The 50,223-nt window shown below is 59.8% G+C and carries 43 protein-coding genes, 1 tRNA gene and 3 pseudogenes (1 of these 47 cut by a window edge); 21 read left to right on the top strand and 26 right to left on the bottom strand.

The genetic code is table 11. The features are described from left to right. Positions 1-629: 629 nt before the first annotated feature. The 4 genes from M2397_RS24560 to M2397_RS24545 form a co-directional block, all read right to left on the bottom strand. Positions 630-2,192: an anti-phage dCTP deaminase gene (locus tag M2397_RS24560; protein WP_259244641.1), complete on the bottom strand. Its 1,563-nt coding sequence runs from the start codon at positions 2,190-2,192 to the stop codon at positions 630-632. Between the two features lie 11 nt (positions 2,193-2,203). Then, a complete protein-coding gene (locus M2397_RS24555; protein ID WP_166742137.1) occupies positions 2,204-2,374 on the bottom strand; it encodes a hypothetical protein in 171 nt (56 codons plus the stop codon). Between the two features lie 945 nt (positions 2,375-3,319). Next, a complete protein-coding gene (locus M2397_RS24550) occupies positions 3,320-3,544 on the bottom strand; it encodes a hypothetical protein (RefSeq protein WP_259244640.1) in 225 nt (74 codons plus the stop codon). A 394-nt stretch (positions 3,545-3,938) separates the two neighbouring features. Beyond that, the gene (locus M2397_RS24545) at positions 3,939-4,706 is read right to left on the bottom strand and encodes a hypothetical protein (RefSeq protein WP_259244639.1); all 768 of its coding nucleotides are present in this window, start codon (positions 4,704-4,706) and stop codon (positions 3,939-3,941) included. Between the two features lie 748 nt (positions 4,707-5,454). Between M2397_RS24545 and M2397_RS24540 the strand changes: the two genes are divergently transcribed. Further along, positions 5,455-8,394, top strand: a complete 2,940-nt coding sequence (locus M2397_RS24540; protein ID WP_259244638.1) for a metallophosphoesterase — start codon at positions 5,455-5,457, stop codon at positions 8,392-8,394. A gap of 522 nt (positions 8,395-8,916) precedes the next feature. Here M2397_RS24540 and M2397_RS24535 read toward each other — a convergent pair. Both M2397_RS24535 and M2397_RS24530 read right to left on the bottom strand, forming a co-directional pair. After that, on the bottom strand, positions 8,917-10,152 hold the full coding sequence (locus M2397_RS24535) for a phage integrase central domain-containing protein (protein ID WP_226456670.1): 1,236 nt from the start codon (positions 10,150-10,152) through the stop codon (positions 8,917-8,919). Between the two features lie 168 nt (positions 10,153-10,320). After that, positions 10,321-10,397, bottom strand: a tRNA-Arg gene (locus tag M2397_RS24530). A gap of 370 nt (positions 10,398-10,767) precedes the next feature. Between M2397_RS24530 and gabD the strand changes: the two genes are divergently transcribed. Beyond that, entirely contained in the window at positions 10,768-12,210 is a 1,443-nt protein-coding gene (gabD, locus tag M2397_RS24525) for an NADP-dependent succinate-semialdehyde dehydrogenase (RefSeq protein WP_027607874.1), read from the top strand. 181 nt (positions 12,211-12,391) lie between these two features. Beyond that, on the top strand, positions 12,392-13,669 hold the full coding sequence (gene gabT, locus M2397_RS24520; RefSeq protein WP_259244637.1) for a 4-aminobutyrate--2-oxoglutarate transaminase: 1,278 nt from the start codon (positions 12,392-12,394) through the stop codon (positions 13,667-13,669). A 106-nt stretch (positions 13,670-13,775) separates the two neighbouring features. On the opposite strand, the gene M2397_RS24515 is transcribed toward gabT, so the two are convergent. Then, positions 13,776-14,777 carry a sensor domain-containing diguanylate cyclase gene (locus M2397_RS24515; RefSeq protein ID WP_259244636.1) on the bottom strand — a complete coding sequence of 334 codons (1,002 nt, stop codon included), beginning with the start codon at positions 14,775-14,777 and terminating at the stop codon, positions 13,776-13,778. Positions 14,778-14,965: 188 nt separating this feature from the next. Next, on the bottom strand, positions 14,966-16,150 hold the full coding sequence (gene desA, locus M2397_RS24510) for a delta-9 fatty acid desaturase DesA (RefSeq protein WP_131697011.1): 1,185 nt from the start codon (positions 16,148-16,150) through the stop codon (positions 14,966-14,968). Positions 16,151-16,316: 166 nt separating this feature from the next. Here desA and dibA point away from each other — a divergent pair, with 166 nt between their 5' ends. The 3 genes from dibA to M2397_RS24495 all read left to right on the top strand — a co-directional run bounded on the left by dibA (position 16,317) and on the right by M2397_RS24495 (position 19,729). Further along, entirely contained in the window at positions 16,317-18,230 is a 1,914-nt protein-coding gene (gene dibA / locus M2397_RS24505; protein ID WP_259244635.1) for a phosphodiesterase DibA, read from the top strand. A 240-nt stretch (positions 18,231-18,470) separates the two neighbouring features. Further along, positions 18,471-18,653 carry a sulfur starvation response protein OscA gene (gene oscA, locus M2397_RS24500; protein ID WP_003170956.1) on the top strand — a complete coding sequence of 61 codons (183 nt, stop codon included), beginning with the start codon at positions 18,471-18,473 and terminating at the stop codon, positions 18,651-18,653. Between the two features lie 65 nt (positions 18,654-18,718). Continuing rightward, on the top strand, positions 18,719-19,729 hold the full coding sequence (locus M2397_RS24495) for a sulfate ABC transporter substrate-binding protein (protein ID WP_131697009.1): 1,011 nt from the start codon (positions 18,719-18,721) through the stop codon (positions 19,727-19,729). An 11-nt stretch (positions 19,730-19,740) separates the two neighbouring features. Here the strand turns inward: M2397_RS24495 and M2397_RS30315 are convergent. Further along, positions 19,741-19,827, bottom strand: a pseudogene (locus M2397_RS30315) (outer membrane lipoprotein carrier protein LolA); the annotation flags it as partial. Positions 19,828-19,869: 42 nt separating this feature from the next. Here M2397_RS30315 and cysT point away from each other — a divergent pair. From cysT to M2397_RS24480, 3 genes are read left to right on the top strand one after another with little or no spacing between them, the layout of a single operon-like run. Continuing rightward, a complete protein-coding gene (gene cysT, locus M2397_RS24490; protein ID WP_027607868.1) occupies positions 19,870-20,688 on the top strand; it encodes a sulfate ABC transporter permease subunit CysT in 819 nt (272 codons plus the stop codon). 13 nt (positions 20,689-20,701) lie between these two features. After that, on the top strand, positions 20,702-21,574 hold the full coding sequence (gene cysW / locus M2397_RS24485; protein ID WP_090401148.1) for a sulfate ABC transporter permease subunit CysW: 873 nt from the start codon (positions 20,702-20,704) through the stop codon (positions 21,572-21,574). Between the two features lie 3 nt (positions 21,575-21,577). After that, complete coding sequence (locus tag M2397_RS24480) at positions 21,578-22,558, top strand: sulfate/molybdate ABC transporter ATP-binding protein (RefSeq protein ID WP_131697007.1); 981 nt, start codon at positions 21,578-21,580, stop codon at positions 22,556-22,558. Positions 22,559-22,684: 126 nt separating this feature from the next. On the opposite strand, the gene M2397_RS24475 is transcribed toward M2397_RS24480, so the two are convergent. Further along, the gene (locus M2397_RS24475) at positions 22,685-23,212 is read right to left on the bottom strand and encodes a DUF962 domain-containing protein (protein WP_259244634.1); all 528 of its coding nucleotides are present in this window, start codon (positions 23,210-23,212) and stop codon (positions 22,685-22,687) included. A gap of 83 nt (positions 23,213-23,295) precedes the next feature. Between M2397_RS24475 and M2397_RS24470 the strand changes: the two genes are divergently transcribed. Together M2397_RS24470 and M2397_RS24465 are read left to right on the top strand one after the other, a co-directional pair. Further along, entirely contained in the window at positions 23,296-23,982 is a 687-nt protein-coding gene (locus M2397_RS24470; RefSeq protein WP_167655998.1) for a Crp/Fnr family transcriptional regulator, read from the top strand. A gap of 38 nt (positions 23,983-24,020) precedes the next feature. Beyond that, complete coding sequence (locus M2397_RS24465) at positions 24,021-24,386, top strand: response regulator (protein WP_131697004.1); 366 nt, start codon at positions 24,021-24,023, stop codon at positions 24,384-24,386. Between the two features lie 127 nt (positions 24,387-24,513). Here the strand turns inward: M2397_RS24465 and M2397_RS24460 are convergent, their stop codons facing one another. Further along, positions 24,514-25,518 (bottom strand): AraC family transcriptional regulator, encoded by a 1,005-nt coding sequence (locus M2397_RS24460; RefSeq protein WP_259244633.1) that lies wholly within the window; start codon positions 25,516-25,518, stop codon positions 24,514-24,516. 101 nt (positions 25,519-25,619) lie between these two features. Here M2397_RS24460 and M2397_RS24455 point away from each other — a divergent pair, with 101 nt between their 5' ends. Continuing rightward, a complete protein-coding gene (locus tag M2397_RS24455) occupies positions 25,620-26,714 on the top strand; it encodes a fatty acid desaturase (protein ID WP_259244632.1) in 1,095 nt (364 codons plus the stop codon). Here M2397_RS24455 and M2397_RS24450 read toward each other — a convergent pair. Then, positions 26,605-26,850: pseudogene (locus M2397_RS24450) on the bottom strand (LysR family transcriptional regulator); the annotation flags it as partial. The gene M2397_RS24455 and the pseudogene M2397_RS24450 overlap by 110 nt on opposite strands. On the opposite strand from M2397_RS24450, the gene M2397_RS24445 reads away from it, so the two are divergent. Further along, positions 26,767-27,039, top strand: coding sequence for a hypothetical protein (locus tag M2397_RS24445; protein ID WP_259244646.1), 273 nt, complete (start codon positions 26,767-26,769; stop codon positions 27,037-27,039). The pseudogene M2397_RS24450 and the gene M2397_RS24445 overlap by 84 nt on opposite strands. Here M2397_RS24445 and M2397_RS24440 read toward each other — a convergent pair. Continuing rightward, complete coding sequence (locus M2397_RS24440; RefSeq protein WP_131697001.1) at positions 27,002-28,171, bottom strand: CynX/NimT family MFS transporter; 1,170 nt, start codon at positions 28,169-28,171, stop codon at positions 27,002-27,004. The two genes, M2397_RS24445 and M2397_RS24440, sit on opposite strands and share 38 nt — an antisense overlap. 108 nt (positions 28,172-28,279) lie before the next feature. Between M2397_RS24440 and M2397_RS24435 the strand changes: the two genes are divergently transcribed. From M2397_RS24435 to M2397_RS24415, 5 genes and pseudogenes are all read left to right on the top strand, one after another. Further along, on the top strand, positions 28,280-29,146 hold the full coding sequence (locus M2397_RS24435; protein ID WP_259244631.1) for a LysR family transcriptional regulator: 867 nt from the start codon (positions 28,280-28,282) through the stop codon (positions 29,144-29,146). A gap of 131 nt (positions 29,147-29,277) precedes the next feature. Beyond that, positions 29,278-29,380 (top strand): annotated as a pseudogene (locus M2397_RS24430) (biopolymer transporter ExbD); the annotation flags it as partial. A 321-nt stretch (positions 29,381-29,701) separates the two neighbouring features. Then, complete coding sequence (locus tag M2397_RS24425) at positions 29,702-30,283, top strand: alpha/beta hydrolase (RefSeq protein WP_131696999.1); 582 nt, start codon at positions 29,702-29,704, stop codon at positions 30,281-30,283. Between the two features lie 49 nt (positions 30,284-30,332). Continuing rightward, positions 30,333-31,253, top strand: a complete 921-nt coding sequence (locus tag M2397_RS24420; protein WP_259244630.1) for a sigma 54-interacting transcriptional regulator — start codon at positions 30,333-30,335, stop codon at positions 31,251-31,253. Positions 31,254-31,402: 149 nt separating this feature from the next. Beyond that, positions 31,403-32,185 (top strand): MetQ/NlpA family ABC transporter substrate-binding protein, encoded by a 783-nt coding sequence (locus tag M2397_RS24415; RefSeq protein ID WP_145335766.1) that lies wholly within the window; start codon positions 31,403-31,405, stop codon positions 32,183-32,185. Positions 32,186-32,632: 447 nt separating this feature from the next. Here M2397_RS24415 and M2397_RS24410 read toward each other — a convergent pair whose 3' ends face one another. Then, the gene (locus tag M2397_RS24410) at positions 32,633-32,989 is read right to left on the bottom strand and encodes a hypothetical protein (protein WP_131696996.1); all 357 of its coding nucleotides are present in this window, start codon (positions 32,987-32,989) and stop codon (positions 32,633-32,635) included. Between the two features lie 205 nt (positions 32,990-33,194). Between M2397_RS24410 and M2397_RS24405 the strand changes: the two genes are divergently transcribed. The 3 genes from M2397_RS24405 to M2397_RS24395 are packed head-to-tail and all read left to right on the top strand — an operon-like array spanning position 33,195 to position 38,397. Then, entirely contained in the window at positions 33,195-34,277 is a 1,083-nt protein-coding gene (locus tag M2397_RS24405) for an efflux RND transporter periplasmic adaptor subunit (RefSeq protein WP_259244629.1), read from the top strand. Next, entirely contained in the window at positions 34,274-35,344 is a 1,071-nt protein-coding gene (locus tag M2397_RS24400) for an efflux RND transporter periplasmic adaptor subunit (RefSeq protein ID WP_131696994.1), read from the top strand. Before M2397_RS24405 ends, M2397_RS24400 begins: the two co-directional genes overlap by 4 nt. Further along, positions 35,341-38,397, top strand: coding sequence for an efflux RND transporter permease subunit (locus tag M2397_RS24395; RefSeq protein ID WP_131696993.1), 3,057 nt, complete (start codon positions 35,341-35,343; stop codon positions 38,395-38,397). The genes M2397_RS24400 and M2397_RS24395 overlap by 4 nt, the downstream gene beginning before the upstream one ends. A gap of 109 nt (positions 38,398-38,506) precedes the next feature. Here the strand turns inward: M2397_RS24395 and M2397_RS24390 are convergent, their stop codons facing one another. The 12 genes from M2397_RS24390 to M2397_RS24335 form a co-directional block, all read right to left on the bottom strand. Then, the gene (locus M2397_RS24390; RefSeq protein WP_259244628.1) at positions 38,507-39,133 is read right to left on the bottom strand and encodes a bifunctional 2-polyprenyl-6-hydroxyphenol methylase/3-demethylubiquinol 3-O-methyltransferase UbiG; all 627 of its coding nucleotides are present in this window, start codon (positions 39,131-39,133) and stop codon (positions 38,507-38,509) included. A gap of 89 nt (positions 39,134-39,222) precedes the next feature. Continuing rightward, positions 39,223-39,867: a methionine ABC transporter permease gene (locus M2397_RS24385; RefSeq protein WP_145335773.1), complete on the bottom strand. Its 645-nt coding sequence runs from the start codon at positions 39,865-39,867 to the stop codon at positions 39,223-39,225. Further along, a complete protein-coding gene (locus tag M2397_RS24380) occupies positions 39,857-40,972 on the bottom strand; it encodes a methionine ABC transporter ATP-binding protein (protein ID WP_259244627.1) in 1,116 nt (371 codons plus the stop codon). Before M2397_RS24380 ends, M2397_RS24385 begins: the two co-directional genes overlap by 11 nt. After that, positions 40,969-41,784, bottom strand: a complete 816-nt coding sequence (locus tag M2397_RS24375; protein ID WP_259244626.1) for a MetQ/NlpA family ABC transporter substrate-binding protein — start codon at positions 41,782-41,784, stop codon at positions 40,969-40,971. Before M2397_RS24375 ends, M2397_RS24380 begins: the two co-directional genes overlap by 4 nt. A 145-nt stretch (positions 41,785-41,929) precedes the next feature. Then, positions 41,930-43,297: an LLM class flavin-dependent oxidoreductase gene (locus tag M2397_RS24370; protein ID WP_259244625.1), complete on the bottom strand. Its 1,368-nt coding sequence runs from the start codon at positions 43,295-43,297 to the stop codon at positions 41,930-41,932. Next, positions 43,297-44,490 (bottom strand): SfnB family sulfur acquisition oxidoreductase, encoded by a 1,194-nt coding sequence (locus M2397_RS24365; RefSeq protein WP_259244624.1) that lies wholly within the window; start codon positions 44,488-44,490, stop codon positions 43,297-43,299. The genes M2397_RS24370 and M2397_RS24365 overlap by 1 nt, the downstream gene beginning before the upstream one ends. 24 nt (positions 44,491-44,514) lie before the next feature. Next, a complete protein-coding gene (locus M2397_RS24360; protein WP_259244623.1) occupies positions 44,515-45,756 on the bottom strand; it encodes an SfnB family sulfur acquisition oxidoreductase in 1,242 nt (413 codons plus the stop codon). Between the two features lie 205 nt (positions 45,757-45,961). Then, entirely contained in the window at positions 45,962-46,708 is a 747-nt protein-coding gene (locus tag M2397_RS24355; RefSeq protein ID WP_259244622.1) for a hypothetical protein, read from the bottom strand. 368 nt (positions 46,709-47,076) lie between these two features. Continuing rightward, positions 47,077-47,823, bottom strand: a complete 747-nt coding sequence (gene tcyN, locus M2397_RS24350) for an L-cystine ABC transporter ATP-binding protein TcyN (RefSeq protein ID WP_053140245.1) — start codon at positions 47,821-47,823, stop codon at positions 47,077-47,079. A 3-nt stretch (positions 47,824-47,826) separates the two neighbouring features. Continuing rightward, complete coding sequence (tcyL, locus tag M2397_RS24345; RefSeq protein WP_032884921.1) at positions 47,827-48,492, bottom strand: cystine ABC transporter permease; 666 nt, start codon at positions 48,490-48,492, stop codon at positions 47,827-47,829. Then, the gene (gene tcyJ, locus M2397_RS24340) at positions 48,492-49,286 is read right to left on the bottom strand and encodes a cystine ABC transporter substrate-binding protein (RefSeq protein WP_108573701.1); all 795 of its coding nucleotides are present in this window, start codon (positions 49,284-49,286) and stop codon (positions 48,492-48,494) included. The genes tcyL and tcyJ overlap by 1 nt, the downstream gene beginning before the upstream one ends. Positions 49,287-49,564: 278 nt before the next feature. Beyond that, positions 49,565-50,223 carry the 3' portion of a D-cysteine desulfhydrase gene (locus M2397_RS24335; RefSeq protein ID WP_259244619.1) on the bottom strand. 337 nt of this gene lie beyond the right edge of the window, so the window shows 659 of its 996 coding nt (coding positions 338-996); its start codon lies beyond the right edge, outside the window — the gene reads right to left on this strand; it ends in the stop codon at positions 49,565-49,567.

Raw genomic sequence — 50,223 nt, 5'->3', positions numbered from 1 at the left:
GCATGGTCAGATCCTCGCGAAATCGACCCTGCCAGTTAAAAACTGTTACCTATGTGTGTGAACTGATTTGTAACCCATGTGGGTGAGTCATACCCGCTAGGGTGTTTTCGGTCGGTTTTTCGCTGGCTGAAAAAGCCGTCGAGATTCGTTGCTCCACCCCCGACGAACGGTATCGTCATCGTGATAAAGCCGCCACAAGCGCAAAGGTATGGCCATCACCACCAATCCTTTGATGGATCAGTCCAAAAGTGGCCCGATTATTTCGTTCCTCACTTTTGAGAAGCAATCGCCACACTTTTGCGGCGATTGCGCTGGCGCCGTGTGGCGCTTCCCTCACACAAAGGCGTTCCCGCCATTTCCCTGCGTCAGCACCACCCCGGATCAGGGGAGTGGCCATTCATGGGGTTAATTTCGCAAATCGTCGTTCAAGGCAAAAAGTGGTCGCGAGGAAGAGCTGACCTTCCATTTCGGTAGGGCAGGTTTCGCGTGTGGAGGCTGGCGGATCGGCGGAGTTTTCGCCGATCCCTGTCCTGGGGGCAGACTTAGGTGGCGACCTGGTCAGAATGAAAAAATACCACTTCGGTCTGGACTGCCATTCAATCTAGGAGCTTCCCCCTCGGGCTACTTAATTATTTGGGTAGCGGAACGTTGTGCGTTCGAGCAAGATCGAACACCTTAGCCTCTACGTCTAGGTAAGAATCTAATATTTCTTGGGATACGTGACTGGCTTCTTTATTCATTATTGAAATAGCCAGTCCTTTGTCATCTTTGCGTTTAGTATTGAACGCAAAGAACGCTGTATACCGTTTAGGTGAAACACCTTCGAAGGTTTCGAAAATGATTTTGTTTTCTGCTGCGAGGTCGATGGAGATCGCGTCGGAGTGTAGAGCCATTGCTAAACTTTTTTCATATGGCTCGATATATACAACTCGATTGATTCCGGAGGCGATTATATGCCTAGCGCAGTTGTGGCAAGGGTAGGTTGTTGTATACATTACCCCATCCGTGGTGCTGCCTGATGGTTTGCGAGCGATATTTAAAATGGCTTCCATCTCAGCATGAATTGCACGGGAGTATTCAATTAAGGCTCCGGCAGGTGTTTCTTTCAATATTTTTTTTGAAATTTCTTCTGCGAGGTTTGGATCGATTTTTGCGGAGCTTTCCAGAATTCTGACAATACTTTCTACCAATCGACTTTTATGAAAGTCGTTGTAACATTTCCTTCCATGGTTGACACATCGTTGGTCATTCACATTATCGGCTGAATAAAGACCTCCACCGGCTTGTGGAACGTCATTCCAGCCTACCGAAAGAATATTACCGGATGAGTCAGTGATCGCAGCCCCAACCTGCCGGCTGAGGCAGGCAGACTTCAGCGAGGCTGAGTGGGCTGCATACATCCCCGACTCATCTCGAGTAGGAGTAATGCCATTTTGTCCGTGAACAAGTCCTACAAATCTGCCGCAAGGTTTGGATAAGTTTCCGATGCTGGTCAAATGATTTCTTATGAAGAAATCTGATTTTTGAACTGTCTTCTCTAATAACTGGCCATGATCAAGATTCTCGTTTCGATCTCTTTCAATTAGTTCTTGAGCAGCTACGGAGCTCATTCCTTCTTGCTTAAGTTGATCTATTCTTGAGTGCTGAGGGCTCATTACGCCGACGAGATAAAATATATTTTTGTAAACTAATCTGAAGAGTTCTACTTCTGCGGGATTTTTAAGTTGGTCAATGATGTAAACAGTTCTCGGTGGGTCTTCTTCTTCGCTAGCGTTAATCTGAAGCTGCCGAGATATTGAAAGATTGTGAATGGCAAGGGTAGCTAAAGCATCATCCCCTAGTCGCTTGCGAATGCTATTGCCGAGATCTTGAAGTACACGGTAGCGCTCATCAACGCCGAGGCGATTTAAGTCTTTTCCAAAGTGATCTGATGGGAGAGGGTGACTAGCAAAATATTCTTTGATTATTGTGCTGAGCTTGATGGTGATTACGTGGTAATTACACAAACCAAACTGATTTTTTAGCTCTTCAACTACATCGGCTAGATTGCAGCCAACAGCTCCACATACGCCAATTACAATTTCTTTTGTCAGTCGAGATTTTATGCGAGCTTGTATGTTTTTTTCTTTTTCTTCGTTAGCAGCAGTAGCCTCGCCCATGCTGGGCAAAGCTTTTACATTCCCTGTACTCATCTCATTCCTGCTTACCAGTCGGTTTTTTGAGCGCGCCTTGAAATTTGCTCGGCCGCAATCTCGTACTCATTTTTTTTCTTTTTAGCTGCAAAAGCATCGGTATAGATCACAGCGCCTTTCAGGTCATCCTGGGTTTTCAAGTCCGTCCGATCTGACCTTCCCGTTCTTTCCTGAATGTTCATATGCTATCCCTTATGGATCAATTAAAAGCCTTGCAATTTTCTATCTGTTTGTGCTAGGGCTTGCTTGGTGTGGCCCGCGTTGATGATAAACGGTATAGCTCAGAATTTGTTATTCGTTGGTCTGAATTCATAATTGTATTTTTCTACTGGAGAAGGGGTTTTTACTAAGAATACCCAGATCTTGTGGACGCTCTTGTGAGAATTCGGTCATCGGTGGCCTGCAAAGCCATTAATCGGAAATTGTCAGGATCATCATTAGCAATGAGTGCGCCCGGGGATCATCGTTCAATTTACGGGTAGGGGGGGTGACCCTAGGTGTGCCAGATCTGTGCCGTACCCCCAATCTTTCCCCCAGATTAAAGAAGTGCTTTGATGCCTTAGGTAATACTTGACGAGCATCAAGCGCCAGCACCCCACCTTTAACGCTGGAAGCGGCGCGCTCCCTGGGTTGCGGGCAACTTGCCCGCGTTCTGTCGGCGAAAATCCGTCTAGGGCCTGTCTAGTATTGCCTGGCGCGCTAAGTATTTTTCTGGCCCGGTATTTCACCACCCCATCTCACCAGGATATTGATCGAGCATCTACCTTGACGGCCGCCTCCCGAATTTTAGACGGGGCTGGTGCTGGCCAGGCAGCCCGAATGCTCGCAAAGCCCTGACCTGCGTGGCTATCAGCGCTCCAGCCGCTGGTGGCGGCAGATAAATCCGTCAAGACCTGTCAAGAATTTCGTCAAGGCTGGTCAAGGATAACGGTCGCGTTTGCCGGTTTGATCGTGTGCCACTTGTCCCGCAAGTGACTGTCTCGGCAAGCCCCTTTTTCTGGACGAGGTAGCTATCCGGCCTCATGCCCGATCTGCCGCCAGCCTTTGCTGGCTTTGGCCCGCGGGTCGAGTCGGATGAGCTGCGGCGTCTCCAGCCGTCCAGAGCCTGTCCAGAATCTTGGCGAGTGTCATACCTCGCCGAGGCTGCCGGCGACGGTCAGCTCAGCAATGCCCTGGCGAATGAACACCAGGTTCTCGTCGAGCGTCTCCAGTGCGCCGCGCACGTTGTTGGCAATATCCGCCGATCCGCGCCGTTCGACCCTGTTGGAAAGCTCCTCTACCGCGGCGCCCAGAGCGAGCTGGTTTTGATTGAGGCGGTCGAACAGGCTGGCGATCAGTTTGGTATCCGTCATGGTGGCTCTCCGTGTTTCGAGAGAGCGTAGCACCGGCGCCGTGAGCGTCCGGAATCACTGTTACGTGGTTTGAGTCTGCCGGCGGCAAAGTGCCTAGAGATGTGATACGGGATTTCGCCGCATCTAATGCGTGAGCCCCGCCCACATTGGCCGCTGCGCGATCTCAGGGGGCCGCGCTCGCCGAATCCGTCTCATGCCTGTCTCACATTCGCCAGCGGTTCGGTAAAGGCCAGGTAAAAGTAGGCGGGCCGAGAGCGCCTTATTCGTCAGGGGTCTGTCAGGGGTATCATTGGCCACGGTGCGCTTGTTTGACGGGCTGGCTACGCGATCAGTCTCAGACGCCCACCCGGCGTGGTTTTTGTCTGATGGCTGCCTCGCATTCCGTCAAGCGTAGTCAAAGTGGAGAGCCAGGTTTTACACGCATTGCGAAGCGCCGGGGGACCGTATGAATCTCCAAGGCCACACCCCATGCTTCCACCACCTCATCAGCGGAGAGCAGTCCGGTTGAGCTGACGCTTCCAGTCGCCTGGATCGTTATGTCCCCCAGCACGGCCATGTAGGCGGCGATGGTTTGAGGCAGAACTAGAAAACCGAAACCATTGCTGTCGTGAACCATGAGTTCGTCCCGGCCGAGTGAAACACTGTGGAGAAGTGCCCGATAAGTGCGATGGGTGAATTTGGACAGTTCCTGATAGAAGACTCTGCGTTCAGTAGCCGCTTCCACCCCGTCTAATGCTTCGATCAGCTTCCGGATTTCGCCATGAGAAATCGTATCGTTCGCGTACCACTTCTTCAAAGCCAATTCGGCCTTTGGGGATTCCGCGTGCAAATAGCGCATCACGTCGATCGCTTCAACTGCGTCACGGAAGACTCGCGCAACTGGGCGGTGTCGTGTCTCCTTCAGTAAGGCCACGCAGTCTAGGAGTGATGCCAGCAAGTCCATGGTGATTAGCCAAGTCGCCTTCTGCAGCGACTGCTCGTCGCGATGGTATTTCAGTGTGTGCGGCCTGAGGCGTTTGATGATTTCGCGAAGCAGGGCATCGCATTCCCTAAGGAATTGCCGTTGGGCTTCGTGCTCATACGGGTTGTCATAAGCCTCTTGGGGATGTCGGCCCCAAACGATACTTGGCATTTTGTTCTCTCTGAAGGTTCCGATGTTCAATCATGGGAGTTTCCCCAGCGGGGGTAAACGTCTTGCAACAGACAGCCAGACACTATTCCGGCGGACGCTTAGGTTGCCAGTCAAAAGGCCTGCGTTTGGTGGAAACCTCAGTGGAAACCAGCGCCTGGCAACCGTGACTTTTGATAACAGGCCGGCGGCCGGGTTCGCACCAGGTTCGCGTAAGAGGGTGCGAACCAGACGTGCGAACCTCAGAGCGAACTTGCTGCCGGTACGCACCCGAATGCGTACCAACCGTGCGTACTGAGCTGCGTATTTGTTGTACGCATCCTTGATGAACCTTCGTTGTTGCTGGACCATCTGGAGCCAGCCAGTCCATCACGCGGCCTCCGGCATGAGTATGCAAGAGGCGGCCCCGTGATGGGCGCGAGCGAGGGGATGCCAACCATTCGCTGTCCGCTCCGGATCAGCTTAACCGGTGTATGCCTGAGGAGACACCGCTTGTTGTCGATCAATAGCGCCTTTGGTCAAATCGGAAGTAAGCGTTTGGATGCTTTTGACTTCCCCTTAACACTGCGCAGCTGCAGGTTTACATTCTTGGGGTGAGTCATCGGTTCAGGGTTGGCTCCATTTTTTAGAAATAATCGACAATATCTGGAGGCAAGAGCGCCCTCCTACCCAGTTAGCATTGGGGTGGGCGATGGTAATTATTTGCGGAAAGCCTACTTAATAAGGAGAATCCGTCCGGCTTGCAAAATTTAATGGAATACATCAAGGAAGAATTTCTACTATGACTCCAACACTGGGCTGGCTTCACATATCCGATCTGCACTTCCTTGACAAGCATGCCTGGCGGGATAACCAGCCTCTACAAAAGCTGATAGAAGACTTGGCTGCGCTGTTGAAGGATGGCTTGCGAGTCGACCTGGTGCTTTGTACTGGAGACATTGGCTTCGGAGAAACGAAAACTGAACCTTTAGCCAGCCAATATGCAGACGCAAAGGCATTCTTCGACAAAGTACTAGAAACCTGCAAGCTGCCGAGTGAGCGCTTATTCTTGGTGCCTGGTAATCATGATATTGACCGAAGCAAGGTCCGCAAGTCACAAACAGAGTGGTTGCGTTCTAACCAGCGAAACCCAGATCAAATCAATCAGGATTTTCGAGATAGTGATGCTGAGGTTAAGCAGGCGATGGAGCGACTTGCGGCCTATCGGAAGTTTATTGCAGACCACTATCCTCATATCTCGCTCGATGACAAGGCCACCTTTGCTGCCAAAGTCAAGATTAATGGAATTTCCATCACTCTTTCGGGACTGAACTCAGCATGGACCTGCGTCGACAACGACGATAGAAACCAGATTTGGCTAGCCGGCGAAGCTCAACTGCATGCCTGTAGCAAGGTCATCGAAGCCCAAGCTGACGGTAACCAATCGAACGTGCGACTTTGCCTGATGCACCACCCCCGGGATTGGTTCCAGCCCTCAGAAGCCCAGGCGCTCCGCGGGCGGCTGGAACAAGATTTTGATTTCGTACTTCACGGCCATGCACATGACCAATGGGTCGATGAGAAAGCTACGCCCAAGCACGTCGTCATAGCTGCTGGAGCGACTACTGGCGAAAGCCCGCTGGAATTTGGCTACAACTTAGTTCAGATCGCCCCAGGTAGGGCTGAGGTGCACTTGCGCCGCTACGATAAGAAGGGCTGTGGGTGGATTGAAGAGAATATCCATGGACGAACGAAACAAGGGATCTGGCATCTAGCGCCCCTGGCCAACCTGCCCGCCTTAGCTATCGCAGCTGCGCCAATCTCTGCGCTCGCACCTTCTGGAGCTTCCCCGCTCAGCCGCGGTCATCTTGGCCTAGAAGCTGCCTTGCTGGAATGCTCAAACCTACTGCGCAAAAACAGTTTGCTGGCTGTATTTGGCATGGCCGGTGTGGGTAAGAGCGTCTTGGTGGAGGAATTGCACATGCTTCCGGAATGGCAGAAACACCGCGGGGTTCAAATCACTGCGCGGGAGGACAGTGGCATCACTGATCTATTTGGGCAGCTAGCTCCCCTGCTGGGGATTCACGATGAACGTCCGAGCCCGCCAGCAGGCGATACAGCTGCGAAGGTGGCCGAAAACTTGCGCCATATGGCGCCTGACGCACCAGGTTTTTTTCTCCATATCCAACGCGCTCACCATTGGTTACAGAACGGGCACTGGAAGGATATGAACCTATCATATCTACTGGAAGGCTTGTCCCTCGCTTATCCAGAGAGCGCTATCGTCTTGGAAACCCGGGAACAGCCCGTGGTAAGTCTAACCAGCTTCGAAGCCACCGGACTGCCCAAGCAGGTTCTGGCTCACTATTTGGCGACTCCTCCCGGTTTGACTACGGGCTGGGTACTTACGGGCGACCAACGAACCTACCTGTTTTCACGCCTAGGCGGTGGTCACGGACGCGGCGCGCATTCTTTCGGTCTTGCATTGCTGGTGCGGCTCGCCGCAGAAAAATCGATCTCGCCCTACGATGTTTTGAGGCAATACCCGGACCTCTACTCGCAAGCGCTTTACGAAAAACTGTTCCGCGACCTCTACGAAAACGTCCTTTTGGAGGGAGAAAGGGCTTTATTGTTCGCCTGCTCGCTCTACCGCGATGGCTTGCACTACACTCATCTCCCTCGCCTGGAACGAGCCACATCCGCTCAAGATGCTGGCGCCGCATTGATCCGACGCCGGTTGTTGACGGAAAGGGCCGATTGGCTCTATCTGCACGACTTGGCGGCGGAGCAAGCTCTCAAGCTGTCGCCCGACGAGACACGCACTCTTAACTTACACCAAATCATTGCCGGATTTTGGCTGGATGAGTTGCAGGGGCAAAAAACGCTAATGGAAGCCAATATCCGCCGTGCGCTAGAAGCGCTTTATCACCTAGAACAAGGTGGTCAGGGGGAGAGGGTGGCGGAGATAGTCCCCATTCTGTTTGGCCGTCGCCCAGAAGAAACTGTGCAAGCATTGTGGAGGATTGAGGAGAGGTTTATATCCCAGAAACAGGACGCCAAAGTTCTCATGGTCCTAGAGTATCTGCTAAAAGTCAGTCCGAACGACCACCGGGCCATGCGCTTTTTGGGCGAATGCCGAAGGAGGCTTTATGGTCCCAAGGACCAGCATGCGCTAGAGCTGTTTAGACAAGCGACTCAATTAGATTCTGGTTTTCCCATTTACTGGACCAACTACGGCAGTGCTGTTATCGCCAGCGAAGACAAGGAAGGCCTCACAGAGTTTCTAGCTGAAGTTACAGGCGCTTCGGAAAGGGTACGAAACGACAATCATGTTGTTGGCGTTTACGCCGGCGCCCTAGAAGCGATGGGCCGAGGTGATGATGCGGCAAGCCTGCGTCAGGAAAAGATTGATGCAGGCAGCCGCAGTCCTGCTTTATATGCTGACCACGCCAAGTGGCTAATGGACAAGAAGGGTGATGCCGACGCTGCGCTGGCGTTGCTGGAACTAGCCCGAAAGCGGACTTGCGACAATGATATCACTGAAGCTATTTACGCCAGCGCCTTAGAGGCGGTCGGCCGAGGTGATGATGCGGCAAGCCTGCGTCAGGAAAAGATTGATGCAGGCAACCGCAATCCTGCTTTCTACGCTGACCACGCCAAGTGGCTAATGGATAAGAAGGGTGATGCCGACGCTGCGCTGGCGTTGCTGGAACTACTCCGTAAAAGGGGATTGCAGCGATGACATCACTGAAACCATTTACGCATTCGCTTTGGAGGCTGTCAGCCGAAACATTGAAGCAGCAAGTATCTGAGTAGATACCCCTCGATCGAGTCGACGCAGGCGACTTTTCAAAACCTGACATGTGGGCGGCGCGAAAACCTGAAATCGGATCAGGTGCGGGACTTGGCAGGATGTTGACCCTCGGCTGGTCCTGAGGCGATTGCTAAGCTCTTGCCTTATTTAGCAAAAGTTAGTCCCATCAGAAGTTGGCCAACCCGTCACCCTGTTAACAATTGTCAAGGTTGGCGGGCGCCGGGCGACTCTGTGACGGAGATCCCTGTGATAGATGGTGACCAGGCGGGGTGGTTACTTTTGGTGGTTACCTGAGTGGTTACCAGGCACGGCTTCTATTCCGCCATCATCTTGCCGAGCTTGTAATTACAGTATGAGCACAGGCCTTCAAAATGTTGTTCATCCACAGTTTATACAAACAGTAATGGCATTCAGTCTATATCTGTCTGTGTGCGCAATGGAAGATCAGCGTCAGGCCCGCTTGATCGACACGACATTACCCTTGGCCAAGTTGTCCAGATAGTCGGCATACCATTGCATCATGGTGGCGCGCTGGGCCAGGTACTGGGCTTTGTTGTAAACACCCGCTATGCCTTGCTTGATATGCGATAGCTGCGCCTCGATGTGGTTTTCGTCAAACCCGTGCTCGTTCAGAATCGTCGAGGCGATATGACGGAAGCCGTGCCCGGTCTGGCGGCCTTCATAACCGAGACGACGTAGAGCCATCAGAAAGACCGTGTTGCTGCGGGGCTTGGTGGTGTCGCTCCGACCAGGGAACAACATCGGGTAGGCACCAGTGAGCATCTGCAGGTTCCGCAGTAGCTCTACTGCCTGAATTGGCAGCGGCACTAGATGTTCGCGTCGGCGTTTCATGCGCTCGGCCGGGATCGACCACTGAGCTTTATTTAGATCGAACTCCGACCATCGCGCTTCGCGCAGTTCAGACGGTCGACAGGCGAGCATGGAAAGCAAGTGCAGGCCGATCCGCACGTCAGCGGTGCCGTATGCCCTGATTGCGCGCAAGAGAGCCGGAAGCTCATCAAGAGATACATGGGCATAGTTCTCGGCTGGCTTGGTCAGCAGGAATTTATGTAGCCCCTCCAGCGGGTTGTGAGTGGCTCGACCTGTTACTCGGGCCAGGTCGTAAATCTCCCGGCACATGCCTCGTACGCGGCTGGTCTGTTCGATGATGCCCTTCTGTTCCATGGAACGTAGGAACTCCATCCACTCCATGGGCAGGATCTCACGATAGATACGCTTACCGAATACCGGGAAGACGTGGAGTTCGAGCGCGCCAATCATTCGCACTGCGGTACCGGCTGTCCAGCTCAGGCGCTTGGAAGCGTACCATTCCCGCGCCAGCGCTTCGAAGGTCTGGCTAGAGGCTTCAGCCTCTGCGGTCTTTCTGGCTCGTTTGGTAGCAAGGGGGTTTCCGCCCTTGGCGGCGTCCTCTCTCAGCACAGCCGCTTTCTGTCGAGCCTGTGAGCCGGATAACTGGTGGTCGCCCGTGCCATAGCCGCCCAAGCCAAGCCATGACCACTTGCCGTCTGGCTTCTTGTAGCGCAATTGCCAAGACTTGTTACCGTCTGGGCGCACTCGCAGATACAGAGCGTTTCCGTCTAGCTCCCGGTATTCCTTGGCTTCAGGCTCCAGGGTGGCTAGCACGGTGTCGGCTAAAGGGCGGCGTTTTATCTCGCTGCGCTTCATGTCTCTTGTACCCCTCAGTTTCAATTATTTTTTAAGGTACATGAAGGGGTACACGAAGGGAAGATATAGGGAGAGGCAAGGAGATATAGCCAGAAACAAGAAAGCCCGCACAGGGCGGGCTTCTTGGGGTGTTTCGTAGACTGTCTGAGACAGCCCGAGACTGCTATATGGTGCACCCGGCGGGATTCGAACCCACGACCCCTGCCTTCGGAGGGCAGTACTCTATCCAGCTGAGCTACGGATGCTTGTGCGGGCGACATCATACCCATGTCGACCTTGGGCGTCCATGCCGGTCTTTGGCCGTTTCCCAGTAGGAATTTGCCGCTGGAAGGCCCTGCGCCGGGCGCCGTTGGTCAATGCGGCGGAACGCGCTCAAATCACGCTGATCTGAAAGTTCCGGCAAATGCGCCGTTTTCGTTCTTTTTTTCGAACAGACTATTGCCCTGTACCCCCATTGATCCTAGGATTCGTTTGAGATTTCAAACGCTCTGTCTCTCGTGCGCTATTTATTGATCGCGCGCGCGGGGGCTGATTTCCCTGACGGCAGCCCACAAGGCGCCTTTCAACAACTCTAATTCGCTCCGCGTGCGCGCGGTGCTGTTAAGGAAAGCCGACATGCAGCTCAAAGATTCCCAGTTGTTCCGCCAGCAGGCCTTTATCGATGGCGCTTGGGTGGATGCGGACAACGGTCAGACCATCAAGGTCAACAACCCTGCCACGGGCGAGATTATCGGCACCGTGCCAAAGATGGGCGCTGCGGAAACCCGCCGTGCCATCGAAGCTGCCGACAAGGCGCTGCCGGCCTGGCGTGCGCTGACCGCCAAGGAGCGCGCCAACAAGCTGCGCCGTTGGTTCGAGCTGCTGATCGAAAACCAGGACGACCTCGGTCGCCTGATGACCCTGGAACAAGGCAAGCCATTGGCTGAGGCCAAGGGTGAAATCGTCTACGCCGCGTCCTTTATCGAGTGGTTCGCCGAAGAAGCCAAGCGCATCTATGGCGACGTGATTCCCGGCCACCAGCCCGACAAGCGCCTGATCGTGATCAAGCAGCCTATCGGCGTGACCGCTGCGATCACCCCGTGGAACTTCCCGGCCGCGATGATTACCCGTAAAGCCGGCCCGGCCCTGGCCGCCGGTTGCACCATGGTGATCAAGCCTGCCTCGCAAACCCCGTTCTCGGCCCTGGCCCTGGTTGAGCTGGCGCACCGTGCCGGTATCCCGAAAGGCGTGCTGAGCGTGGTCACCGGCAGCGCCGGCGACATCGGCGGCGAGCTGACCAGCAACCCGATCGTGCGTAAATTGTCCTTCACCGGCTCGACCGAAATCGGTCGCCAGTTGATGGCTGAATGCGCCAAGGACATCAAGAAAGTTTCCCTGGAGCTGGGCGGCAACGCGCCATTTATCGTGTTCGACGACGCGGACCTGGATAAGGCCGTCGAAGGCGCGATCATCTCCAAGTACCGCAACAACGGCCAGACCTGCGTCTGCGCCAACCGCCTGTACATCCAGGATTCGGTGTACGACGCGTTTGCGGAAAAACTGAAAGTCGCGGTGGCCAAATTGAAGATCGGCAACGGTCTGGAAGAAGGCACCACCACCGGCCCGCTGATCGACGAAAAAGCCGTGGCCAAGGTCCAGGAACACATCGCCGACGCCCTGAGCAAAGGTGCCAAGCTGTTGGCCGGTGGCAAGGTCATGGAAGGCAACTTCTTTGAACCGACCATCCTGGTCGACGTGCCGAAAAACGCCGCCGTTGCCAAGGAAGAAACCTTCGGCCCGCTGGCGCCGCTGTTCCGCTTCAAAGACGAAGCCGAAGTGATCGCGATGTCCAACGACACCGAGTTCGGCCTGGCTTCCTACTTCTATGCCCGCGACCTGGGCCGTGTGTTCCGTGTGGCCGAAGCCCTGGAATACGGCATGGTCGGGGTCAACACCGGGTTGATCTCCAACGAAGTCGCGCCGTTCGGCGGCATCAAGGCTTCGGGCCTGGGCCGTGAAGGCTCCAAGTACGGGATCGAGGACTACCTGGAAATCAAATACCTCTGCCTGGGCATCTAAGCCGGGAAGGGATTGCAGTAAACGCAAAGGGCACGAGAGCGCTGACCCTTTGCGTGTTTCACATCGTTATTCGTAGTGGCCGGGAAAGCTGTGGCAGTCGATCATCGCATGCTGCCGTAGTTGCCTCCCCGCCACGTATTCCTTGAGCAGCGCCACCCGATGAGTGGCGAATGAGGACTTTATGAGCAAGACCAACGCTTCCCTGATGAAACGCCGCGAAGCCGCTGTACCGCGCGGTGTTGGCCAGATTCACCCGATCTTCGCCGAATCCGCGAAGAACGCCACCGTGACCGACGTTGAAGGTCGCGAGTTCATCGACTTCGCCGGCGGTATCGCCGTGCTGAACACCGGCCACGTGCACCCGAAAATCATCGCCGCCGTGACCGAACAGCTGAACAAGCTGACCCACACCTGCTTCCAGGTACTGGCCTACGAGCCGTACGTCGAAGTGTGCGAAAAAGTGAACGCCAAGGTTCCAGGCGATTTCGCCAAGAAAACCCTGTTGGTCACCACCGGTTCCGAAGCCGTTGAAAACGCCGTGAAAATCGCCCGTGCCGCGACTGGCCGTGCTGGCGTGATCGCGTTCACCGGCGCCTACCACGGCCGCACCATGATGACCCTGGGTCTTACCGGTAAAGTCGTGCCTTACTCGGCCGGCATGGGCCTCATGCCCGGCGGCGTGTTCCGCGCGCTGTACCCGAACGAACTGCACGGTGTCAGTGACGACGACTCCATCGCCAGCATCGAGCGCATCTTCAAGAACGATGCCGAGCCGCGTGATATTGCCGCCATCATCATCGAGCCGGTACAGGGCGAAGGCGGTTTCTACGTCGCGCCGAAGCCGTTCATGAAGCGCCTGCGCGAACTGTGCGACAAGCACGGCATCCTGCTGATCGCCGACGAAGTGCAAACCGGTGCCGGCCGTACCGGTACCTTCTTCGCCATGGAACAGATGGGCGTTGCTGCCGACCTGACCACCTTCGCCAAATCCATCGCAGGCGGTTTCCCGTTGGCCGGTGTGTGTGGCAAGGCCGAATACATGGACGCCATTGCCCCAGGTGGCCTGGGCGGCACCTACGCCGGTAGCCCGATCGCTTGCGCCGCTGCGCTGGCAGTGATGGAAGTGTTCGAAGAAGAGCACCTGCTGGACCGCTGCAAGGCTGTCGGCGAGCGCCTGGTGACTGGCCTCAAGGCGATTCAAGCCAAGTACCCGGTAATCGGTGAAGTGCGTGCCCTGGGCGCGATGATCGCGGTCGAGTTGTTTGAAGACGGCGACAGCCACAAGCCAAACGCTGCGGCCGTTGCCGCTGTAGTGGCCAAGGCGCGTGACAAGGGCTTGATCCTGCTGTCCTGCGGCACCTACGGCAACGTGTTGCGCGTACTGGTCCCGCTGACCTCGCCGGACGAGCAGTTGGACAAAGGCTTGGCGATCATCGAAGAGTGCTTCTCCGAGCTGTAAGCGGAAGTTGGCCTGATCGATAGAAAAACCCGCTTCGGCGGGTTTTTTTGTGCGCTTGCAGCACCTTCAGACCTCGTCGCACCGCCCCTCCCACAATGATCGGCATTCAGCCAGCGATGACGCGATTCTTGCCCAGGCGCTTGGCCTCATACATGGCGGCATCGGCGCGGGCGAACAGGCTGTCCAGGGTGGAGTCCTCCTCGGTCAGGCTGGCCAGGCCCTGGCTGATGGTCACGCTGAACGCCTGGCCTTCATAGCTGAAGCTCAACTCCTGGATCTCTTTGCCCAGGCGTTCAGCCACCTGCAACGCCATCTCCGGCGCGCAACCCGGCAGAACTGCGGCGAACTCTTCGCCGCCAATGCGCCCGAACAGATCGCCACGGCGCAGTACCCCGCGACCGCTCTCGGCGATACGCCGCAGCACCTGGTCGCCCTCCAGATGGCCGTAGGTGTCGTTGACGTCCTTGAAGTCATCGATGTCCAACAGCAGGAAGGCCAGCGGCGCGCCTTGGGCACAGGCGCTGTCGAAGGCCTGGTTTGCGCATTCGAAGAAGTGTCGGCGGTTGCTGCTCTGGGTCAGCACGTCGGTGGTGGCGAGACGGTGCAGCTCCAGTTCCATCTGTTTTTTTTCAGTGATGTCTTCGGCCATGCCGACCACGATCACCGGCTCGCCAGGTTCGACCTGCTGGTTGATGTAGCACTTGTCGCTCAGCCAGCGGATCTGCCCGTCGGCGGTGATGATGCGGTACTCGCGATCCTCCACGGCACCCTGCTCCAGTACGCGCGCCAGGCTGTGTTCGGCGTAATCGAGGTCTTCGGGGTGAATGCTGTTGCGCCATTCGCGGTGGTCGGCCAGCAACAGGCCGGCGGAACGTCCAAAAATCCGTTCGTATGCCGGGCTTACGTAGAGCACGCGGCGAGTTTGCCAATCGATGGCCCAGAGCACGGCATTCACACTGACCAGCAGCGAACTCAGTAATTGTTCGCGTTCGCTCAGTCGTTCGACTTCGCCCTGGGCATGTACCAGTGCCAGCAGGGTTGCTGCCGCAGCCGGACGCGGAGGGTCAGCGGTAGGGCTGTCGGTGGTGAAGGGCTTTTCGAGAACCATCGGCACAACTCTCTCTGGGCGCGCCGCAAGATCAAGCAGCGGTCACTACAAGGGGTCACCATGATGGCGAAGTGTTCATTGAGAGAGGCGAATTGCAGTGAAGTTCCGTCAATAGTATCGATTGACGGTGTCCGAGAAATGGCGCCAAAAAGCTGATGGGCGGGAGGGAGGGCCCTCCCGCCATGTTGTCATACAGATGCAGGTCGCAGCGAATAGGTCTTCAATTGGTGGGCAAAATCCCGCAGGGACTGGATGCCGCTGGCCTCGGCCTCGTGTACCCATTCCTTGATGGCCGCCAGCATATCGTGGCCGTTGGAGCTGGTCTTGAGCCAGATCTGCTGCAGCGCCAGGCGTTTTTCGTAGATCACTTTCAGCGCCTGGCTGTGTTCCAGCATGCTCTGGATACGCAGGTGGTGGCGGTCATCCAGCAGGCTGGTTTCCCGCGACAGCAGGCGTTTGGCGCGGTGGAACTGGTGGCGCACCGAGTGATCGACCTTCTCCAGCTCCTGCTTGACCAGCGGGCCAATCACCAACTTGCGGTACTGGGCCATGATCTGGAAGCGGTTGTTGAGGATCGCCATGGCGGTGTCCATGTCCAGATGGCCCTTGCCTTCCACGCGGTGGGCAATCGGTGCCACACGCTGCACCTTGGCCAGGCGCAGGAAGCTGAACACTTTGATCCACGCCCAGCCCAGGTCGAACTCCCACTTCTTCACCGACAGCTTGGCCGAGTTGGGGTAGGTGTGGTGATTGTTGTGCAGCTCTTCGCCGCCGACGATGATGCCCCACGGCACCAGGTTGGTGGCGGCGTCACGGCATTCGAAGTTGCGATAGCCGACGGCATGGCCCAGGCCATTGATCACACCGGCGGCCCAGAACGGAATCCACATCATCTGGATTGCCCAGATGGTGATGCCGATGGTGCCGAACAGCAGCAGGTCGATTACGCCCATGATCGCCACACCCAGCAGCGGGTAAGGGGTGTAGATCTTGCGCTCGATCCAGTCGTCCGGGCAGTTCTTGCCGTAGATGCGCAGGGTCTCGGGGTTTTCGGCCTCGGCGCGGTACAGCTCGGCGCCTTTGCGCAATACGGTGGACAGGCCCTTGATCACCGGGCTGTGCGGGTCGTCGACGGTCTCGCATTTGGCGTGGTGCTTGCGGTGGATGGCGGTCCACTCGCGGGTGTTCTGCGCCGTGGTCAGCCACAGCCAGAAGCGGAAGAAGTGTTTCAGGCCGGCATTGAGCTCCAGGGAGCGATGGGCTGAATAGCGGTGCAGATAGACCGTGACCCCAACGATGGTCACGTGGGTCATCAACAGAGTGACTGCCACCAGTTGCCAGGCCGACAAGTCAAGAAAACCGTTGTACCACATAGGCTGTATGGCCCTCAGATAAAGAAAAGAACAGCTCACGCATTATCACTAAGCCTACAGAGAAAACCAGCGGCCCTTTCAGATAAGACTTACCAGATGTTACATATCCTATAATCCCCATTCTTTGTAGGATGATTCTTGGCTTTTAGTAAGGATTACTAGGCATATGCTGTTTTCATACCGAGGTGCCCTGAGTGCGGGGCTGGTATACCTGCTGGCTTCAAGCGCCTGGATAGGCGTTACTCAACGGGTATTGATCGAGTTTCTCGATAATCCGACCGAGCTGAGCCATTGGTTGCAGGTGCGCGGCTATGTGTGGGTAGCGCTCAGCGCCCTGCTGATCTACCTGATTTGTGCCCGATCTGCCCAGGCCCACCAGCAGCGGCAACCCTTGAAAGAGAACCGCGAGCGCCTGCGCCAGGCTGCTGCCGTGTTCGACTGCACCCGCGAAGGGGTATTGGTTACCGACGCCAAGGGCCTGATCGTGCATGTAAACCGGGCCTTCATGGAAATCACCGGCTACCAGCGCGAAGACGTCATGGGCCAGCAGCCGAGCCTGTTCAAGTCCGGTCGCCATTCGTCGCATTTCTATCAACAGATGTTCCAGACCCTGGAACACACCGGTGAATGGAGCGGTGAAATCTGGAATCGGCGCAAAAGCGGTGAGATTTATCCACAGTGGCAAACCATTCGCGTGATTCACGATGACCGGGGTCATCTCAGCCATTACGTTGCGGTGTTTTCCGACATCAGCGCCATCAAGGATTCCGAGCACGAGTTGGCCCACCTGGCTCACCACGACCCGCTGACCGACCTGCCCAACCGCCTGCTGTTCACCGACCGCGCCGAGCAGGCGCTGGCCTCGGCGCAACTGCACAAACGCGGTTGCGCCCTGCTGTTGCTGGACCTGGACCACTTCAAGATCATCAACGACAGCCTCGGCCATAACATCGGCGACCAATTGCTCAAGCTGGTGGGTGAGCGGCTCTCCGCGCTGTTCGGCCCCGGCGTCACCCTGGCGCGCCTGGGCGGGGATGAGTTCGCGGTGCTCGCGGAAAATTGCTCACAGGTGGTGCAGGCGGCGGCGTTGGCGCAGCGCATGCTGGATGAGATGAAACAGCCGTTTATCTTTGACGGCCATCAACTGTTTATCAGCGCCAGCATCGGCATCAGCCTGTTCCCCAATGACGCCCTGAGCGCCGAGCAGTTGCTGCGCAACGCCGATTCTGCACTCTTCAAGGCCAAAAGCGTGGGCCGCGAAGGCTACGCCTTGTACACCGAAGAACTCACCGCCCACGCGCAGAACCGGGTGGAAATCGCCAGCGAACTGCGCCGCGCCCTCGAACGGCAGGAACTGCGCGTCTACTACCAGCCTGTGCACGATTTGCACACCAGCCGCCTGATCGGCGTCGAAGCGCTGGTGCGCTGGCAACACCCCGAGCGTGGCCTGGTGCCGCCGGGCGATTTCATCCCCATCGCCGAACGCACCGGGCTGATTGCCGATATCGATGGCTGGGTGATGGACCAGGCCTGCCGACAGATGTGCCAATGGCTGGCCGACGGTTTGCCGTTGAGCTTTATCGCCATCAATGTATCGAGCCGCCTGTTTGCCCGACGCGAACTTTACGATCAGGTCGCTCAGGTGCTGCACGACACCGGCCTGGACCCGGCTTTCCTTGAGCTGGAAGTCACCGAAAGCGCAGTGATGGATGACCCTGAAGTGGCCCTGGAACAGCTGCACCGCTTGCGCGAACTGGGCTTGCGCCTGGCCATTGATGACTTCGGCACCGGCTATTCCTCCTTGCTGCGCCTCAAGCGCCTGCCGGTGCAGAAGCTCAAGATCGACCAGGGCTTTGTCGCCGGGCTGCCGTGGGACGAAGACGATGCCGCCATCGTGCGGGTGGTGATCGCCCTGGCGAAAAGCATGGGCATGCAGGTGCATGCCGAGGGGATCGAACAGGTGGAGCAGGCGCGGTTCTTGTTGGAGCAGAACTGCGATATGGGCCAGGGGTACTGGTTTGGACGGCCGATGCCGGCGCTGGAAATTGACTGGGACCGCGCACCCGCCATTCAGACTTGAAATGCATTCAAATGTGGGAGGGGGCTTGTGCCCCCTCCCACATTTGGATATTCACAAGGCCTAATTTCTCCGCTCAGACACAAAACCCTCTCGTAACCCCACGCCCTACCAGAAAATTCTTTTTGGTTATATAAACATTCTCAAATAGTCTTTTTAAGAATATCCGCGCTTATCTACTATCGCCCTACGCCGCAAGCAGTGCCGCCACTGCGAGGCACTATTCATTTCAGGAGCGAGACCATGAGCGCATCTCTACGTAGCGTCGACGGCCAGGACGAAGCAGCCATTTTGCGTGAGATCCAGAGCGCCTTGCGCGATCTGCGGTTTGGCGCGGTGGAAATCACTGTGCACAACGCCCAAGTGGTACAGATCGAACGCAAGGAAAAATTCCGTTTGCAGAACCCGGGTAACAAACCGAGCTAAGCAAGAACGGCGATAGACCCGCAACTATAAGAAAAAGCCAACACCCCAGAATTTCAGGAGCTTCTATGTCGTCGATTCGCCGTTATGCCCTGGCCGCCCTGGCCAGTGCCGTGTTTGCCGGTTCCGCGGTTGCCAAGGACTACGAGTTGCTCAACGTTTCGTACGATCCTACCCGTGAGCTGTACCAGGACTACAACGCTGAGTTCACCAACTTCTGGAAACAGTCTCACCCCGGCGACAACGTCAAGATCCAGCAATCCCACGGTGGTTCGGGCAAGCAAGGCCGGGCAGTGATCGACGGCCTGCGCGCCGACGTGGTGACCCTGGCCCTGGCCGGTGACATCGACGAAATCGCCAAGCTGGGCAAGACCCTGCCGGAGAACTGGCAGACCCGCCTGCCCGACGCCAGCACTCCATACACCTCGACCATCGTGTTCCTGGTGCGCAAGGGCAACCCTAAAGGCATCAAGGATTGGGGCGACCTGATCAAGAAAGACGTGTCGGTGATCACGCCTAACCCGAAAACCTCCGGCGGCGCGCGCTGGAACTTCCTTGCCGCCTGGGCCTACGGCCTGAAATCCGGTGGCAGCGAAGCCAAGGCCCAGGAATACGTGAAAGAGCTGTTCAAGCACGTGCCGATCCTCGACACCGGCGCGCGCGGTTCGACCATTACCTTCGTCAACAACGGTCAGGGCGACGTGTTGCTGGCCTGGGAAAACGAAGCCTTCCTGGCCCTGAAAGAAGACGGCGGCGCCGACAAGTTCGACATCGTCGTACCGTCCCTGTCGATCCTTGCGGAGCCTCCGGTGGCCGTGGTCGACAAGAACGCCGAGAAAAAGGGCAACACCGAGATCGCCACTGAATACCTCAAGCACCTGTACAGCCCGGCTGGCCAGGAGATTGCGGCGAAGAACTTCTACCGCCCACGCGATGAAAAAGTCGCCGCCAAATATGCCCAACAGTTCCCGAAACTGGACCTGGTGACTATCGACAAAGACTTCGGCGGCTGGAAAACTGCCCAACCGAAATTCTTTAACGACGGTGGCGTGTTCGACCAGATCTACACGGCGCAGTAAGCCAAAGTACCTGTAGGAGCGAGCTTGCTCGCGAAGAACTCAAGGGCACCGCGTTCATTCAGAATTCCCGCGTCATCGTTGACGATCTTCGCGAGCAAGCTCGCTCCTACAGTGGTTTCTACCTTTAACCAAGGACTCTTATGTCGCGTCGTATTTCCCCCGTCATACCCGGCTTCGGGCTGACGCTGGGCTACACCGTGGTGTACCTCAGCCTGATCGTACTCATCCCGCTGGCGGCGATGTTCGTACACGCCGCTCAACTCACCTGGGATCAGTTCTGGAACATCATCTCCGCACCCCGTGTGCTGGCGGCGTTGAAACTGAGCTTCAGCACCGCGCTGTACGCCGCCCTGATCAATGGCGTGATCGGTACGCTGCTGGCCTGGGTGCTGGTGCGCTACACCTTCCCCGGCCGCAAGATCATCGATGCGATGATCGACCTGCCGTTCGCCCTGCCCACCGCCGTGGCCGGTATTGCCCTGACGGCGCTGTACACGCCGACCGGCCTGGTGGGCCAGTTCGCCGCTGACCTGGGCTTCAAGATCGCCTACAGCCCATTGGGCATCACCCTGGCGCTGACCTTCGTGACCCTGCCGTTCGTGGTGCGCACGGTGCAGCCGGTACTGGCCGATATCCCCCGGGAAATCGAAGAAGCCGCCGCCTGCCTGGGCGCCAAGCCGTTGCAGGTGTTCCGCTACATCCTCGTCCCCGCGCTGCTGCCCGCCTGGCTGACCGGCTTCGCCCTAGCGTTTGCCCGTGGCGTCGGTGAGTACGGCTCGGTGATTTTCATCGCCGGCAACATGCCGATGAAAACCGAGATCCTGCCGCTGCTGATCATGGTCAAGCTCGACCAGTACGACTACCGCGGCGCCACCTCCATTGGCGTGCTGATGCTGGTGGTTTCCTTTGTCCTGCTGCTGCTGATCAACTTGTTGCAGCGGCGCATCGAACGTCCATAAGGAGGCGCGGAACATGTCCCAATCGTCTATTTCCGCAGCATCCTCGGCCAACGCAGCCCGCCGTGGCAGCGCTGTTTCCCGGCGCATCCTGATCAGCCTGGGGTGGCTGGTGTTCTTCCTGTTCCTGCTGCTGCCGCTGTTTATCGTGGTGTCCCAGGGCTTGAAGAACGGCCTCGGTGCGTTTTTCACCGCGATCCTTGAACCGGACGCATTGTCCGCACTGAAACTCACGGTGATCGCCGTGCTGATTTCGGTGCCACTCAACCTGGTGTTCGGCGTCAGCGCCGCCTGGTGCGTGAGCAAGTACTCGTTCCGTGGCAAGAGCATCCTGGTGACGCTGATCGACCTGCCGTTCTCGGTCTCCCCGGTGATCGCAGGCCTGGTCTACGTGCTGATGTTCGGCGCCCAGGGCTTGTTCGGCCCATGGCTGCAGGAGCACGACATCCAGATCGTGTTCGCCTTGCCCGGCATCGTGTTGGCGACCATCTTCGTCACCGTGCCATTCGTCGCCCGTGAACTGATCCCGCTGATGCAGGAGCAGGGCACCCAGGAAGAAGAGGCCGCGCGCCTGCTGGGCGCCAATGGCTGGCAGATGTTCTGGCATGTCACCGTGCCGAACATCAAATGGGGCCTGATCTACGGCGTGGTGCTGTGTACCGCGCGGGCCATGGGGGAGTTCGGCGCGGTGTCGGTGGTGTCCGGCCACATTCGCGGCGTGACCAACACCTTGCCGCTGCACGTCGAGATTCTCTACAACGAATACAACCACGTTGCCGCCTTTGCGGTGGCGAGTCTGCTGCTGATCCTGGCGCTCTTCATCCTGCTGCTCAAGCAGTGGAGCGAGAACCGTATTAATCGCCTGCGCGCCGCTGCGGCTGAGGAATAAGTCATGTCGATCGAAGTCCGTAATGTCAGCAAGAACTTCAACGCCTTCAAGGCCCTGGACAGCATCAACCTGGATATCCAGAGTGGCGAGCTGGTGGCCTTGCTTGGGCCTTCCGGCTGCGGCAAGACCACCTTGCTGCGCATCATCGCCGGCCTGGAAACCCCGGATGACGGCAGCATCGTGTTCCACGGTGAAGACGTCTCCGGCCACGACGTGCGCGATCGCAACGTCGGTTTTGTGTTCCAGCACTACGCGCTGTTTCGCCACATGACCGTGTTCGACAACGTCGCCTTCGGCCTGCGCATGAAACCGAAAAAACAGCGCCCGAGCGAAAGCCAGATTGCGGCCAAGGTTCACGAACTGCTGAACATGGTGCAACTGGACTGGCTGGCCGACCGTTACCCGGAACAACTCTCCGGTGGCCAGCGCCAGCGTATCGCCCTGGCCCGCGCCCTGGCGGTGGAGCCGAAAGTGCTGCTGCTGGACGAACCTTTCGGCGCCCTCGACGCCAAGGTGCGTAAAGAACTGCGCCGCTGGCTGGCGCGCCTGCACGAAGACATCAACCTGACGTCGGTGTTCGTGACCCACGACCAGGAAGAGGCCATGGAAGTCGCCGACCGCATCGTGGTGATGAACAAAGGCGTGATCGAGCAGATCGGCTCACCGGGCGACGTCTACGAAAACCCGGCCAGCGATTTCGTCTACCACTTCCTCGGCGACTCCAACCGCCTGCACCTGGGTGAAGACAAGCACGTGCTGTTCCGCCCCCACGAAGTGTCGCTGTCGCGGCATGAGCTGGAAGACCACCACGCGGCTGAAGTGCGTGATATTCGTCCATTGGGCGCGACCACGCGGGTAACCTTGAAGGTCGAAGGCCAGACAGACCTGATCGAAGCCGAAGTGGTGAAGGACCACGACAGCCTGACCGGTTTGGCTCGCGGCGAGACCTTGTTCTTCAAACCCAAGGTCTGGCAGAAAGCCTGAGCCCCAAACAGAAATCCCGATGTGAAACAGGTTCAATGTGGGAGGGGGCTTGCTCCCGATAGCGGTGTTTCAGCCAGATTATCTGCTGCTGACCCACTGCAATCGGGAGCAAGCCCCCTCCCACATTCAGATATGTCTCGGCTTCAGATCGCGGCGAACCACCGGTCCCGAGCGCTCCTCAATCTGTTGCTTGAGGCCCTGGCGCAACCCCAGCAAAAACGCCACCTCCGCCACCACAAACAACGGCCCCACAATCAGCCCCGATACGTCATCCACAAACGCGGGCTTCTTGCCTTCGTAGTAATGCCCGACAAACTGAATCACCCAACCCACCACAAACAGGCCGATGCCGCTGCTGAGCCACACCATCGTGCTCTGCGCCGCCAGCTCATGCCCGGCCCATACCGACAAGCCCATCAACACCGTCATCAGCGCGCCCAGGGCCAATTCCAGGCGCAGGTAAAACCACGCGGAAAACAGCGCGACAATCACGGCGGGTGAAATCCACAGCCCACCCACCGCCCATTCGGGGCGTGACAGCAGCACGGCCACCGCGACCACAATCATCGGGATGCCAATGAAGTGGCTGGCGATATTGCGCGGGTCGCGGTGGTAGGCGGCGTATTGACTGAGGTGGTCGACGAGGCTTTTCATTGTTGTTCCTCCTGTAGGATGTTTGATCATGCCCTGTCAGCCTGGGACTAACTGTCAGCTGGGCGACAATCTTCGGAGTTCTCATGGACGCGACGCAATGGCACTCCCGGTTGGCCGTCGGTCACTGGTTCAGTCACCTGCCCGTACCGTTCCAGCATAGTCTGCTGGCCCATGCGCGGCTGCGGCAGCTGACGGCGGGACAGTACCTGTTCAAGCGCGGCGACCCGCCCTGTGGCTTGTATGCGGTGCTCGACGGCACCCTGCGTGTCAGTGCGGTGAATGAGCACGGCAAGGAAGCGCTGTTGAGCCTGGTGGGGGCGCCCTACTGGTTCGGCGAGATCTGCCTGTTCGACGGTTTGCCGCGCACCCATGACGCCTGCGCCACGGGGCCGTGCACGCTGGTGCAGGTGCCGCAGCAGGCGCTGTTGAAAATTCTCGATGAATCCCCTCGGTACTGGCGCGACCTGGCGTTGCTGATGAGCCAGAAGCTGCGCCTGAGTTTTATTGGCCTCGAACAGCTCAGCCTGATGCCCGCCTCGGTTCGCCTGGCCCATCGACTGTTGATGATCGTTGAGGGTTACGGCGACATGGAACCGTCAAAGCGCGTGCTGCAACTGCCCCAGGAAGACCTGGCGGCGATGCTGAGTCTGTCGCGCCAGACCACCAATGCCTTGCTCAAGGACCTGCAAACCCAGGGCATCGTGCGCCTGGGCTACGGCGAGATCGAAATCCTCGATGCACAGCGGCTACGAGAGGCGGCGCACACCTGAGGGTGTTAGCCTGCAAACCTGATCAATCGAGGTGTGTTATGCGTGTCCTGTTAGTGGAACATGAATCCGAAGAGGCGCAGCGGATGGCCCAGGGCTTGAACGAGGCCGGTTACACCGTGGAAGTTGCGGCCAACGGCATGGCGGCGCAGCGCTTTGTCGAAAGCGCCGAGTACGACCTGGTGATCCTGGATGTGATGCTGCCAGGCCTGAATGCCTGGAAGCTGCAGCAGGCGATCCGGCAGAAGGGCGAAACGCCGGTGTTGTTCCTGACCACGCCGGGCGGGATTGAGGATCGCCTGCGCGGCTTGGAGCTGCATGAGGATGATTACCTGCTCAAGCCGTTTGAGGCCAAGGGGTTGGTGATGCGGGTGAAGAAACTGTTGCGGCGCGATCGGGGTCGCTGATTGATCCCGTCACTGTAGTGCCTGAAAGATTGCCATCGGGAGCAAGCCCCCTCCCACAGGAGAACGCATTTCAAATGTGGGAGGGGGCTTGCTCCCGATGAGGCCTTCAGCCTCCCCACAAATCCCCCTACCGCAACCCATCCCGAAACTGCCCCGGCGTCATCCCCGTCCAGCGCTTGAACGCCCGGTTAAAGCTGCTGGTATCAGCAAACCCCAACAGGTGACTGATCTCCGCCAACGAGCACTGTGGATCACGCAGATGCAACAACGCCAGATTCTCCCGGCACTCATTGAGCAACGCATCAAACCGACACCCCTCATCCGCCAGATGCCGCTGCAAACTGCGCAAACTCAAGTGCAGCGCCTGGGCAATCCGCTCGGCACTCGGCTCGCCATCGGGCAGTTGCGCCTCGATGGCCGCGCGCACCTTGCGTTCCCAGGTCAGCGGTTGCAGTTGGGCCAGGGTGCGTTTGAGCACGGTTTCGTTGTGTTCGGCCAGTTCCGGGTTGGCGTCGTCCAGGTGGCTGTCGAAATCGCTGGCGGCGAATTCAAGGCGGTCTTCTTCGGCGCCGAAAAACACCGGTGCGCGGAACACCGCGTGCCAGGGCTTGGGGTCGGCAGGTTGCGGGCGCCGCAGGTAAACCGCCAGCGGCGCATAGTCGCGGCCCAGGCGGTTGCGGCACGTGCGCACATAGATCGCGGCAAACGCATCGATGGCTTCCAGCGCCGGCGCCGGGCTGCCCGGCGGTTGCAGCAGGCGAAAGCGGTAGCGCTCGCCATCGCCGCTGAGTTCCAGGGTCAGGGCATCGCTGACCACCTGGTGATACCGCACGATGCGCTCGAACACCTCGCGCAGGCTGCCACTCGCCACCAGCGCATAACCCAGCGCATGAAAGGTGGTCGGGCTGACAAACCGCGACACCCGCAACCCGATTGCCGGATCGCCGCTGGCCTGCACCGCCAGTTCCCACAAACGCGTGGTGGCCGACAGCGGGTAACGCGCGTTGGGGTCGTCCATCTGCTGCGGATCGAGCCCGGCCTGGGCGCACAGCGCGGCGCTGTCGAGGCCCAGGGCATCGAGCTGCTTGCGCAGGGCGCGGGTCCAGCTGGCGAGGGAAGTCGGTTCGGTCATGGCGATTGGCGCTTGCGGTCAACAGGTTGGCGTGTGGGGCTAGCGTCCTGCAAGAAGCCCTGGTGCAGGATGTAACCATCAATGAATAAGAGGATGGGAGCATGGACGGTACTTCTGCAAGTCCCCAGCAGATGAACGCGCAACAGCGTTCGGCGCATATCCGCGAGGTGGTGCTCGCCGAAGGCGTGCGCTTGCGCCGGCAGCACCCGTGGTTGCAGCATCAGGACGCCCTGGGCGCGGGCATTCTGGCCTTTGCGCTGGTGGGCATGATCGGCTCGGCGGCGCTCTATATCAGCGGTCACATGGCCTGGTGGGCCTGCCTGCTGCTCAATGCGTTCCTCGCCTCACTGACCCACGAGCTGGAACACGACCTGATCCACAGCATGTACTTTCGCAAACAGCGCGTGCCGCACAACCTGATGATGGGCCTGGTGTGGCTGGCGCGGCCGAGCACCATCAACCCGTGGATCCGTCGCCACCTGCACCTCAATCACCACAAGGTCTCCGGCACCGAGACCGATATGGAGGAGCGTGCGATCACCAACGGCGAGCCCTGGGGCTTCGCGCGGTTGCTGATGGTGGGCGATAACGTGATGTCGGCGTTTATCCGCATGCTGCGCGCCAAGACCTGGGGCCACAAACTCAAGATCCTCAAGCGCTCGCTGCTGGTCTACGCACCGCTGGCGCTGCTGCATTGGGGCGCGTGGTACCTCTTTCTCGGCTTCCATGCCGCCAACGGTATCGCCAGCCTGCTGGGCACGCCGATCGACTGGTCCACCGGCACCTTGCAGATGATGCACGTGATCGACATCGCCGCCGTGGTGATCATCGGCCCCAACGTGCTGCGCACCTTTTGCCTGCACTTTGTCAGCTCCAACATGCATTACTACGGCGACGTGGAACCGGGCAATGTGATCCAGCAAACCCAAGTATTGAACCCGTGGTGGATGTGGCCGTTGCAGGCGTTCTGCTTCAACTTCGGCAGCACCCACGGGATTCACCATTTTGTGGTGAAGGAGCCGTTCTACATCCGCCAGATGACGGCCAAGGTGGCGCATAAGGTCATGGCGGAGATGGGCGTGCGCTTCAATGATTTCGGTACGTTTGCGCGGGCCAATCGGCTTGGCTTTCCACCGCCAGCAGCGTCTCGATCAACGCTTTCGCCGCAGGCGACAAGCGCACCCCAGCGCGGCTGATCACACCACAGCAGTCGTTCAAGCTGTCGAGGGCGTGGGGCAGGTTGCGCCAGTGCAACACCTGCAACTCGCCCAGGGCGAATGCCTCGACGAAGGCCTCTTCAGCCCCCAGTCCGATGGCGTCGCCCGCGCGCACGAAGCTGCGGTGTTCGTTAAACGCGAGGAAGTAGGGCAGTTGGCGAAGGTCCGTGGTGTGCCCGGCATCCTGTGGGAGAACCGGGATTTTAAGAGGGTTACTTATTTCGTCAACGAAGCATTGTTGGTTTATGTAGATCTTAAATGCATGTCTATAGAGCAGGCGCAGTCCGGTACGTGGCCGGGCTGAACACTCGCGTCACCACCAGCATCGCCACCGCCGTGACCGTCAGCACCACCCAGGCGCTGACAAAGTTGCCGGTCAGCTCGCGCAACCAGCCGGTCATCCACGGCGACACCGCGTTGATCAAGAAACCCACGCCTTGCACAAAGGCCGCCAGTTGCCCTGCTTGGCGTGGGTCGCGGTGATGGTCGAGGGTCAGCAGCAGGCTCAAGGCGAAACACGCGCCCAAGCCGAAGCCACACAACGCCACCCATAGGTGCGCAGACGCCTGCGGCGCGACGATCAGGCCGAGGTAACCCACGGTCTGGGCCAGCAGGGCAATGCCCAGCAGCGGCCGACGGTCGATACCGCGTTGCGCCAGCACCGGCATCAACAGCGCGGCGATCACCTGGAAAATGGTCATGAACGCCAGCAGCGAACCACTGGGCAACACACCCCAGCCCAGTTGCTGATAGTAGGCCGGCAACCACGCCACCAGGCTCATGTAGCCGCAATTGACCAGGCCGAAATACAGCGCCAGCAACCAGGCGCGGCGATTGCGCAGGTCCTTGAAGGCCGGCACCACCTGTGGATTTCTGGCCGCGCCCAGGGGCAGCCAGGCCCACAGCAGCAAGGCGCCCAGCGCCGGCAGCAGCCACACCCCCAACCCCGCCTGCCACTCCTGGAAATGCGTGGCCACCAGCGGGCTGAGCAGCGCTGCCAGCCCGCCGCCGGCCATCAGCGAGGCTGAGTACACACCCATCGCCACCGGCACGCGATGACGGAATTCGCGCTTGATCATCGCCGGCACCAAGGCCTGGATCAGCGCCACACCCGCGCCGCCGAGCAACGCCGTGACCAGCAGCGCCGACGCCTGGCCCATCAACCAGCGCGCCAGGCACGCCAGCAGGATCATCATCAAGCCCAGGGCGATGCCGCGCCGCTCGCCCAGACGGGCTTCCACGCGCACGCCCACCAGCGCCACCAGCCCCATGCACACCACCGGCAGGCTGGTCAGCAGGGCGCTGCTCTGGAAACTCAGGCCGGTGGCCTGGCGAATCTCGCCGAGCAACGGGCTGATGGAACTGAGGATCGGCCGCAGGTTCAGGCCGAGCACCACCAGCAGGCCCCAGCCGGCGAGGGATTTATTCAGGGTCATGCAACGCTCTTGCAGGCGGTAAATGAGGCGTGAGTATGGCCAGCACCAAAGGTATTCTGAAATTAAATATAACCATGCCAACCAGTGGCAAAGAGAATGGTGACGCTGATGTTCGATCCCGTGTTGTTGCGCAGCTTTGTCGCCGTGGTGGACTGCGGCAATTTCACCCGCGCCGCCGAGCGCCTGCACTTGACCCAGTCCACCGTGAGCCAGCAGATCCGCCGCCTGGAAGAGGCGGTGGCGTGCCAGTTGCTGGACCGCGACCAGCGCCGCGTGGTCGCCACCGCCGAGGGCGAACGCTTGCTGGCCTATGCGCGGCGCATCCTCGCGCTGCATGAAGAAGCCACCGATGTGTTGATCAACCAACAGAGCGACGGCGTATTGCGCCTGGGGGTGCCGGAAGACTTTGCCGCCGAGCGCCTGATGCCGTTGCTGTCGGCATTTGTGCTCGCCTATCCACGGGTGCGCCTGGAGGTTACCAGCGGCCTGGGGCCCGAGTTGCAGCGTCAATACCGCGGTGGTGAATTCGACGTGTTGCTGGTAAAGCAGATGGGCAGCAGCGATGACTGCCTGGCGTCGTGGCCCGAGCCGCTGTGTTGGGTAGACAGCCGCAGCATGCCGTGCCTGGGGCGCGACCCTCTGCCGTTGGTGGCATTCCCGGTGGGCGGCCTGTACCGCAATGAAATGCTGCAACACCTGGAAGTGGACGGCTGGCGCTGGCGTATCGGGTATTCCAGCGCGAGCCTGGCCAGCGTGTGTTCGGCGGTGGCGGCGGGATTGGGTGTGAGTCTGTTGCCGCGACGGGTAGTGCAGCCAGGGCATGTGGAACTGGGGCCGGACAGTGGTTTGCCCGTGGTGCAAGGCGTGCGTCTGGCGTTGTATGCCCGTCATGGCCTGAGTGCCGCAGGGCAGTGCTTACAGGCTGAACTGTTCGATTTGTGCGCAAACAGCCCCGTTGAGCCATGCCTTAACTGAATATTTTGTATGCCTGAAAAGCATCAAAAAAAACCACCTCGGCGCCAAGTACCGAGTGGTGAGTTGGTCGACCTTGGGCGGCCGCACCGCGCGCCGTTGGGGCAATTGCGAACGCAGCAAACCCCGAAGCGCTTTTGCAAGCTGACGATGGAGTGAACTACGGCGAAGTGGCGCGAGCCATGGCGTCTATCGAGCGCGGGCATTACCAAGCTGTCGGTGATTACCGCACGTTAGTGGCAAAAGCCTCGACAAGTTTTTGGCCGTCTCCTTGGCAGGGTGAGGCCTTTTTTTGCCTGGAATTCAAGCCACGCCGCCAATTCCCAATGTGGAATGTGGAATGTGGAATGTGGGAGGGGGCTTGCTCCCGATGGCGGAGTGTCAGTTGGCCTGTTTGTCAGCTGACCCACCGCCATCGGGAGCAAGCCCCCTCCCACATTTGAACCTCATGCAGGCTTGATTTTTTGGTTATTAATAAATAGCTTCTTATTCCTTAACGAATATAACCCTCGTCCCTATACTGTCCTGCAACGTCAAACGCTGCAGGAGGGCACACCCATGCACAGCGAGTCGATTCGTTACCTGATCGTGCCTGGCTGGCAAGGATCGCCAGAAGATCATTGGCAAACTCATTGGCAGAACAGCCTGCCCAACAGCGCGCGTGTGGAGCAGGCCGATTGGCTGACGCCGCGCCGCGAAGACTGGGTAGCCGCGCTGGCCGAGGCGATCGCCGCCGACAGCACCCCGGTGATTCTGATCGCCCATAGCCTGGGCTGCATCACCGTGGCCCATTGGGCTGCCACTGCACCCGTGCAGTTCCTGCGGCAGGTGCGCGGGGCCTTGCTGGTGGCTCCTGCGGACGTCGAACGTCCGGCGTGCTCGCCTGCGCTGCGCAACTTTGCGCCGATCCCGACCGACCTGCTGCCGTTTCCCAGCCAGGTGGTCAGTTCCGATAACGACAGCGCCGTCAGCGCCCCCCGGGCCCTGGAGCTGGCGCGTCACTGGGGGGCCGAAGCCGGCATCCTGTCGGGGGCCGGGCATATCAATGTGAAGTCCGGTCACCAGCGCTGGGAGCAGGGGTTCGCCTACCTGTATCGCCTGCAAAGCCGCCTCGAGCATCACGCCCGGCGCACCGCCTGATATTTTTTCAACGCCCCGTCCCTGAGTGGATTGGGGGCGGGAGCCTGCCATGAGTCTGCATGAAACCTTCGGTCAGCCACTGCTGACCTTTCCCGACGCCGAAAAAAGCCCGCTGAGCATCCGCGCCAAGGCGTTGGTGTTTGTTGACCCACGCTCGCGGCAACTGCGCGAAGACTTGGAAAATCTCGCCCCGCGCGCCTTGCCTGTATTGATTCGGGGCGAGACCGGCAGCGGTAAAGAGTTGCTGGCGCGGCATATTCACCGGGGCAGCGACCGCTCCGGTTTGTTTGTCTCGGTCAATTGCGGCGCCATCAGCCCAACCTACGCCGACGCCGAGTTGTTCGGCTACGCCGCCGGCACCCACAGTGGCGCGGCCAGCAGCCGGGCCGGGTGGTTTGGCTCGGCGAATGGCGGCACCTTGTACCTGGATGAGATCGGCGACTTGCCGCTGCCGATCCAGGTGAAACTGCTGGCGGCCCTGGAAAACCATGAAGTCACCCGCGTTGGCGCCCACCAGCCGAGCCCGGTGGACGTGCGCCTGGTGGCCGCCACCAGCATCGACCTGGCCCAGGCCGTGGCCGCCGGCAAGTTTCATGAGCGGCTGTTCCATTACCTCAGCGAGGGCCAGTTGGACCTGCCGGCGTTGCGTGAGCGGGTGGGCGATATCCTGTCGTTGGCCGAATACTTCCTCGGTATCTACAGCCAGCGCCTGGAGCTGCCGGTGCCGTTGATCAGCGACGCCGCCCAGCGCGTACTGGAACACCACAGCTGGCCGGGTAATACCCGCGAGCTGGAGAACGTCATTCACTTCGCCTTGCTGGTGAGCAGCGGCGACGAAATTCTGCCCGAGCATCTGAACCTGCCAGTGGCAGGGTCGCCTTTGGAGCAAGTACAGCGCATCTTCGCCAATGCCAGCCTGGCTGAGCGGGAAACCTTGCGCAGCTTTCTACGTGAACAAGCCTCTACATGAGCAAAATGGAATATCAACGTGAATAAAAGATATTGTTCGGGAATAAAAAATATAGGTATTGTCCCTTCCACGCCGCGATAGCACTTCGCTGGCACACCACATAAAAAACGGTCGTCAGAGACGCCCCGCAATTCCAATAAGGACACTGCATGAAAAAGGTTCTGTTGTTTACCGCACTGGCGGCTGCCCTGACCGCAAGCTTCGCCCAGGCCAACGAGAAACTGGTGGTTGCCGCGACCCCGGTCCCGCACGCCGAGATCCTCGAACTGGTCAAGCCAGCCCTGAAAAAAGAAGGCGTGGACCTGGAAATCAAAGTCTTCACCGACTACGTCCAGCCAAACGTGCAGGTCGCCGAGAAGCGCCTGGACGCCAACTACTTCCAGACCCTGCCGTACCTGGAAAACTTCAACAAGGGCAAGGGCACCAACCTGGTCACCGTGGTTGGCGTGCACGTTGAGCCCTTCGGCGGTTACTCGAAAAAGATCAAGAATATTTCCGAGCTCAAGGATGGCGCCACCGTGGCCATCCCGAACGAAGGCTCCAACAGCGGCCGCGCCCTGTTGCTGCTGCAGAAAGCCGGTGTGATTACCCTGAAAGACCCGACCAACGCCCTGGCCACGCCGAAAGACATCGCCAGCAACCCGAAGAACCTGAAGTTCAAAGAGCTGGAATCGGCCCTGCTGCCACGTGTGCTGGACCAGGTTGACCTGGATATGATCAACACCAACTACGCGCTGGAAGCGGGTCTTAACCCGGCCAAGGACGCGCTGATCATCGAAAGTGCCGACTCGCCTTACGTGAACTTCCTGGTGGCTCGTCCGGACAACAAGGACAGCGACGCTATCCAGAAACTGTCCAAGGCCCTGACCAGCCCGGAAGTCAAAGCCTTCATCGAGAAGAAGTACAACGGTGCAGTCGTGCCGGCGTTCTGATGTAACTCAAAACCTCCTTCAAGGTTTCAACGCCGACGGCTTGTAGAGCGTCGGCGTTTTTTTATGCCTGGAATTTGGAATGCAATCGAAATGTGGGAGGGGGCTTGCTCCCGATAGCGGTGTGTCAGTCAAAGATGTACTGACTAAACCACCGCTATCGGGAGCAAGCCCCCTCCCACAATTGATCTTCATCTCACTTTGGATTGTTAGTGGTTTTAGAGCGCTCGGCTGTTAATCGCCCTGCGCAACGCCACCAACCATTTCACCAGCTCCTGCGGATCAATCGGTTTCGCTTTGTTCATTGTTCATTCCCTCGAAAACAGACCCCCCAACCATAGCTGTCACCTGGCAAACCCGCGAATCGGGGCTGAATGTTACGGTTTCTACCCCCACGCTCGTGCTACGCGACGTTGGCCCTGTCGAGACGGAAGATGAGCCTGCCCCTGTTCAATGGGTAATCCGATAGTTTTCCGAGGCGCCCATCTCGCCATTTCCTTGGCCGATTCGAATCATGTAATGGATGGGATGGACGCCCAGGTGTTGCAGCAATACAGCTCGGGGAATATGTGTGCGAATTTGCTGCGGTGGGTTGTTGTTGAATTCGATATCCACCACCGGCCGCCGGCTGATGAAGATCTGGAGACGGTCCTTGCTCGTACCTATATCGGTCGGCTGGATGATGACCGTCGCTCCTTGGTCGGGGACATTCTTCAAGGACAGTTCATAGTGGTCGGAAGGCGGCGTCGGCGGCGTGGCTTCGGTAATCTGCAGGGGTGGAAGCATTTTTTTATCTTGGCTGCTCATTGGGTCTACCTCAGTACAGGGGGCGTGATTTGCTTGCACTGCAGCACGCGCGAATGACCGTGCAGCAAGACCGGGGTCAATGTTTACGAGGGTTGTCGAGGGCTGTCTACTGTTAGAACTCACAGGTCGCGCCGGCTTGGGAACCCTGATCTAAGCTCACAGTCGCATACACACTGGCACATCGCATCGCGCACAAGGAGTCTGCATGGGCGGTCGTATTTCTACCTGTATCGTCGGTTTGGGTTTAGTGGTGTTGCTGAGCGCTTGCGGCCAGGAAAACGCCGAACCCAAGCAGCATTCCCGAGTATTTGTGCAAACCGTGCAACCCGCGGATTTCGCCGCGGCCGTCACACTGACCGGGGATGTGCAGGCGCGCGTGCAGACCGACTTGTCCTTCCGCGTCGGCGGCAAGATCATCCAGCGCATGGTGGATGTGGGTGACCGCGTGACCGCCAGGCAAGTGCTGGCCAAGCTTGATCCCAAGGATTTGCAGACCAACGTCGATTCCGCCCAGGCCCAGGTCGTGGCCGAACAGGCGCGGGTCAAGCAAACCTCCGCCGCGTTTGTGCGCCAGGAAAAACTCCTGCCCAAGGGCTACACCAGCCGCAGCGAATACGATTCCGCCCAGGCCGCGCTGCGCAGCAGCCAAAGTGCCCTGGCCGCCGCGCAGGCGCAGTTGGCCAACGCCCGTGAACAACTCGGCTATACCGCGCTGATTGCGGATGCGCCGGGAGTGATCACTGCGCGCCAGGCCGAAGTCGGTCAGGTGGTACAGGCCACCGTGCCGATTTTCAGCCTGGCCACCGATGGCGAGCGCGATGCGGTGTTCAACGTTTATGAGTCACTGCTGGTTGAGCCGCCGCCCGATGCGCCGATCACCGTCAGCCTGCTGGATAACCCGAGCATCAAGGCCGTGGGTAAAGTGCGTGAAGTCACACCGGCCGTGGCCGCCAATACCGGCACGGTGCAAGTGAAGATCGCCCTGCAATCGTTGCCCGAAGGCATGCGGCTTGGTTCGGTGGTCAGCGCCACCGCCAATGGCCCGGCCAAATCGAGCATCGAGCTGCCCTGGTCGGCGTTGACCAAAGACCTCAGCGAGCCCGCCGTATGGCTGGTGGACGGCGAGGGCAAGGCGCAACTGCACAAGGTCACGGTGGCGCGTTACCTCACGGGCAAAGTGATTATTGCCGAGGGCCTTAAAGGCGGCGAAAAAGTCGTGGTGGCCGGTGGGCAATTGCTGCACCCCGGCATGCTGGTCGAGATCGCCCAGCCAGGAGCCCAGCCATGAAGCACCTGACGGTTGTACTCGCCGCCAGCCTGTTGCTGATGGCCTGCTCCAAGGAAGAACCGGCGCCCGAGCCCGTGCGCCCGGTGCTGTCCATGGAGGTGAAGTCCGAAGACCAGGAAACCCTCGGCCGCTTCGCCGGCACCATCCAGGCGCGCTACGAAAGCAACCTGGGCTTCCGCGTCCCCGGTCGCATCGCCCGGCGTGCCGTGGATGTGGGCGCCGAAGTGGAGAAGGGCGCCTTGCTCGCCGTGCTCGACCCTACCGACCAACAGAACCAGTTGCGCGCCGCCCAAGGCGATTTGGCGCGCGTGCAGGCGCAGTTCATCAATGCCCAGGCCAATGCCCGTCGCCAGCAGGAGCTGTTCAACCGTGGTGTCGGCGCCCAGGCCCAACTGGATGTGGCCCAGACCGACCTGAAAACCACCCAGGCCTCTCTCGACCAGGCCCGGGCTTCGGTCAATCAAGCCAAAGACCAGCTCAACTACGCCGAACTGCGCACCGACCACGCCGGCATCGTCACCGCCTGGAATGCCGAGGCCGGCCAGGTGGTCAGCGCCGGTCAGCAAGTGGTGACCCTGGCGCGCCCGGACATCAAGGAGGCGGTCATCGACCTGCCCGCCGGCCTCGCCGAGCGCCTGCCTCCGGATGGGGTGTTCCTGGTCGCCGGGCAACTCGACCCCAGCGTCAACACCACCGCCACCGTGCGCGAGATCGAACCCCAGGCCCAAAGCGCCACGCGCACCCGTCGCGCGCGCCTGACCCTGGCCGAAACGCCGCCCGCGTTCCGCCTTGGCACGGCGGTCAGCGTGACCTTGAGTTCGGCCATCGCCCCACGCATCGAGTTGCCCCTGAGCGCCTTGCAGGAAGTCGACGGCAAGACCCGCATCTGGTTGCTCGATACCCAAAGCCAGACCGTACAACCGCGCGACATCACGGTGCTTAGCCGTGACGCTGACAGCGCCTTGCTCAACGGCGGCGTCAAACCCGGCGAACGTATCGTTACCGCCGGCGTGAACAGCCTGAAGCCCGGGCAGAAAGTCAAAATCGACGAGGACAGCCCGCGATGAAAGGCAGCTTCAACTTATCCGAGTGGGCCCTCAAGCATCAGTCCTTCGTCTGGTACCTGATGTTCGTCGCGTTGCTGATGGGCGTGTTCTCCTACATGAACCTGGGCCGCGAGGAAGACCCCTCGTTCACCATCAAGACCATGGTGATCCAGACCCGCTGGCCGGGCGCGACCCAGGAAGAAACCCTCAGGCAGGTCACCGACCGCATCGAGAAAAAGCTCGAGGAACTCGACTCCCTCGACTACGTGAAAAGCTACACGCGACCGGGTGAATCCACGGTGTTCGTGTTCCTCAAGGACACCACCAGCGCCAAGGCGATTCCGGAGATCTGGTACCAGGTCCGCAAGAAGATCGACGACATTCGCGGCACCTTCCCCCAGGGCTTGCAGGGGCCGTCGTTCAACGACGAATTCGGCGATGTGTTCGGCTCGGTGTATGCCTTTACCGGCGACGGCCTGTCGATGCGCCAGTTGCGCGACTACGTGGAGCAGGTGCGCGCCGAGATCCGTTCGGTGCCGGGGCTGGGCAAGGTCGAGATGATCGGCCAGCAGGACGAAGTGATTTACCTGAATTTCTCCACGCGCAAACTGGCGGCCCTGGGCATTGACCAGCGCCAGGTGGTGCAAAGCCTGCAATCGCAGAACGCGGTGACCCCCGCCGGGGTGATCGAGGCCGGGCCGGAGCGCATCTCGGTGCGTACTTCGGGGCAGTTCGCCTCGGAAAAAGACCTGGCCAACGTCAACCTGCGCCTCAATGACCGCTTCTATCGCCTGGCCGATATCGCCGAGATCAGCCGTGGCTATGTTGACCCTGCGCGACCGATGTTCCGCTTCAACGGCAAGCCGGCGATTGGCTTGGCCATCGCCATGCAGAAGGGCGGCAACATCCAGTCGTTCGGCAAGGCACTGCACACGCGCATGGACGAACTGACCGCCGACCTGCCGGTGGGCGTCGGTGTGCATAAGGTCTCCGACCAGGCCGAAGTGGTGGAAGAGGCGGTCGGCGGCTTTACCAGCGCGCTGTTCGAAGCGGTGATCATCGTGCTGGTGGTGAGCTTTATCAGCCTCGGCATGCGCGCCGGGCTGGTGGTGGCGTGCTCGATTCCACTGGTGCTGGCGCTGGTGTTCGTGTTCATGGAATACAGCGGCATCACCATGCAGCGCGTGTCGCTGGGTGCGTTGATCATCGCCCTCGGCCTGTTGGTGGACGACGCGATGATCACCGTGGAGATGATGATCACACGTCTGGAAAAAGGCGAAACCAAGGAGCAGGCGGCCACCTATGCCTACACCTCCACGGCATTCCCGATGCTCACCGGTACCTTGGTGACCGTCGCCGGTTTCGTGCCGATTGGCCTCAACGCCAGTTCGGCGGGGGAGTACACCTTCACCCTGTTCGCGGTGATTGCCGTGGCGATGCTGGTGTCATGGGTGGTGGCGGTATTGTTTGCGCCGGTGATCGGCGTGCATATCCTCAGTGCCAAGGTGAAACCCCACAGCGCCGAGCCGGGGCGCATCGGCCGCGCGTTCAATGGCGGCATGCTGTGGGCCATGCGCAACCGTTGGTGGGCCATCGGCATCACCGTGGGCCTGTTCGTGGCGTCGGTGTTCTCCATGCAGTTTGTGCAGAACCAGTTCTTCCCGTCGTCGGACCGCCCGGAAATTCTCGTCGACCTCAACCTGCCGCAAAACGCCTCGATCAACGAGACGCGCAAGACGGTCGACCGTCTGGAAGCGATCATCAAGGACGACCCGGACATTACGCGCTGGAGCACCTATATCGGCCAGGGTGCGATCCGTTTCTACCTGCCCCTCGACCAGCAACTGGAAAACCCCTACTACGCGCAGTTGGTGATCGTCAGCAAAGGCCTGGAAGAGCGCGGTGCCTTGATTGCGCGCCTGCAAAAGCGCCTGCGTGACGACTTCGTGGGGATCGGCAGTTTTGTGCAACCGCTGGAAATGGGCCCGCCGGTGGGGCGTCCGATCCAGTATCGCGTGTCCGGTAAAGACACCGACCAGGTGCGCAAGCACGCCATCGAACTGGCGACCCTGCTGGATAAAAACACCCACCTGGGCGAGATCATCTACGACTGGAACGAGCCGGGCAAAGTGCTGCGCATCGACATTGCCCAGGACAAGGCGCGCCAGCTCGGGCTGTCATCCGAAGACGTGGCGCAGTTGATGAACAGCGTGGTCAGTGGTGCGTCGGTAACCCAGGTGCACGACGACATCTACCTGATCAACGTGGTCGGCCGTGCCGAGGACGCCGAGCGCGGTACGCCGGAAACCTTGCAGAACCTGCAGATCGTCACGCCCAACGGCACCTCGATCCCGCTGCTGGCCTTCGCCACCGTGCGCTATGAACTGGAACAGCCGCTGGTGTGGCGTCGCGACCGCAAGCCGACGATCACCATTAAAGCGTCGGTGCGCGATGAGATGCAGCCGACCGACCTGGTCAAGCAGCTCAAGCCGGAGATCGACGCATTCAGCGCCGGCCTGCCGGTGGGTTACAAGGTCGCCACGGGCGGCACCGTGGAAGAAAGCGGCAAGGCTCAGGGCCCGATTGCCAGCGTGGTGCCGCTGATGCTGTTCCTCATGGCGACCTTCCTGATGATCCAACTGCACAGCGTGCAGAAGATGTTCCTGGTGGCCAGTGTCGCGCCGCTGGGGCTGATCGGCGTGGTGCTGGCGTTGATCCCCACGGGCACGCCCATGGGCTTTGTGGCGATCCTCGGTATCCTGGCGCTGATCGGCATCATCATCCGTAACTCGGTGATCCTGGTGACGCAGATCCACGAATATGAAGTGGCCGGCTACACGCCGTGGGACGCGGTGGTGGAAGCCACCGAGCACCGGCGTCGGCCGATCCTGCTCACGGCGGCTGCGGCGAGCCTGGGCATGATCCCGATTGCTCGGGAAGTGTTCTGGGGGCCGATGGCCTACGCGATGATTGGCGGCATCATCATCGCCACCTTGCTGACGCTGTTGTTCCTGCCGGCGCTGTATGTGGCCTGGTACAAGATCCGCGAACCCCAACAGGAAGAACACGGTTAAAAATGTGGGAGGGGGCTTGCTCCCGATGGCGGTGGGTCAGTCAAAGATGTTCCAACTGATTCACTGCTATCGGGAGCAAGCCCCCTCCCACATTTGGAATGCGTTGCTTCTAAGGTTTGCGCCAGACACTGGCCAACCAAGGCTGCTGCTCTCGAGGCAATCCCGCCGGCCGGTAGTAATGCTCCAACTCCACAAAGCCGGCGGCGGTGAGCAGTGTTTGCCACGCCTCCAAGTCGTGATAAGCGCCATAGCGCGGCCCATTCCAGCCTTCCTGGTTCTGACCCCGTGGATTGGAACTGAACAGCACACCGCCGGGCTTCAACGCCCCATGCAGTTGTTTGAGCACACGCGGCAGTTCCTGCTTGGGGATATGAAACAGCACCGCATTGGCAAAGATCCCGTCAAAGCGTTCAGCCGGTAAATCCAGCTTGAGGAAGTCCTGCTGCAACACCTCACAGCCGCTGTCTTCGCGCGCCATCTGCGCAAACCGCTCGGAGCCGTCCAGGCCGACGGCGATATGCCCCATGCGCGTAAAGGTCTGCAAATCCCGCCCCGGCCCGCAGCCGAAGTCCAGCACGGTAAAGGGCGCAGTGCATTGGATATGCCGCAGCAGCGCGTCGATGTTCTGGCTCACATCGTGATCGCGGGTGCCTTCACGGAAGTCCTCGGCCACCTTGTTGTAGTGGCCGAGGGTGGTGGACGTGATCTGGTCGAGGTCGTCGGGCTTGAGGGGCATGGTGGGCAATACCGGGTGTTGAGATGACCCGACTATACCTTGTGGCGAGCGGGCTTGCCCCGCGTTGGGCTGCGCAGCAGCCCCAGCTTTCAGCGCTTGTTCAGCACCCGCGCCAACCGATCGCCACCCAACTGGATCACCGCCACCAGGATCACCAGCAGCACAATCACCGTGAGCATGATCTGCGTATCAAAGCGCTGGTAGCCGTAGCGATAGGCAATGTCGCCCAAGCCACCCGCACCAATGGCCCCGGCCATGGCGGACGAGTTGATCATGGTCACCAGGGTGATGGTGAACCCGCCGACAATCCCCGGCAGCGCTTCGGGCAGCAGAACATGCCAGATGATGTGCCAGCGCCGGCACCCCATGGCCTGGGCGGCTTCAATCAGGCCGTGGTCGACCTCGCGCAGACTCACCTCGGCAATGCGCGCGAAGAACGGCGTGGCGGCGATGGTCAGCGGCACAACCGCCGCCCACACGCCGTAGGTGGTGCCGACGATCAGCCGCGTGAAGGGGATCAGCGCCACCATCAGGATCAAAAACGGAATCGAGCGGAACAGATTGACGAATGCCCCCAGCACCCGGTTCAGCGCCGGTGCCTGGTAGATGCCGGCCTTGTCGCTGGTCACCAGAAACACCGCCAGCGGAATCCCCACCAGCAAGGCGATCAACGATGACACGCCGACCATCAACAAGGTGTCGATGGCACCCTGCACTAAACGATCAAACCACATAGCCCAGCACCTCCACCTGTTGTGCCCAGTTCGCGGCGCGGTTGCGCAGTTCCTCGGTGTTATGGGGTGAGCCGTTCACCGCCAGCAGCAGTTGCCCCAAGGCATGCCCCTGGATCCGTTCGACACCGCCCTGCAGCAGACGCACGCGCCCGCCGAGGGCGCTGAACAGCGCGGCCAGGTCCGGTTCATCGCTGGCACTGCCGGTGAACTGCAAGCGCAGCACCACGGCGGCGTGCGGTGATTCAGGCTGGGTGTGCAAACGGTTTTGCAGTTCTTCCGGCAGCCCATGTTGCAGCGGCGCCAGCAGGGTCTTGCTGACTTCATGTTGCGGGTTGCCGAACACTTGCCACACCGGGCCTTGTTCGACGATGCGCCCGTGTTCGAGCACCACCACGCGGTCGCAGATGTCGCGGATCACCGCCATCTCATGGGTGATCAAGACGATGGTCAGGCCCAGGCGCCGGTTGATCTCGCGCAGCAGGCCGAGGATCGATTGGGTGGTCTCCGGGTCAAGGGCCGAGGTGGCTTCGTCGCACAGCAGGATCTGCGGGTCGTGCACCAGCGAACGGGCAATGCCCACGCGCTGTTTCTGCCCGCCGGACAGCTGCGCCGGGTAGGCCTTGTGCTTGTCCTGCAAGCCGACCAATTCCAGCAACTCGCGCACTTTTTGCTCACGCTGGGGCTTGGGCACGCCGGCGACTTTCAGCGGCAATTCGACGTTCTGCCACACGGTCTTGGCCGACATCAGGTTGAAGTGCTGGAAGATCATGCCGATACGCCGACGCAGCGCCACCAGGTGGTCTTCGTCGAAGTCGCCGATGTCGACCTGATCGATCAACACGCGCCCGCTGCTGGGTTGTTCCAGGCGGTTGATGGTGCGGATCAGCGACGATTTGCCGGCGCCGCTGCGGCCGATAATGCCGAACACTTCACCGCGCTGGATCGCCAGGTCGATGCCTTGCAAGGCATGCACGCCGCCGTCGTAGGTTTTGCCCAGGTTTATAAAACGCACGTGCGCGCGGTTCAGGTCCGGGTGCAGTTCTGTCTGCTCGGCGTCCCTGGGTGGAGAACCCAGGTCGCGTAGTTGAAAGTGGGCGGCGGTCATTTTTTATCGTCCCAACCGACTTGGTACAACTTGCCGAGGGATTTATCCAACGCCGCGCGCACCACTGGCGAGTGCTGGTAGATGTCGACGAACTTGATCACGCGCGGGTCGGTTTTGCTCTTGGGCTGGATCACGAACTGGATCACGTATTCCGGGTGGTCGAGGCCGTCGAACAGCAGCGCCGACTCGGCATCGAAGGTCTTGGACAGGCGGATGTACGCCGGGTAGCCCTGCACCAGGTCGGCATCGTCATAGGCGCGCACCAGCTGCACAGCTTCGACTTGCAGGATCTTGATCTTCTTCGGGTTGGTGACGATGTCTTCTTCGGTGGCCTTGTAGCCCACGCCCGGCTTGAGGGTGATCAAGCCGGCCTTGGCCAGCAGTTGCAAGCCGCGACCGCTGTTGATCGGGTCGTTGGCAATTGCCACGCTGGCGCCTTGGGGCAGGTCGTTGATGCTTTTGTATTTCTTCGAGTACAGGCCGACGTTGTTGATGATGCCCGGCGCGTACGGCACCAGGTCAAAACCGGCGGCGGCCTTGGCGTTTTCCAGGAACGGGATGTGCTGGAAGTAGTTCACGTCAATATCGCCGGCGGCCAGGCTGACGTTGGGCGCGATCCAGTCGGTGAACTCCACCAGCTCGACGTTCAGGCCTTGCTTGCCGGCTTCGGCGACAGCGGCTTCCAGGGGAATCGCGAAGGCGGCAGTGGTGCCGATTTTCAACGGTGCATCGGCGGCGAACACCGCCGAGCTGAACAACCCGAAGGCCACGGCCAGTGCTTTGACTGGCTTATTGAGGAATGTCTTTTTCATAGTGGGTTTCCAGTCATAAGGTATTAGGACAAACAATGCAGATCCAATGTGGGAGGGGGCTTGCTCCCGATAGCAGTGGTTCAGTTGGCAAATGTGGTGACTGATACACCGCTATCGGGAGCAAGCCCCCTCCCACATTTTTCAATCAGTGGCGGTAGGTCGAGCCGGTGTGTTGTTCAGGTAGGCGAGCACTGGCGTGGAAGACTTTTTCCCGTAGCGTGCCGCTCTCATATTCGGTCTTGTACGACCCCCGCTTCTGCAACTCCGGCACCACCAGGTCGATAAAGTCCACATAGCTTTCCGGCGTGACAATGCGCGTCAGGTTGAAGCCATCCAGCCCGGTTTCGCTGATCCAGGATTCCAGCTCGTCAGCGACCTGTTCGGGCGAGCCGACCAGGGTGATATAGCGTCCGCCGAGGGCGTGCTGCTCAAGCAATTTGCGCCGGGTCCAGTCGTTGTTTTGCAGGTTCTTGGTGGCCGACTGGATCGCGTTGCTCTTCACGTACTGGATCGGTTCGTCGAGTTCGTATTGGGAAAAATCAATCGCGGTGGACGCCGAAAAGTGCGCCACGCCGGCCTCCGCACTTGCATAGCTCAGGTACTCGGCATGCTTGGCCCAGGCCAGTTCTTCGGTGGCGCCGACGATCACGTTGAGGCCCATGAACACCTTGATGTCTTGCGGGTTGCGTCCGGCCTCGACCGCGCTGGCGCGCACCTTGTCCACCTGCACTTTGGTCGCGGCCTTGTTCTGCCCGCTGATAAACACGCACTCGGCATGGCGCCCGGCAAACACCAAGCCACGGTCCGAACTGCCGGCCTGGAACAGCACCGGCGTACGCTGCGGCGACGGCTCGCACAGGTGATAACCCTCCACCTGATAGAACTCGCCATGGTGCTCGACCTTGTGCACCTTGCCCGGCTGCGCGTAGACCCGCGCCTGCGGATCGTTGAGCACCGCGTCGTCTTCCCAGCTGCCTTCCCAGAGTTTGTAGAGCACCTCCAGGTATTCATCGGCCTGGTCGTAGCGCCGGTCATGCTCGACCTGTTCGGTGAGGCCCATGGCCTTGGCGGCGCTGTCGAGGTAGCCGGTGACGATGTTCCAGCCCACCCGGCCACGGCTCAGGTGGTCGAGCGTGGACATGCGCCGGGCGAACAGATACGGCGGCTCATAGGTGAGGTTGGCGGTCAGGCCGAAGCCGAGGTTGTTGGTCACGGCGGCCATCGCCGAGACCAGCAGCAGCGGGTCGTTGACCGGCAGTTGAATCGACTCCTTGAGCGGCACATCGATGGAGTTCTGGTACACGTCATACACGCCGACGATATCGGCGATGAACAAACCGTCGAACAGCCCGCGCTCCAGGGTTTGTGCCAGGTCGGTCCAGTACTCGATGCTTTTGTATTGGGTGGACGTGTCCCGTGGATGGGTCCACATGCCGTGGTTGATATGCCCGATGCAGTTCATGTTGAAGGCATTGAGCAGGATCTTTTTTCTCGTTTTCAAAGGCAGCGCCATCAGATGGTTCCCCGCAGTGGCGGGTTTTCAGCGTTGAGGTAGTAATTGCCTACCGCAAAGTACTTCCAGCGCACCGGGTCGTGCAGGGTGTGCACGCGGGCGTTGCGCCAGTGGCGGTCGAGGCCGTGCTCGGCGAGGGTGGCCTGGCTGCCGGCCAGTTCGAACAGGGTGCTGCCGGCGGCCAGGGAGATCTCGGTGCTCAAGGCGCGCACTTCGGCCACGGCAATCGACGCAGCGGCCACGGTCTCGGCGCTGCTGTCGGCCTGGGCGCGGTCGAGGTATTCACCCGAACGATCCAACAAGGCTTCAGCGGCGTGCAGGCGAATGCTCAGGTGGCCGAAGCTCTTCAGGGTCAGCGGGTCTTCGGTGGCTTTGTCGTTGCCGGAATCGATCCACGGGCGGGTCTTGGTGCGCACAAAGTGCAGCGCATCTTCAAAGGCCGCGCGGGCGATGCCGGTGTCGATGGCGGCGTGGAGAATCTGCGCCAGCGGGCCGACGGTGGTCGGGCGCTCAAACGCACTCTGGAACGGGATTACGTCTTGCGCCGCAACCCACACGTTATCGAACACCACCGAGCCGCTGCCGGTGGTGCGCTGGCCAAAGCCGCTCCAGTCGTCGATAACCGTCAGCCCCTCGCTGTCGCGGGGCACGAAGGCCAGTTGCTGGATGCCGTGTTCATCCACCACCGAGGTGGGGATGCGCTGGGCATAGATCGCGCCGGTGGCGTAGAACTTGCGGCCGGTGATGCGGAAGCCGTCGCCGTCGCGGGTGATGGACGTAACACGGTCGTGGGCGGTCTTGGTGCCCAGTTCCGCCAGGGCGTTGCCGAAACGCTGGCCAGCGAGCACTTCGGCATACAGGCGTTGTTGCTGTTCAGGGCTGCCATTCACGCGCAGCACTTCGAGGGCGTAGAAATGGTTTTGCGGAATCTGGCCCAGGGAGGCATCAGCCTGGGCGATGAGGGCAATGACCTTGGCCAGGGTGACGTTGGACACACCGGCACCGCCGTATGCCTTGGGCACGCTGATGCCCCACAGGCCGGAGCGCGAGAACACGTCCAGCTCGGGCAGCGGCAGGCGGCGTTCGCGGTCGCGCTGGGCGCTGTCGCGGCGCAAGTCTTCGGCCAGGTCGCTGGCGACAATAAGGGCTTGTTCGTCGCTGGTGATAACCGCGACACGGTGAGAAAGGGTCATGAGTTTCTCCAGAGGTCTGGTCGGTTAAATCCAGGAATGGCGAGCCGGCAACGTGCCGTTCAAGCGATAGGCACCGACGGCGTGATACTTCCAGCGCACCGGGTCGTGCAGGGTGTGCACCCGGGCGTTGCGCCAGTGACGGTCGAGGTTGAACTCCGCGAGGGTGGCGCGGCTGCCGGCCAGTTCGAAGAGCTTTTCGCTGACCAGCAACGACACTTCAGTGGTGAGCACCTTCGCCTCGGCCACGGCAATCGACGCACGCGCGGCGGACTGTGCGGTGATCGGCGCGGCGCTGACCTGGTCCAGCACTTGCCCGGCCTTGCGCAACAGCGCTTCGGCGGCGTGCAGTTCGATCTTCAGCTTGCCGATATCGGCGATCACGTAGAGGTCATCGCTGGCCCGCTCGACCTTGGCGTCGATCCACGGGCGCGAACGCTCACGCACAAAGGCGATGGTGTCATCCAGCGCGCCACGGGCGATGCCGGCGTCAATGGCGGCCTGGATCAGTTGCGAAACGGCGCCCTGGATAGTCGGGCTTTCGCCGATACGCCAGTTTTCAACGACCAGATCGGCCTCCACTGGCACGCGGTCCAGCAGCACGGTGCCGCTGGCGGTGGTGCGTTGGCCGAAGCCCGACCAGTCATCCACGATGCGCAGCCCTTCGGTGCCACGGCGCACAAACGCCATGACCTGCTTGCCGTCGTCGTTCAGCGCCTTCACCGCCACCCAGTGGGCAAACAGCGCGCCGGTTGAATAGAACTTCTGGCCGCTGATCACGTAGCCGTCGCCTTGGGCAGTGATGCGCGTCTTGAGCTCCAGGGTGTTTTTGGTGCCGCGCTCCGGGCCGCCATTGCCGATGCGCCAGCCGTCGAGGACGCTCTGGAACAGCTGCTCTTTCTGGCGCCCGGTGGCGGCGCCCTGCAACACCTGCAGGATGCCGAAATGGTTCTGCGGGATCTGCCCGAGGGCCGGGTCTGCCGCGCTGATGATCGCGAAGACTTCGGCCAGGGTCACGAATGAGACTTGTGGGCCGCCGTATTCGCGAGGAATGGAAATACTGCCCAGCCCACTGCGGGTGAATTGTTCGATCTGCGCCCACGGCAGCTTACGTTGCTGGTCACGCTGGGCGGCTTGCAGGCGCGCGGCCTGGGCCAGCTCGTGGGCAGCCTTCAGCGCCTCTGCATCGTTGCGCAGCACGGTGGCCGGCAACAGCAGGGGAGCAACGTCTAGATGATTCTGGGGGGGTGTTAGAGCCAAGTTAGACATCAGTGCCGCTCCTTGGCTGCACGTAATGCCCTGGCGTTATGCACCGGGGTAATTCTGACCATACCGACCTCGCATTCAATGAAATGAAAACAGAAAAATCAAAGATGTCCGGTGGTCCGGTGCATATACCCTAAGCGTGTTAAATATTTAAATAAACTAACTTTTGGGAATATGCATAGAAGGTCTGCTACCCAGGTTCGCAGGGTCAGCCAAGGGGGCGCGGTTGATAGATCCGCGCTCTCCCGACCGGCTGGCTCGGCGCGCAGGCGGCAATGCGTAAGGTGCGGGTCGGAGCCCAGCGCGAATTGTTGCCGACACGATCGAGAATGCAGTACGTCACCTCCAGGCGGCTGTCGTCACCTGCCTCGACAATTACCGTCGAAGGCACCCACACCTGCACGACCACCCCGACGCCTTTGGCCTGGATCTTGGGCAGGTCCATGCGTACATCTCCCCAGCGCAGGGTGATGGCATCGCCCGTGGCCATATTCAGGTAAGGCGCGATGGTCAGCGGAATACCACGTCGTACCTGGCGACCGTTGACGCCGTAGCGGCGGATGGTCTCGGGCAGGCCTACAGGGGAAAGGTTCTGGTTTTCGTCGCTGCAAAGCGGGGAGGGCAGGCCTCCCGGACAGTTGGTTTTTACCCGCACGTGGGCCCTGGCCGAGCAGGCGGGTGTGTGGCCGATTTGCATGACCCGGTAGTGAACTTCAGCGGGACCATCCTGCACAAAACTTTCCGGCACCCGCAGATGGGTTGGCAGGCCGACCTTGCCTGCGGTCACCCGCCGTGAGGCCGCAAAGCAGTTGTTCCAGAACAGCTCGATCAGATCGCCTTCATCCATGCCGGGGTAGGGCTCGATATCGATCTGCAGGTGTGCGGCCGCCAGGGCGTTGATGCCATTTCGAAGGGCCTGGGGCAGCGTCGGGGCGGTGAGCAGGGGGCGTGTCATAAGTAATCTCCTTGATGCAGCCAGCAGCAACCGTTCCGGGCCCTTGGCGCGGGTGCGCGCTGGGTCCGAAAAGAACGATTCGGTGAATAGCCGGGATAGGATCCAATCCTCTGGACGCTAGATAAGAGGGTTGGCCAAGGAGCGTCAATGGAGGCAAAAGGCTAAACGGCGGGTTGGCGCAGATTCAGAAGGGTCTGACTGGGCGGGGGATTTTAAGGGGGGAGTGGTGGGGAGATTTACTCGGTGGAACGAGGCGTTCCTGTAGGAGCTGGCTTGCCAGCGAAGAACGTCCAGGCGACACGGTTAATTCGGCTAAACACGTTATCGTTGACGATTTTCGTTGGTAAGCCAGCGCCTGCTGGTGGATCTCAGTGGGCCAGGAATTTGCTCAGGAACTGCCGGGTGCGTTCCTCCTTGGGGTTGGCGAACAACGCCTTGGCTTCGCCTTGCTCCACGATCACACCCTTGTCGAAGAAGATCACCCGGTTGGCGACATCGCGGGCAAAGCTCATTTCGTGGGTGACGATGACCATGGTGCGGTTTTCTTCGGCGAGGCTGCGGATGGTTGCCAGTACTTCGCCGACCAGCTCCGGGTCCAGCGCCGAGGTGGGTTCGTCGAAGAGGATCACCTCCGGCTCCATGGCCAGCGCGCGGGCAATCGCCACGCGCTGTTGCTGGCCGCCGGAAAGACGCCGTGGGTAGGCGTCTTCCTTGCCCGCCAGGCCGACCCTGGCCAGCAACTTGCGCCCCAAGGCGATAGCCTCTTCACGCGGCATCTTCTTGACCACCGTCGGCCCTTCGATGACGTTTTCCAGCGCAGTGCGGTGGGGGAACAGGTTGAAGTTCTGGAACACAAAACCCACGTGCTGGCGCAGGCGCCGCACCAGGCCTTGTTGCTGGTTGAGCGGTTTGCTGCCGTCGATCTGGATGTCGCCCACCTTGATGCGGCCGCTGGTGGGTTCTTCGAGAAAATTCAGGCAGCGCAGGAAGGTGGTCTTGCCGGAACCGCTGGGGCCGATGATGGCGACGACTTCGCCTTCCTTGACCTCCAGGTCGATGCCGTTGAGTACCACCTGACCGTTGAATTGCTTGGTCAGTTTTTCAACCACGATCATGCTTCAAGACTCCAGGTCATGCCGGTTGACCCGGTCTTCCAGGCGGTTTTGGAAATGCGCCAGGATGCTGGCCAGTACCCAGTAGATCAGGGCAGCGGACAGATACATGGTGAAAATTTCGAAGGTGCGCGCAGACACCAGTTGCGCCTGGCGGAACAGCTCTGGCACCTGGATGGTGGCGGCCAGCGCGGTGTCCTTGACCAGCGAAATAAAGCTGTTGCCCAAAGGTGGCAGGGCGGTGCGCATCGCCTGCGGCAGGATGGCCCGGCGTAGAGTCTGCGCACGGGTCATGCCGATACTGGCGGCGGCCTCCCACTGGCCACGCTCGATGGAAGCGATGGCGGCCCGCAGGATTTCACAGGCGTAGGCGGCCATGTTCAGCGAAAAGCCGATCATGGCGGCCGGGATCGGATCCAGCTCGATGCCCACTTGCGGCAAGCCGTAGTAGATCAGGAACAGCTGTACCAGCAAGGGCGTGCCGCGAAAGAACGACACGTAGACGCGGGCTGTCCAGCTCAGCAGCTTGAAGCGCGACAGCCGCATCAAGGCCAGGCCGAAGCCCAGCAGCAAGCCGAAAAACATCCCGCCAAGGCTGAGAATCACCGTGTAATACGCGCCTTTGAGCAGAAAAGGCGCGGAGTCCAGTGCGAGTTGGAAACCTGCTTCCATTATTGAGTGACGTCAGCGTTGAAGTACTTCTCGGACAGCTTCTTCAAGGTGCCGTCGGCGCGCAGCTTGTCGAGGGCCTTGTTCACCGCTTCAAGCAGCTCGGGCTCGCCTTTGCGCAGGGCGATACCGGCTTCCTGGCGGGAGAAGGCGTCGCCGGCAGCGGCGGTGTCCGGGGCTTTCTTGGCATATTCCAGCGCAGCCAGGCGGTCGATCAGGATGGCGTCGATACGGCCGATGCGCAGGTCCTGGAACTTGGTCGGGTCATCGTTATAGGTCTTGATAATGGCTTTGGGTTGGTTGTCCTTGAGCCATTGTTCGTAGTTGGTGCCCAGGCCTACCCCGACTTTCTTGCCGGCCAGGTCGTCGGCGGTCTTGATGGTGTCGACGTTCTTTTTCAGCACCAGCGCCTGAATACCGGACACGGTGTAGGGCGTGGAGAAGTCGTACTTCTTCTTGCGCTCTTCAGAGATGGTGACTTGGTTGACCACGGCGTCCAGGCGCTTGGATTCCAGGGCCGCGAGGATGCCGTCCCATGGTGTGGCCTGGAGCTTGACCTTCACGCCCAGCTCTTTGGCCAGGGCTTCGGACAGCTCGACTTCGAAACCGCTGAGCTTGCCGCTTTCATCGACGAAGCTGAACGGCGGGTAGGTGCCTTCCAGGCCGATTTTGATCTCGCCGGCCTTTTTGATGTTGCCCAGTTGCTCGCCGGCAACCGCCTGGCCCAGCCAACCGGCGCCGAGAGCCAGACCCAAAGTGCCAACCAGCAACGTGCGACGGAATACAGAAATAGTCATGAAGAGCCCCTGTGTTTTTTATGTTGAGCGAAGCAGGTGACGCAGTAGTCGTATCCTGCCTTAAAGCGCGTAGCGCGTCTTCGTCTACGGCGCGATGATAAAGCCGGGGTTTAAGACTTGAAAACAATATAAATCTTAATTGATATTCTATTTTTGAATATGTGTTGAGTCTAATGTGGGAGGGGGCTTGCCCCCGATAGCGGTGTATCAGTAACAGGTGAGCTGGCTGACACTCTGCTATCGGGGGCAAGCCCCTCCCACATTTAGCCCGCGTTTATTCAGTTGAAAACCGAGTCATAGGCAAACAACGCCGGTGCCCCACCGGTATGCAGGAAAATAATCGGGCCATCTTCAAAGCGCTGGCGGCCGATACCGTCGAGCAAGCCGGCCATGGCCTTGCCAGTGTAGACCGGGTCCAGCAGCAGGCCTTCCTGGCTCGCCAATAGCTTGACCGCTGAAAGGGTGCCGGCGTTCGGTTCGCCATAACGGGGGCCGAAATATTCATCCCACAGGATCACCTTGAACGCGTCGGGGATGTCCACACCCAGCAACTCGGCCGTGCGTTCGGCCAGGCCCTGTACTTTCGGAAACTGCGCTTCTTCGGTGCGCGATACGGTGATGCCGATCACGGGCAGTTGCGGCAGTACTTCACTCAAGGCCAGGGCCAGGCCGCTGTGGGTACCGGCGCTGCCGGAGGCCAGCACCACGGCGGCGAATTCGATGCCGCTGTCTTCGATCTGCCCGGCCAGCTCCAGCCCGGCGCGCACATAACCGAGGGCGCCGAGGGCATTGGAGCCGCCGATGGGCACCAGGTACGGCTTCTTGCCGTTGCTGCGCAGGCGATCGGCGAGGGCGTTGAGTTGGTCGTCGACGTTGTCGAGGTTTTCCACCAACTCTACCTTGGCGTCGAACAGCTCCAGCAGCAGGCGGTTGCCGT

It is taken from the genome of Pseudomonas sp. BIGb0381 (genome assembly GCF_024809815.1).
Classification (GTDB): domain Bacteria; phylum Pseudomonadota; class Gammaproteobacteria; order Pseudomonadales; family Pseudomonadaceae; genus Aquipseudomonas.
This window is presented reverse-complemented; position numbering and strand designations above follow the sequence as displayed.

Excerpts from the sequence above, each read along its gene's own strand:
- M2397_RS24420 (WP_259244630.1), top strand. The coding sequence starts at position 30,333 with ATGAGTCTGCATGAAACCTTCGGTCAGCCACTGCTGACCTTTCCCGAC.
- M2397_RS24395 (WP_131696993.1), top strand. The coding sequence starts at position 35,341 with ATGAAAGGCAGCTTCAACTTATCCGAGTGGGCCCTCAAGCATCAGTCC.
- M2397_RS24380 (WP_259244627.1), bottom strand. The coding sequence starts at position 40,972 with ATGACCGCCGCCCACTTTCAACTACGCGACCTGGGTTCTCCACCCAGG.
- tcyJ (WP_108573701.1), bottom strand. The coding sequence starts at position 49,286 with ATGACTATTTCTGTATTCCGTCGCACGTTGCTGGTTGGCACTTTGGGT.
- tcyN (WP_053140245.1), bottom strand. The coding sequence starts at position 47,823 with ATGATCGTGGTTGAAAAACTGACCAAGCAATTCAACGGTCAGGTGGTA.
- M2397_RS24515 (WP_259244636.1), bottom strand. The coding sequence starts at position 14,777 with ATGGTTCTCGAAAAGCCCTTCACCACCGACAGCCCTACCGCTGACCCT.
- M2397_RS24365 (WP_259244624.1), bottom strand. The coding sequence starts at position 44,490 with ATGACCCTTTCTCACCGTGTCGCGGTTATCACCAGCGACGAACAAGCC.
- tcyL (WP_032884921.1), bottom strand. The coding sequence starts at position 48,492 with ATGGAAGCAGGTTTCCAACTCGCACTGGACTCCGCGCCTTTTCTGCTC.
- M2397_RS24400 (WP_131696994.1), top strand. The coding sequence starts at position 34,274 with ATGAAGCACCTGACGGTTGTACTCGCCGCCAGCCTGTTGCTGATGGCC.
- M2397_RS24370 (WP_259244625.1), bottom strand. The coding sequence starts at position 43,297 with ATGGCGCTGCCTTTGAAAACGAGAAAAAAGATCCTGCTCAATGCCTTC.
- M2397_RS24355 (WP_259244622.1), bottom strand. The coding sequence starts at position 46,708 with ATGACACGCCCCCTGCTCACCGCCCCGACGCTGCCCCAGGCCCTTCGA.
- desA (WP_131697011.1), bottom strand. The coding sequence starts at position 16,150 with ATGTGGTACAACGGTTTTCTTGACTTGTCGGCCTGGCAACTGGTGGCA.
- M2397_RS24535 (WP_226456670.1), bottom strand. The coding sequence starts at position 10,152 with ATGAAGCGCAGCGAGATAAAACGCCGCCCTTTAGCCGACACCGTGCTA.
- M2397_RS24385 (WP_145335773.1), bottom strand. The coding sequence starts at position 39,867 with ATGTGGTTTGATCGTTTAGTGCAGGGTGCCATCGACACCTTGTTGATG.
- M2397_RS24435 (WP_259244631.1), top strand. The coding sequence starts at position 28,280 with ATGTTCGATCCCGTGTTGTTGCGCAGCTTTGTCGCCGTGGTGGACTGC.
- M2397_RS24405 (WP_259244629.1), top strand. The coding sequence starts at position 33,195 with ATGGGCGGTCGTATTTCTACCTGTATCGTCGGTTTGGGTTTAGTGGTG.
- M2397_RS24375 (WP_259244626.1), bottom strand. The coding sequence starts at position 41,784 with ATGAAAAAGACATTCCTCAATAAGCCAGTCAAAGCACTGGCCGTGGCC.
- M2397_RS24495 (WP_131697009.1), top strand. The coding sequence starts at position 18,719 with ATGTCGTCGATTCGCCGTTATGCCCTGGCCGCCCTGGCCAGTGCCGTG.
- M2397_RS24410 (WP_131696996.1), bottom strand. The coding sequence starts at position 32,989 with ATGAGCAGCCAAGATAAAAAAATGCTTCCACCCCTGCAGATTACCGAA.
- oscA (WP_003170956.1), top strand. The coding sequence starts at position 18,471 with ATGAGCGCATCTCTACGTAGCGTCGACGGCCAGGACGAAGCAGCCATT.
- M2397_RS24390 (WP_259244628.1), bottom strand. The coding sequence starts at position 39,133 with ATGCCCCTCAAGCCCGACGACCTCGACCAGATCACGTCCACCACCCTC.
- M2397_RS24465 (WP_131697004.1), top strand. The coding sequence starts at position 24,021 with ATGCGTGTCCTGTTAGTGGAACATGAATCCGAAGAGGCGCAGCGGATG.
- M2397_RS24480 (WP_131697007.1), top strand. The coding sequence starts at position 21,578 with ATGTCGATCGAAGTCCGTAATGTCAGCAAGAACTTCAACGCCTTCAAG.
- M2397_RS24470 (WP_167655998.1), top strand. The coding sequence starts at position 23,296 with ATGGACGCGACGCAATGGCACTCCCGGTTGGCCGTCGGTCACTGGTTC.
- gabD (WP_027607874.1), top strand. The coding sequence starts at position 10,768 with ATGCAGCTCAAAGATTCCCAGTTGTTCCGCCAGCAGGCCTTTATCGAT.
- M2397_RS24540 (WP_259244638.1), top strand. The coding sequence starts at position 5,455 with ATGACTCCAACACTGGGCTGGCTTCACATATCCGATCTGCACTTCCTT.
- M2397_RS24440 (WP_131697001.1), bottom strand. The coding sequence starts at position 28,171 with ATGACCCTGAATAAATCCCTCGCCGGCTGGGGCCTGCTGGTGGTGCTC.
- M2397_RS24425 (WP_131696999.1), top strand. The coding sequence starts at position 29,702 with ATGCACAGCGAGTCGATTCGTTACCTGATCGTGCCTGGCTGGCAAGGA.
- gabT (WP_259244637.1), top strand. The coding sequence starts at position 12,392 with ATGAGCAAGACCAACGCTTCCCTGATGAAACGCCGCGAAGCCGCTGTA.
- M2397_RS24550 (WP_259244640.1), bottom strand. The coding sequence starts at position 3,544 with ATGACGGATACCAAACTGATCGCCAGCCTGTTCGACCGCCTCAATCAA.
- M2397_RS24455 (WP_259244632.1), top strand. The coding sequence starts at position 25,620 with ATGGACGGTACTTCTGCAAGTCCCCAGCAGATGAACGCGCAACAGCGT.
- cysW (WP_090401148.1), top strand. The coding sequence starts at position 20,702 with ATGTCCCAATCGTCTATTTCCGCAGCATCCTCGGCCAACGCAGCCCGC.
- M2397_RS24475 (WP_259244634.1), bottom strand. The coding sequence starts at position 23,212 with ATGAAAAGCCTCGTCGACCACCTCAGTCAATACGCCGCCTACCACCGC.
- M2397_RS24460 (WP_259244633.1), bottom strand. The coding sequence starts at position 25,518 with ATGACCGAACCGACTTCCCTCGCCAGCTGGACCCGCGCCCTGCGCAAG.
- dibA (WP_259244635.1), top strand. The coding sequence starts at position 16,317 with ATGCTGTTTTCATACCGAGGTGCCCTGAGTGCGGGGCTGGTATACCTG.
- M2397_RS24555 (WP_166742137.1), bottom strand. The coding sequence starts at position 2,374 with ATGAACATTCAGGAAAGAACGGGAAGGTCAGATCGGACGGACTTGAAA.
- M2397_RS24560 (WP_259244641.1), bottom strand. The coding sequence starts at position 2,192 with ATGAGTACAGGGAATGTAAAAGCTTTGCCCAGCATGGGCGAGGCTACT.
- cysT (WP_027607868.1), top strand. The coding sequence starts at position 19,870 with ATGTCGCGTCGTATTTCCCCCGTCATACCCGGCTTCGGGCTGACGCTG.
- M2397_RS24360 (WP_259244623.1), bottom strand. The coding sequence starts at position 45,756 with ATGTCTAACTTGGCTCTAACACCCCCCCAGAATCATCTAGACGTTGCT.
- M2397_RS24415 (WP_145335766.1), top strand. The coding sequence starts at position 31,403 with ATGAAAAAGGTTCTGTTGTTTACCGCACTGGCGGCTGCCCTGACCGCA.